The sequence below is a fragment of the Caballeronia sp. 11_S32 genome (assembly GCF_056930355.1).
The window spans coordinates 791821-849491 of record NZ_JBXOWH010000001.1; the positions used below are offsets into that span (position 1 = coordinate 791821).

Annotated in this window: 48 protein-coding genes and 2 pseudogenes (2 of these 50 only partly in view); 22 read left to right on the forward strand and 28 right to left on the reverse strand. The window is 62.2% G+C overall.

Going from position 1 to position 57671, the window contains the following annotated elements:
* The 4 genes from tssJ to tssM form a co-directional block, all read left to right on the forward strand.
* A protein-coding gene (gene tssJ, locus AC1Z32_RS03705) for a type VI secretion system lipoprotein TssJ (RefSeq protein ID WP_483477345.1) crosses the window boundary here: on the forward strand, positions 1 to 284 show its 3' portion. 226 nt of this gene lie to the left of the window's left edge; the window shows 284 of its 510 coding nt (coding positions 227-510); its start codon lies off the left edge, out of view; its stop codon occupies positions 282 to 284.
* Between the two features lie 12 nt (positions 285 to 296).
* Positions 297 to 1643 (forward strand): type VI secretion system baseplate subunit TssK, encoded by a 1347-nt coding sequence (gene tssK, locus AC1Z32_RS03710; RefSeq protein ID WP_483477346.1) that lies wholly within the window; start codon positions 297 to 299, stop codon positions 1641 to 1643.
* Between the two features lie 83 nt (positions 1644 to 1726).
* On the forward strand, positions 1727 to 3013 hold the full coding sequence (gene tssL, locus AC1Z32_RS03715) for a type VI secretion system protein TssL, long form (protein WP_483477347.1): 1287 nt from the start codon (positions 1727 to 1729) through the stop codon (positions 3011 to 3013).
* A 40-nt stretch (positions 3014 to 3053) separates the two neighbouring features.
* A complete protein-coding gene (gene tssM / locus AC1Z32_RS03720) occupies positions 3054 to 7049 on the forward strand; it encodes a type VI secretion system membrane subunit TssM (protein ID WP_483477348.1) in 3996 nt (1331 codons plus the stop codon).
* A 33-nt stretch (positions 7050 to 7082) separates the two neighbouring features.
* Here the strand turns inward: tssM and AC1Z32_RS03725 are convergent, their stop codons facing one another.
* The 3 genes from AC1Z32_RS03725 to AC1Z32_RS03735 all read right to left on the reverse strand — a co-directional run bounded on the left by AC1Z32_RS03725 (position 7083) and on the right by AC1Z32_RS03735 (position 10719).
* On the reverse strand, positions 7083 to 7664 hold the full coding sequence (locus AC1Z32_RS03725) for a flavin reductase family protein (protein ID WP_483477349.1): 582 nt from the start codon (positions 7662 to 7664) through the stop codon (positions 7083 to 7085).
* A 168-nt stretch (positions 7665 to 7832) separates the two neighbouring features.
* Positions 7833 to 9182 carry a glucarate dehydratase gene (gudD, locus tag AC1Z32_RS03730; RefSeq protein WP_483477350.1) on the reverse strand — a complete coding sequence of 450 codons (1350 nt, stop codon included), beginning with the start codon at positions 9180 to 9182 and terminating at the stop codon, positions 7833 to 7835.
* 109 nt (positions 9183 to 9291) lie between these two features.
* Entirely contained in the window at positions 9292 to 10719 is a 1428-nt protein-coding gene (locus tag AC1Z32_RS03735) for an MFS transporter (RefSeq protein ID WP_483477351.1), read from the reverse strand.
* 166 nt (positions 10720 to 10885) lie between these two features.
* Here AC1Z32_RS03735 and AC1Z32_RS03740 point away from each other — a divergent pair, with 166 nt between their 5' ends.
* From AC1Z32_RS03740 to AC1Z32_RS03765, 6 genes are all read left to right on the forward strand, one after another.
* Positions 10886 to 11923 (forward strand): LacI family DNA-binding transcriptional regulator, encoded by a 1038-nt coding sequence (locus AC1Z32_RS03740; RefSeq protein ID WP_483477352.1) that lies wholly within the window; start codon positions 10886 to 10888, stop codon positions 11921 to 11923.
* Positions 11924 to 12411: 488 nt separating this feature from the next.
* Positions 12412 to 13086, forward strand: coding sequence for a histidine phosphatase family protein (locus AC1Z32_RS03745; RefSeq protein WP_483477353.1), 675 nt, complete (start codon positions 12412 to 12414; stop codon positions 13084 to 13086).
* Positions 13087 to 13110: 24 nt separating this feature from the next.
* A complete protein-coding gene (locus AC1Z32_RS03750; protein WP_483477354.1) occupies positions 13111 to 14139 on the forward strand; it encodes a phosphotransferase family protein in 1029 nt (342 codons plus the stop codon).
* 36 nt (positions 14140 to 14175) lie between these two features.
* Positions 14176 to 14940, forward strand: coding sequence for an SDR family oxidoreductase (locus AC1Z32_RS03755; RefSeq protein WP_483477355.1), 765 nt, complete (start codon positions 14176 to 14178; stop codon positions 14938 to 14940).
* A gap of 24 nt (positions 14941 to 14964) precedes the next feature.
* Complete coding sequence (locus AC1Z32_RS03760) at positions 14965 to 16221, forward strand: acyl-CoA dehydrogenase family protein (protein WP_483477356.1); 1257 nt, start codon at positions 14965 to 14967, stop codon at positions 16219 to 16221.
* Positions 16222 to 16293: 72 nt separating this feature from the next.
* On the forward strand, positions 16294 to 17193 hold the full coding sequence (locus AC1Z32_RS03765) for a LysR family transcriptional regulator (protein ID WP_483477357.1): 900 nt from the start codon (positions 16294 to 16296) through the stop codon (positions 17191 to 17193).
* A 135-nt stretch (positions 17194 to 17328) separates the two neighbouring features.
* Here the strand turns inward: AC1Z32_RS03765 and AC1Z32_RS03770 are convergent, their stop codons facing one another.
* The 10 genes from AC1Z32_RS03770 to AC1Z32_RS03815 all read right to left on the reverse strand — a co-directional run bounded on the left by AC1Z32_RS03770 (position 17329) and on the right by AC1Z32_RS03815 (position 30814).
* Entirely contained in the window at positions 17329 to 18183 is an 855-nt protein-coding gene (locus tag AC1Z32_RS03770) for a 3-hydroxybutyryl-CoA dehydrogenase (RefSeq protein ID WP_483477358.1), read from the reverse strand.
* A 17-nt stretch (positions 18184 to 18200) separates the two neighbouring features.
* A complete protein-coding gene (gene bktB, locus AC1Z32_RS03775) occupies positions 18201 to 19397 on the reverse strand; it encodes a beta-ketothiolase BktB (RefSeq protein ID WP_483477359.1) in 1197 nt (398 codons plus the stop codon).
* Between the two features lie 41 nt (positions 19398 to 19438).
* Positions 19439 to 21136, reverse strand: coding sequence for an electron transfer flavoprotein-ubiquinone oxidoreductase (locus AC1Z32_RS03780; protein ID WP_483477360.1), 1698 nt, complete (start codon positions 21134 to 21136; stop codon positions 19439 to 19441).
* A gap of 33 nt (positions 21137 to 21169) precedes the next feature.
* Positions 21170 to 22972 (reverse strand): acyl-CoA dehydrogenase, encoded by a 1803-nt coding sequence (locus AC1Z32_RS03785; RefSeq protein WP_483477361.1) that lies wholly within the window; start codon positions 22970 to 22972, stop codon positions 21170 to 21172.
* Between the two features lie 160 nt (positions 22973 to 23132).
* Complete coding sequence (locus AC1Z32_RS03790; protein WP_483477362.1) at positions 23133 to 24137, reverse strand: AraC family transcriptional regulator; 1005 nt, start codon at positions 24135 to 24137, stop codon at positions 23133 to 23135.
* A 470-nt stretch (positions 24138 to 24607) separates the two neighbouring features.
* Complete coding sequence (locus AC1Z32_RS03795) at positions 24608 to 25807, reverse strand: M20 aminoacylase family protein (protein ID WP_483477363.1); 1200 nt, start codon at positions 25805 to 25807, stop codon at positions 24608 to 24610.
* Between the two features lie 11 nt (positions 25808 to 25818).
* A complete protein-coding gene (locus tag AC1Z32_RS03800; protein WP_483477364.1) occupies positions 25819 to 27051 on the reverse strand; it encodes a diaminopropionate ammonia-lyase in 1233 nt (410 codons plus the stop codon).
* Positions 27052 to 27182: 131 nt separating this feature from the next.
* Positions 27183 to 28346 (reverse strand): M24 family metallopeptidase, encoded by a 1164-nt coding sequence (locus AC1Z32_RS03805; protein WP_483477365.1) that lies wholly within the window; start codon positions 28344 to 28346, stop codon positions 27183 to 27185.
* Between the two features lie 33 nt (positions 28347 to 28379).
* Positions 28380 to 29921 (reverse strand): amino acid ABC transporter permease/ATP-binding protein, encoded by a 1542-nt coding sequence (locus AC1Z32_RS03810; protein ID WP_483477366.1) that lies wholly within the window; start codon positions 29919 to 29921, stop codon positions 28380 to 28382.
* Between the two features lie 56 nt (positions 29922 to 29977).
* The gene (locus AC1Z32_RS03815) at positions 29978 to 30814 is read right to left on the reverse strand and encodes a transporter substrate-binding domain-containing protein (RefSeq protein WP_483477367.1); all 837 of its coding nucleotides are present in this window, start codon (positions 30812 to 30814) and stop codon (positions 29978 to 29980) included.
* 220 nt (positions 30815 to 31034) lie between these two features.
* Between AC1Z32_RS03815 and AC1Z32_RS03820 the strand changes: the two genes are divergently transcribed.
* Complete coding sequence (locus AC1Z32_RS03820; RefSeq protein ID WP_483477368.1) at positions 31035 to 31517, forward strand: Lrp/AsnC family transcriptional regulator; 483 nt, start codon at positions 31035 to 31037, stop codon at positions 31515 to 31517.
* A gap of 283 nt (positions 31518 to 31800) precedes the next feature.
* Positions 31801 to 31932, forward strand: a pseudogene (locus AC1Z32_RS03825) (C4-dicarboxylate ABC transporter substrate-binding protein); the annotation flags it as partial.
* 84 nt (positions 31933 to 32016) lie between these two features.
* Here the strand turns inward: AC1Z32_RS03825 and AC1Z32_RS03830 are convergent.
* From AC1Z32_RS03830 to AC1Z32_RS03865, 8 genes are read right to left on the reverse strand one after another with little or no spacing between them, the layout of a single operon-like run.
* A complete protein-coding gene (locus tag AC1Z32_RS03830) occupies positions 32017 to 32967 on the reverse strand; it encodes an amidohydrolase family protein (RefSeq protein WP_483477369.1) in 951 nt (316 codons plus the stop codon).
* A gap of 18 nt (positions 32968 to 32985) precedes the next feature.
* Positions 32986 to 33912 carry an amidohydrolase family protein gene (locus AC1Z32_RS03835; RefSeq protein WP_483477370.1) on the reverse strand — a complete coding sequence of 309 codons (927 nt, stop codon included), beginning with the start codon at positions 33910 to 33912 and terminating at the stop codon, positions 32986 to 32988.
* The gene (locus AC1Z32_RS03840) at positions 33909 to 34325 is read right to left on the reverse strand and encodes a thioesterase family protein (protein ID WP_483477371.1); all 417 of its coding nucleotides are present in this window, start codon (positions 34323 to 34325) and stop codon (positions 33909 to 33911) included. Before AC1Z32_RS03840 ends, AC1Z32_RS03835 begins: the two co-directional genes overlap by 4 nt.
* A gap of 3 nt (positions 34326 to 34328) precedes the next feature.
* Positions 34329 to 36227, reverse strand: a complete 1899-nt coding sequence (locus AC1Z32_RS03845) for a TRAP transporter large permease (RefSeq protein ID WP_483477372.1) — start codon at positions 36225 to 36227, stop codon at positions 34329 to 34331.
* 14 nt (positions 36228 to 36241) lie between these two features.
* Positions 36242 to 37273: a TRAP transporter substrate-binding protein gene (locus AC1Z32_RS03850; protein ID WP_483477373.1), complete on the reverse strand. Its 1032-nt coding sequence runs from the start codon at positions 37271 to 37273 to the stop codon at positions 36242 to 36244.
* A gap of 42 nt (positions 37274 to 37315) precedes the next feature.
* A complete protein-coding gene (locus AC1Z32_RS03855) occupies positions 37316 to 38497 on the reverse strand; it encodes a CaiB/BaiF CoA transferase family protein (RefSeq protein WP_483477374.1) in 1182 nt (393 codons plus the stop codon).
* A 19-nt stretch (positions 38498 to 38516) separates the two neighbouring features.
* On the reverse strand, positions 38517 to 39296 hold the full coding sequence (locus tag AC1Z32_RS03860) for an enoyl-CoA hydratase-related protein (RefSeq protein WP_483477375.1): 780 nt from the start codon (positions 39294 to 39296) through the stop codon (positions 38517 to 38519).
* A 35-nt stretch (positions 39297 to 39331) separates the two neighbouring features.
* Positions 39332 to 40471, reverse strand: coding sequence for an iron-containing alcohol dehydrogenase (locus tag AC1Z32_RS03865; protein ID WP_483477376.1), 1140 nt, complete (start codon positions 40469 to 40471; stop codon positions 39332 to 39334).
* Between the two features lie 178 nt (positions 40472 to 40649).
* On the opposite strand from AC1Z32_RS03865, the gene AC1Z32_RS03870 reads away from it, so the two are divergent.
* Positions 40650 to 41594, forward strand: coding sequence for a LysR substrate-binding domain-containing protein (locus tag AC1Z32_RS03870; protein WP_483477377.1), 945 nt, complete (start codon positions 40650 to 40652; stop codon positions 41592 to 41594).
* A 116-nt stretch (positions 41595 to 41710) separates the two neighbouring features.
* Complete coding sequence (locus AC1Z32_RS03875) at positions 41711 to 42292, forward strand: PPC domain-containing DNA-binding protein (RefSeq protein ID WP_483477378.1); 582 nt, start codon at positions 41711 to 41713, stop codon at positions 42290 to 42292.
* A gap of 3 nt (positions 42293 to 42295) precedes the next feature.
* Here the strand turns inward: AC1Z32_RS03875 and AC1Z32_RS03880 are convergent, their stop codons facing one another.
* Positions 42296 to 43210: a LysR substrate-binding domain-containing protein gene (locus AC1Z32_RS03880; protein ID WP_483477379.1), complete on the reverse strand. Its 915-nt coding sequence runs from the start codon at positions 43208 to 43210 to the stop codon at positions 42296 to 42298.
* A 105-nt stretch (positions 43211 to 43315) separates the two neighbouring features.
* On the opposite strand from AC1Z32_RS03880, the gene AC1Z32_RS03885 reads away from it, so the two are divergent.
* The 3 genes and pseudogenes from AC1Z32_RS03885 to AC1Z32_RS03895 all read left to right on the forward strand — a co-directional run.
* The gene (locus AC1Z32_RS03885) at positions 43316 to 44518 is read left to right on the forward strand and encodes an MFS transporter (protein ID WP_483477380.1); all 1203 of its coding nucleotides are present in this window, start codon (positions 43316 to 43318) and stop codon (positions 44516 to 44518) included.
* Positions 44519 to 44667: 149 nt separating this feature from the next.
* Entirely contained in the window at positions 44668 to 45474 is an 807-nt protein-coding gene (gene dkgB, locus AC1Z32_RS03890) for a 2,5-didehydrogluconate reductase DkgB (protein ID WP_483477381.1), read from the forward strand.
* Between the two features lie 22 nt (positions 45475 to 45496).
* Positions 45497 to 46027, forward strand: a pseudogene (locus AC1Z32_RS03895) (oxidoreductase); the annotation flags it as partial.
* A 198-nt stretch (positions 46028 to 46225) separates the two neighbouring features.
* Here AC1Z32_RS03895 and AC1Z32_RS03900 read toward each other — a convergent pair.
* On the reverse strand, positions 46226 to 46975 hold the full coding sequence (locus tag AC1Z32_RS03900; RefSeq protein WP_483477382.1) for a GntR family transcriptional regulator: 750 nt from the start codon (positions 46973 to 46975) through the stop codon (positions 46226 to 46228).
* A gap of 140 nt (positions 46976 to 47115) precedes the next feature.
* Here AC1Z32_RS03900 and AC1Z32_RS03905 point away from each other — a divergent pair, with 140 nt between their 5' ends.
* The 3 genes from AC1Z32_RS03905 (at position 47116) to AC1Z32_RS03915 (ending at position 50058) form a co-directional block, all read left to right on the forward strand.
* Positions 47116 to 48294: a mandelate racemase/muconate lactonizing enzyme family protein gene (locus AC1Z32_RS03905; protein WP_483477383.1), complete on the forward strand. Its 1179-nt coding sequence runs from the start codon at positions 47116 to 47118 to the stop codon at positions 48292 to 48294.
* A gap of 17 nt (positions 48295 to 48311) precedes the next feature.
* Positions 48312 to 48674 carry a 5-carboxymethyl-2-hydroxymuconate Delta-isomerase gene (locus AC1Z32_RS03910; protein ID WP_483477384.1) on the forward strand — a complete coding sequence of 121 codons (363 nt, stop codon included), beginning with the start codon at positions 48312 to 48314 and terminating at the stop codon, positions 48672 to 48674.
* 61 nt (positions 48675 to 48735) lie between these two features.
* The gene (locus tag AC1Z32_RS03915; RefSeq protein ID WP_483477385.1) at positions 48736 to 50058 is read left to right on the forward strand and encodes an MFS transporter; all 1323 of its coding nucleotides are present in this window, start codon (positions 48736 to 48738) and stop codon (positions 50056 to 50058) included.
* A 220-nt stretch (positions 50059 to 50278) separates the two neighbouring features.
* Here the strand turns inward: AC1Z32_RS03915 and AC1Z32_RS03920 are convergent, their stop codons facing one another.
* From AC1Z32_RS03920 to AC1Z32_RS03940, 5 genes are all read right to left on the reverse strand, one after another.
* A complete protein-coding gene (locus AC1Z32_RS03920) occupies positions 50279 to 51364 on the reverse strand; it encodes a porin (RefSeq protein ID WP_483477386.1) in 1086 nt (361 codons plus the stop codon).
* 107 nt (positions 51365 to 51471) lie between these two features.
* Positions 51472 to 52722, reverse strand: a complete 1251-nt coding sequence (locus AC1Z32_RS03925) for an MFS transporter (RefSeq protein ID WP_483477387.1) — start codon at positions 52720 to 52722, stop codon at positions 51472 to 51474.
* A gap of 96 nt (positions 52723 to 52818) precedes the next feature.
* The gene (locus AC1Z32_RS03930; protein ID WP_483477388.1) at positions 52819 to 53784 is read right to left on the reverse strand and encodes a PDR/VanB family oxidoreductase; all 966 of its coding nucleotides are present in this window, start codon (positions 53782 to 53784) and stop codon (positions 52819 to 52821) included.
* A gap of 11 nt (positions 53785 to 53795) precedes the next feature.
* On the reverse strand, positions 53796 to 54575 hold the full coding sequence (locus tag AC1Z32_RS03935; protein WP_483477389.1) for an SDR family NAD(P)-dependent oxidoreductase: 780 nt from the start codon (positions 54573 to 54575) through the stop codon (positions 53796 to 53798).
* 60 nt (positions 54576 to 54635) lie between these two features.
* Entirely contained in the window at positions 54636 to 55907 is a 1272-nt protein-coding gene (locus tag AC1Z32_RS03940; protein WP_483477390.1) for a Rieske 2Fe-2S domain-containing protein, read from the reverse strand.
* Positions 55908 to 56062: 155 nt separating this feature from the next.
* Here AC1Z32_RS03940 and AC1Z32_RS03945 point away from each other — a divergent pair, with 155 nt between their 5' ends.
* Positions 56063 to 56821: an IclR family transcriptional regulator gene (locus AC1Z32_RS03945; protein WP_483477391.1), complete on the forward strand. Its 759-nt coding sequence runs from the start codon at positions 56063 to 56065 to the stop codon at positions 56819 to 56821.
* 568 nt (positions 56822 to 57389) lie between these two features.
* Positions 57390 to 57671, forward strand: partial view of a leucine-rich repeat domain-containing protein gene (locus AC1Z32_RS03950; RefSeq protein WP_483477392.1) — the 5' portion only. 984 nt of this gene lie beyond the right edge of the window; the window shows 282 of its 1266 coding nt (coding positions 1-282); it begins with the start codon at positions 57390 to 57392; its stop codon lies beyond the right edge, outside the window.

A 57671-nucleotide genomic window follows, 5' to 3' on the forward strand; every position in this document is an offset into this window, starting at 1 on the left:
AGGACAAGGACAAGACCGTTCTGAACGAAGATCTGGTTCAGCGCGATCAGTTCCAGCTCCGCCCGGGCGAACAGAAGTCCATCCGGCGCAGCACGAACCCGGCCGCCACCGTGCTCGGTGTGCTTGCGGCCTATCGCGACCTGCCGAATTCCGTCTGGCGAGCCACCTGGCCACTGCCTTCCACGACAGCCGCGTGGTATCGCCGTGCCCCCAAGCTCACGCTCGTCGTCGACCTCGATGCGAGCGCGATCAAGATCACCGATCCCGCCTTCAAGAACAAGTGACGAGCAATCCGCATGACCTGGCATAACAAAGTCACCTGGAGTGAAGGTCTCTTCCTTCGCCCGCAACTCTTCCAGCAACAGGAACGCTACCTGGAGCAGTTCGCGCACAAGCGCGCGGCGCCGCTGTCGCCGTTCTTCTTCGGGTTCTCCCGGTATGAGATCGATCTCGAAGCGCTCGCGCTGGGCAAGGTCATTGCCAAGTCCGCGAACGGCGTGTTTCCGGACGGCACGCCTTTCGATGCGCCAGGACAAACCGCGTTGCCCGCGCCGCTGACAATCCGCGCCGAGCATCTGGATCAGCTCATTCACCTGGCCGTGCCGGTGCGAGTGCCCAATGGCGAAGAGACTACGTTCCAGGACACGCCTGACTCGCTTGCCCGCTACAGCGTGTTCGAAACCGACTTGCGCGACGCCAATTCGATCGGTCAAGGTCAGAAGACCGTGCAGCTTTCGAATCTGCGGCTGCGTCTCTTGCCTGAGAAAGAGCTCACCGACGCATGGATCGGCCTTCCGCTCACACGCGTAAAAGCATTGCGGGCCGATGGCAGCATCGAACTCGACGAAACGCTGGTCCCGCCCGTCTCCGGTTACGGCGCCAGCGACTTGCTGACCAAATGGCTAGGCAACGTGCATGAACTGGCTCGCCTGCGCGCGCAGTCCCTCGCCAGGCGCCTGACGGGCGGCGACGGTCAGGCGGGCTCGGTCGCGGAAGTCTCGGATTATCTGCTGCTGCAAACGCTGAATCGCTATGAACCGGTGCTTCAGCATTTGCGGCGCGTCCCGAGCACCTCACCCGCCGACTTGTACACCCTGCTCGTAGGAATGGCCGGAGAACTGTCCACTTACGTTCGCCCTGAAACGCGCAGGCCGCTGGATTCGCATCCGGCATACCGGCACAACGAGCCGCACGTCTGCCTGAAGCCGCTCATCGACGATATTCAATGGCTGCTGAACGCAGTGCTGATTCGTGCAGCACAGCGTATCGAGTTCAAGGAAGTGGGCTACGGCATGCGCAACGCGTCCGTCGATCCTCAGGATGTCCAGGGGTTCACGTCGCTCGTGCTCGCGGTATCGGCGCAAATGCCCACGGATGCGCTCGCCGAGCGCTTCGCCGCGCAATCGAAGATGGGGCCTTCCGAACGCCTGCCGGATCTCGTGCGCGCGCATCTTCCCGGTATCGCGTTGCGGGTGCTGCCCGTGCCGCCGCGCCAGATTCCGTTCAATGCCGGATACATCTACTACGAGCTCGCGCGCACAGGTCCACTTTGGGACATGGTCGCGAATCATGGCGGTATCGCGCTGCATGTGGCGGGCGAGTTTCCATCGCTCAAGCTCGAGCTATGGGGCGTGCGCGGCTGAAATGACGCATCGATCAATACCGCGAGCGAAACGCTTTTCGCCAAGGCGCGTTTACGCGTGAGTACCCAGGGAATGGATCAAGCATGAACACGGTGGATAATTCAACCAACTCGTCCTCGACGGGCGCGGCCGACGGCCACCCCGACCGACAGACGAGCGACTCCACGAACAAATCGAGTCGGGCAGCATTCCTGCCCGCCGGCGAGCCGCAAGCCGAACGTCTTCGTGCAATCCAGCAGGCGGCAAATCCGTTGCTCGAGGCGGCCCGCCCGCTGCTGCGCGCACTCGCCGACATGCCCGAGGCGCTGGACCAGAACGCCGCGAGGAACCTGCTCGACTTGCTCGAGCAGGAGGTACGCGTGTTCGATAGCCTCTGCGAGCAAGCAAACATCAGGCGTGACCATATGCTGGGCGCCCGCTATAGCCTCTGCACCGCGCTCGATGAAGCAGGGATGGGAGCGCCGTGGGGCAGCAAGGAAGCGGGCGTTGAATGGAGCACGAGGCAGCTCGCCGTCACTTTTCATAACGATCGCGAAGGTGGCGAAAAGGTTTTCTTGCTGATCGGCCGTCTCATGAGCGAGCCGCGCGAGCATCTCGACCTGCTCGAAGTCATCTATCGGATTCTGAGCTTCGGCTTCATGGGCCGCTATCACAATCGCGTCGATGGCACGCGCAGTCGCGACGCCATCCGTGAACGGCTCTTTCACGAAATCCGCACGAGCCAGACCGGCTCGCACGGCCTGCTGTCCCCGCATGCGCTGTCCGACGCACGAGGCCGGCGGCTCACGTTCCACGACTTCCCGGTCTGGATCACGGTCGCCGTGCTCGGCGTAGCGGTCCTGTCGCTGTTCGCGTGGTTCAAGTATCAATTGCTGAGCGCGGAGACAAGCGTCGAGAAACAGATCGTCGATATCGGCCGGATGACGCCGCCCCCGGCACCGCGCCGCCCGCATCTGAAAGAGCTCCTGAAGAATGAGATCGCCGCCGGCACGGTCAGCGTCGAGGAAGATGCAAAGCGCAGCGCCGTGATTTTCCGCGGAGATGCGATGTTCGCGCCGGGGGGCGTCGCGGTCAACACAACGATGAGTCCGCTCATCGCGAAGATCGCTCAGGAGATCGCGAAGGTGCCCGGCAAGGTGACGGTCGCCGGCTACACCGACAACGTGCCGGTCAAGAGCCGTCAGTTCGCATCGAATGGCAGCCTGTCGGAGGAGCGCGCCACGCAAGTGATGCAGATGTTGCAGGCGGCGGGTGTTCCCGCTGGTCGCCTCGAAGCCATTGGCAAGGGCGAGTCCAACCCTATTGGCGACAACGCCACAGTCCAGGGGCGCGCGCAGAACCGGCGCGTCGAAATCTCGATCGCACCCTGAGCGCAGCCCGCTCTCGACTTTCGTCGAATGGAATCAAAGCATGAAGAAGTTGTCGTTTCTCGTTTCGCGCTGGTTTCTGGCGCTGCTTGCGCTGGCATTGCTCTCTCTCGCGATATGGTTCATTGGTCCTTATCTGGCGTTCAATGAACTGAAGCCTCTGGAGGGCGTCGGCATACGGGTGCTGGTCATCGCGTTATTGTTGTGCGCCGTCTTGCTGTGGCTGAACGGCTGGTCGACGGCCATCGTGTTCGGCGTGCTGTCATGTCTCGCCATCTGGCATGGCGCGCCGCTTCTGAGTATCGGGCAGGCGCGGCCATTGGCCTCCCCGGCGGCGCGCCTCGGCATGATCGCCGCGGTGATCGTCCTGTTTGCCCTCTTTGGCCTTCATTGGGTCTGGAAGCGCATGCGCAGCGACGAACAGTTCCTGAAAAAGGCGCTGCGCTTCGACACCAAGACGGTGTCCCGGGCGGCGGTACGCATCGGACAGATCGAGGCGCGCATGAACGTCGCACTGGCGCGACTGAAATCGATGCGCACAGACGCGCGGGGGTTCACTCGCCTGTTCCAGGGCACGCGTTATCTCTATGAATTGCCGTGGTACATCACGCTCGGCGCACCGTCTTCCGGCAAGTCTCGCGCCTTGCTCAATTCGGGACTGTCATTCCCCGAGGGCAGTCCCGCATTGCGGGCGGGCAGCGCGCCCGGCGCCACACAGCAGGTCGAGTGGTGGCTCGCGAACGAAGCCGTCCTGATCGACACCGCGGGCTACTACGTGCTTCCGGGCGCGTCGTTGCACTCGCTGCCCGACGCAACGGACAACGCACGTGATGAAAGCACCCGGACCCGGGAACCTCTGACCCTCGGTCCCAATTCGAGCAAGAGCAGCGTTCCCGTCTCGGACGCGGATCATCATCGCCTTCTCGACAATGACGAGTGGTTCGGCCTGCTCGCGCTGCTGCGACGCCGGCGTCCGCGCGCACCGGTCAACGGTGCGTTGCTGACCATCTCGCTCGATACCCTGACCCTCCCGGACGCTTCCGCGCGCATCGCCGAAGCGCACGCGCTTCGAGAACGTCTCGCCGATTTGCGCAGCACGCTCGGTGTTAGCTTTCCCGTGTATCTGATGATCACGCAGATGGACCGTCTGCCGGGCTTTCTGGACTATTTCGCGTCGCTGACCGAAGAAACCCGCGCCCAGATATGGGGCGTCACCGTGCCGACTGGCGCGACGCTCGAGCATCTCGCGCTTCGGACGTTCTGCGAGGAGCAACTGCGAGAGCTCGCTGCGCGAGTGGCCTCCGGCGTCAACACGCGCCTCGACGACGAATACGACACGATCTGCCGACGCAGTCTCGCGAGACTGCCCGAAGCGTTCGCCGCGATCATCGCGCCGCTGTGCGATGTGCTCGGCGAGCTATTCGTCGACTCGCGCTACGACGACACCCAGCAACGCGCGATGTTGCGCGGCGTCTATTTCACGAGCGCGATGCAAGGCGGCACGGACGTCGCTGTGGAACCACTGACCGTGATGCGACGGATCACAGCGGAGAAGCTTGTGGACCGCACGCACGAGGCGGGCAATCAGAGCTACTTTCTGCACACGCTCTTCGCCCGGGTGATCCTGCGCGAAGCGCACCTCGTGCGGCCGAATCTGCGGTGGGAATATCGGTTCCGTGCGCTGCGGCTCGTCGGCCACGCTCTCGCCCTCCTGCTGTTCGGATGGCTCGCGGTGGGTCTGTTCACGAGCTTCGGCAATAACAGCGCTTATCTCGAAGCCATCGCGCACAAGACCCATGCGTTGTCCGCGAAGATCACGCAGCTTTATCGCGAGCCGAAACCGGAAAGCGTGCCGGACGCGCTCACCGAAGCGCGTTATCTGCCCACCTGGACGGGGCTCGACCTCTCCGCGCCGGATCCGGGCTTCCGCTTCGGTCTCTATTCGGCGCCCGCGGTCGTCGAAGCAAGCAACGCGACTTATCGCGCGCTGGAGAACAACCTGCTGTTACCGCATATCGTGCATCGCCTCGAGGATGCGCTCTCTCAAGCGATCACCGATAAAGACGCCGCAGCCTCCTATAACGCCCTGCGCGTTTATCTGATGCTGTACGACCGCGAGAAATTCGACGCCGGCGAGGTCAAGGCATGGGTGCTCGACGATTGGGCCAGAACCGACAGCGCGTCGGTGTTCGGCGGCCGCGCGTCGATGATCGATCACGTGCAGCAATTATTCTCCGGCGACCGGATCGTGCAATCGCCGCTGATCCGCAACGACGCGCTGATTCAGCGCGCCCGCGCCCTGCTCGATACCAGCAACGGGACGCAGCGGCTCTACGAGCGCGCCAAGGCCGCGATGACGGCGGAATCGCCGGACGAGTTCACGCTGCTGCGCGCGGTGGGTCCACAAGCCGGCACCGTGTTCACGCGGGCGAGCGGCGCACCGCTTTCGCGCGGCGTGGCGGGGCTTTTCAGCTATGACGGTTATCGCAACCTGTTCGACAAGCGCCTGCACGAATTCGTCCAGCGCGCCCGCAACGACGACGCCTGGGTCATGGGACGGTCGTATCTCGAGGACTGGTCGAACGCGGGTCAAAAAAAAACAGCTGACTTCGTGAAATCCGCCGCGGGCGCCGACGATTCCCTCAGCGAAGCCATTCGCCGGCTGTATCTGACGGAATATGCCCAGCGATGGGAGGCCTTTCTCGCCGATATCCGTCCGGTGACCGGCACGAGCCTTTCGTTCAATCTGCAGATCCTGCGGCAATTCGCTGCGCCGGATTCGCCGCTCGCGCGTCTCGCACGGGCGGCCGTCCGCGAAACCACATTGACGCGCAATCCCGGCGCCAATGACTCGCTGCTGCAAAAGACCAGTGACCAGCTCGCTCAGAAGGCGGACCAGGCGCTTGGCATCCGGGCGGAGGAACGTATCGAGCGGGAGTTGGTCGACAATCGCTTTGCCGCGTTGCGAGAAATGGTCACGGGCGACGCGTCCGCGCAGGACCGCGCGGCCACACCGGGCACGCCGGGAAACAAGACGGGGCTGGACGGCGTGAGCGCGTTGCTCAACGAGAACTACACGGCGATGACAGTCGCGGACAATGCGCTCGCCAACAATAGCCTGCCTCCCGCGAGCGACGCGTCGGCGAAGTTGAAGATGGCGGCGAACACGATGCCCGCGCCCTTTCGCGAAGTGCTCCTCGGCTTGTCCTCACAAGGCTCGCGCGAGGTGGCTCAGGGCATCGGCCAACTGCTTTCGCGTCAGATGCAGTCGGTCGTCGGAGATGTCTGCCGCCTTGCGATCGAGGGAAACTTCCCTTTTTCGCCTGACAGTAAGCGCGATGTCAGCATCGACGACTTCACGCGCATGTTCGCCCAAGGCGGCGTCATCGATGATTTCTTCACCAAGAATCTTGGGCCGCTCGTCGACGTATCCGGCAGGCCGTGGCGCTACAAGACGCTGCCTGGCGCCACAGAGCCGGTTCATGGCCCGGATCTGGAGCCTTTCGAGCATGCGCGAGATATCCGCAATGTTTTCTTCGGGGAACAGGGTAAGCAGTTGTCGTGGAAGATGGAACTGCGCGTGCCCGACCTCGACCCGACCATCTTGAGCCTTGCAATCGATATCGACGGTCAAAGCATGCTGTATGAGCACGGCCCGGTGCGGCCGTTGTTGGCCCTATGGCCCGGACCGCGTGGCGGCGTGCATGCGGAGATCACGGCGAGCCCGAGAATCCGACAGGAAACGTCGACGATGGCCGTCGATGGTCCGTGGGCCTTGATGCGGTTGTTGCGCAAGGGACAAGTAGTTCCGACTGCCACGCCCGGACGCACGCGCGTCGCACTGGAGTTCGACGGTCGCAAGGCGGTGTTGGACATCGCGAGCCCGGGCAGCGTGGCCAACCCGCTCACGAGCGATCTCCTCACGACTTTCCGCTGCCCCAGCGCGATGCCGATATTCGCACTCGCAGACAGCGGGCCGCCGCCCGGCCTTCCGTCAGCGGCGACTGTTCCCCCGACGGCAGCGCAGCCCGCACGCTGAGCCGGCGACGAGCGCGGCGCAGCCCCGACAACCTCAGCGCGCGAGCGGCTTCGCCTGCTCCATCGACGACGCGCGCACGAACTTGCCCGCGCCCAGATGATGAATCGTGTGCAGCGACTGGTTCGACTCGTCGACGATCCAGTGGCCGTCGGCGAACACGCGCGCATCGGCGGCGGCCGCGACGACTTCGGCGAAACAGGTGTCGTAGGCGTCTTCGGTGTGTTTCTCGTCGATCAACCTGCATTCGAGCCACGCGGCGCAGTTCGTCTCGATGAGCGGCAGGCCGAGCACCGGACCCTGCACCGTCTCGATGCCGAAGGCTTCGAACTTGTCGATGTCGCGCCCGCTCGACGAGCCGACCGCATAAGTGAGATCGATCATCGCGGCGCCCGGCACGATGATGCCGAACGTGCCGCTCGCGGCGGCGAGTTCGCGCGTGTACGTGCTCTTGTCGATCACGACGGCGATGCGCGGCGGCGTGAACTCCACTGGCATCGACCACGCGGCGGCCATGACGTTGCGGCGGCCGCCGTGTGTGCTCGTGACGAGAACGGTCGGGCCGTGGTTGATGAGGCGGCTGGCGTGCTCCAGCTTGACGGGAAGAAAGTGGCTCATGGTTTTATGGATGCGGAAAGGCAATTCGCGTGATTGTATGCGGCACTCGACGCTTCTGCCCGCAACCCGTTCCGTTCGCGCCCTGCGCGAGCCGGAAGGCCTTGACCGCCCTCCCACTCGCATCGAGCGCGTTGCCGCAACAATGGCTCGCCCGTGACTTCTAGCGAATCAACGCACGAGGCACGGCTTCTTGTTGTCGAACTTCCAGTTCGGGATCAGATACTGCATCGCGACGCCGTCATCGCGCGCGCCGAGGCCGTGCTGCTGATACAGCGCATGCGCCTTCTCGACTTCATCCATATCCAGCTCGACGCCGAGACCCGGCACTTCCGGCACCTTCACCTTGCCGCCGACGATCTGCAGCGGATCGCGCGTCAGACGCTGGCCGTCCTGCCAGATCCAGTGCGTATCGATCGCGGTGATCTTGCCCGGCGCGGCAGCGGCCACGTGCGTGAACATCGCGAGGGAAATATCGAAGTGATTGTTCGAATGCGAGCCCCACGTGAGGCCCCAGTCGTTGCACATCTGCGCGACGCGCACCGAGCCTTGCATGGTCCAGAAGTGCGGATCGGCGAGCGGGATATCGACGGATTGCAACTGGATCGCGTGACCCATCTGGCGCCAGTCCGTCGCGATCATGTTGGTCGCGGTCGGCAGGCCCGTCGCGCGGCGGAATTCGGCCATCACTTCGCGGCCCGAGTAGCCGTTCTCCGCGCCGCACGGATCTTCCGCATAGGCGAGCACGTCGTGCTGGTCGCGGCACAGGCGGATCGCTTCGGCCAATGACCACGCGCCGTTCGGGTCGAGCGTCACGCGCGCTTCGGGGAAGCGCTCCGCGAGCGCGGTGACCGCTTCGATTTCCGCATCGCCCGCGAGCACGCCGCCCTTCAGCTTGAAATCGTTGAAGCCATAGCGCGCCTGCGCGGCTTCGGCAAGACGCACGACCGCTTCGGGCGTCAACGCGACTTCGGTGCGCAGGCGCTCCCAGTCGTCCTTGCCGTCCGCGCCGGATGCGTATTGCAGGTCGGTCTTGTTGCGATCGCCGACATAGAACAGATAGCCGAGCATCTCCACTTCGTCGCGCTGCTGGCCTTCGCCGAGCAACGCCGCGACGGGCACGCCCAGATGCTTGCCGAGCAGATCCAGCAGCGCCGCTTCGAGCGCGGTGACCGCGTGAATGGTCGTGCGCAGATCGAAAGTCTGCAGGCCGCGTCCGCCCGCGTCGCGATCGGCGAACTTCGTGCGGACCTGGTTCAGCACCGAATGCAGATTGCCGATAGATTGCCCGACGACGAGCGCACGCGCATCGTCGATGGTCTTGCGGATGTTCTCGCCGCCCGGCACTTCGCCGACGCCCGTGTTACCCGCGCTGTCCGTCAGGATCACGATGTTGCGCGTGAAGAACGGCCCGTGCGCGCCGGAGAGATTCATGAGCATGCTGTCGCGCCCGGCGACGGGAATGACGCGCAGTTCGGTGACGGTGGGCGTCGCGTTGACGCGAGTTGAAGTCGTAGACATGAGCGAAGTACCAGTTGTTGATTGAGACATGGCGCGCGTCATATGAATCAGACGGCGCCTTGAGCTTCCACGTAAAGCGCGTGCGGCGAGAGTCGAAGTCGTGCGTGCGTCATTCGGCCAGTTCGAAGCGCTGAATCTTGCCGACGACGAACAGATAGCAGACGATCGCGATCAGCGCATTCGCGCTCACGAACACGAGCGCCGACGCGAACGAGCCCGTGCCCTGCACGAGATAGCCGATGACGATCGGCGTCGTGATGCCCGCCGTATTGCCGAAGGTGTTGAAGAGCGCCGCGCACAGTCCGCTCGCCTGCTTCGGCGCCGTATCGGAGACGACGGCCCAGCCGAGCGCGCCGATACCCTTGCCGAAGAACGCCGCGGCCATGATGCCCACCACGAGCCACTGATTATCGACGTAGTTGCACACGATCATGCAGGTCGACAGCAGCAGGCCGACGACGATCGGCACCTTGCGCGCGGTGGACGTCGAGAAGCCGCGCTTCATCAGCCGGTCGGAGATGACGCCGCCGAGCACGCCGCCGAGAAAACCCGCGATCGCCGGAATCGACGCGACGAAGCCCGCCTTCAGGATCGACATATGGCGTTCCTGCACGAGATAGATCGGGAACCAGGTCAGGAAGAAGTACGTGAGCGTCGTAATGCAGTATTGCGCGATGAACACGCCGAGCATCATGCGGCTCTTGAGCAGTTGCGCGAAGACCTTGCGGCCATGCGCGCCGTCCTTCGAACTCGCCTTCGCGGCGCGGCGCTCCTTCGCGATCTGCTTGTCTTCGAGGTCGACCATTGCGCCGTTATCGGCGATGAAGCGGACTTCGGCGTCGTTCGCGAGCGGATGTTCGCGCGGCGCATAGATGCTCTTCAGCCAGACGCCGGTGAGCACGATGCCCAGCGCACCCATCGCGAAGAACACATACGGCCAGCCGTAGGTGTGCGTGATCCAGCCCATGATCGGGGTGAACAGCACCGCCGCGAAATATTGCGACGAATTGAAGATGGCCGATGCCGTGCCGCGTTCGGCTGTAGGGAACCACGTGGCCGTCAGGCGCGAATTGCCCGGAAAGGCCGGCGCTTCCGCCGCGCCGACGAGAAAGCGCAGCGCGAAGAGCGTGACGATCGCCACCGCGACCGGCAAGCCCGCGACGAAGCCTTGAAGCGCCGTCAGGACCGACCAGAAGAAGATGCTGCATGCGTACACGCGCTTCGAGCCGAAGCGGTCGAGCAGCCAGCCGCCCGGAATTTGCGCGATCACATACGCCCACGCGAACGACGAGAAGATATACCCCATCGCGACCGGCGAAATGCCGAGTGCCTGCTGGATCGAAGAGCCTGTGATGGAAAGCGTCGCGCGGTCGGCGTAGTTGACTGTCGTGACGAGGAACAGCATGAATACGATCAGAAAGCGCGCCTTGCTGCGTCCCGCGTAACTGCCCGCGACGGCCCTATCGGCCCCGGCGACGCCGCCACCCGCGCTTTCTTGCGCAAGCGAATCGCGCACCCGCTTTACGCCATTCTCCATTTTCGTCTCCGGTGTTGTGTGATGTCCCATGGCTTTGGAGAATATGTTAGCGCAAACATTCAGAAAATTCGGGTTTTCCCGGGTCTTACTTATAGGATGTCCTATATCAATGAGGGCGCAATCCGCTCGACCGTACCGATAAAATGGACATCAAACCGGAGTGGAAATGGACGAGAGCTACAGGCCCGCGGCTGGCCGATCGAATCAGGCGAACGAGAGCGTGACGCTCGAGGATGTCGCGCGCCTCGCGGGCGTGACGGCGATGACCGTGTCGCGTGCGTTGAAGCGGCCCGAACTGGTGCGGGAGGAGACGAGACAACGCGTGCTGGATGCGGTGCAGGCCACCGGTTATGTCCCTAACATGCTCGCGGGCGCATTGGCGACGAACAAAAGTCACCTCGTCGCTCTGCTGCTGCCGACCATCGCGACATCGATCTTCACGGACATGGTGCAGGCGATGATGTCGACGCTCGCCGCCTCCGGCTACCAGACGCTGCTCGGCCTGACCGACTATCTTCGCGATCGCGAGGAGCAGATCGTGCAGACATTGCTCGGAAGGCGCCCGGATGCCATCGTCCTGACGGGTACCGACCACTCCGCGATCACGCGCGACCGTCTGCTCAAAACCAAGGTGCCGATCATCGAGATCTGGGATCTGACCGACGATCCCATCGACATGTTGATCGGCTTTTCGCACGAGGCCGTCGGGAGCGCTGTCGCGCGGCATCTGCTGGAGAAGGGTTATCGGCGGTTCGCGGTCTTGTCCGCCGACGATCCGCGCGGCTTGCGGCGAAGCGCAAGCATCGTCGAGGAACTGAAGCGGCACGGCGTGGAGAACGTGCCGATGGAAGTCCTGACCGCGCCCGCCACCCTGCAAACCGGGCGCGAAGGCTTTGTCCGCCTGCTGGAAAAAGGCTTGCCCGACGTGATCGCGTGCAGCACCGACACACTCGCGCAGGGCGTGCTCGCGGAAGCGGCGAAGCGCGGGATCAGCATTCCGCGAGAAGTTGCCGTGATGGGTTTCGGCGATCTCAGCACTGCCGCGCACGTCCATCCGGCGCTGTCGACCGTTCGGATCGACGGCGCGGCGATCGGCAAGCTTGCCGCTGAAGCGCTCTTGCGCAGGCTCGATGGAAAGGAGCAAGCACCCGCCGCATTGCGTATCGATACGGGCTTCACGATCGTGGACCGAGAGAGCGCCTGATCGATTCTTCGCCGTTGCGCACGGCGGCGCCGGCTCAGTCAAGCCCGCTTCCTTTTCAGGCCGAAGCCGGCCGCAGAGTCTGTAGCGGATCGTGAAGTTGCCGGAACTGTTCGCGCCGATGAAACCGGCCACCTTGCCGAATCCGGACATCGGCCGGAACGTGAACCCGGCGATGGTTGGCGACTGATACCTGACGATGCACGAGCATGGCTCCCGCGTGGTTTTGCCCCGCTCGCTGCCCACTTTCCACTTCCAAACGTGCCGAGGCCGCCTCGTTGAACGGCAATTCCTGCGGCAACTTCCTTCGCGATGGTCGCCAGGACCGCATTGATCGCTGCTCCGGCAGCGCTCTTCGCCGCACCAGACTCCTTCCATTGCCCGCGATGATCCATCACCACTGTGAATGACCATCCATTCAAAAAATAAAGTTCATCAATACCCCTGCCATCCCTAAGCTACGCGGAACGACTCGAATCGCGGAAGAAGCAATGGCAGAACTCTTTCTGGTACGGCACGGACAGGCTTCACTGGGCAGCCAAAACTACGATCTTCTCTCGGACACCGGCAGGCAACAGAGCATCTGGCTCGGTGAGCACTTCGCGCGCAACGGCATCCGGTTCGATCGGGTGATGACCGGCTCGCTGCTGCGTCACGCCCAGACGCTCGATGCGATCCGGCTCGCCACACCGGGTGCGAATGTCGAACGTGAGATACACCCCGGACTCGACGAATACGATTTTCACGCCCTCTTTCGCGCCCTGCGCGATGAAGATCCAAGCCTCGTCGAAACCGCGAAACGCAGTCCGCGTGATTTCTTCAAGGCATTGCGGGCGGTCCTGCATCTCTGGTGCGAATGCGCCCTCGATGATCGCGTGTCCGAAACGTGGCGCGGGTTTCAGCAGCGCGTGGCCGCTGCGCGGGCGGCCATTCAGCAAAGCAGCGCACGACGCGTTCTGGTGGTCACTTCCGGCGGCGTGATCGGCGCGTTCATACAGCAGATCTTGCAAGCCCCTGCTGCGATGGCCATCGAACTCAACATGCAGGTCCGCAACAGCAGCGTCACGCATTGCTTCTTCAACCGCGAAGCGATTCAGCTATCGGCCTTCAACAACGTCGCGCATCTCGACGATCCACAACGCCACGCGTTTCAAACCTACGGTTGATCCACCCGTCAAGCACCGAACGATATGACCAGCGAACGATCCAGCCAGTCTCTCGACATTGATCGGCTCACGCCTTATCTGGAACGCCATCTCCCGGGCTTTCGCGGGCCGCTGCAAGCGACGAAGTTCGCGGGCGGCCAGTCCAACCCGACGTGGCTGCTCGACGCACAGGGTAGCCGCTACGTCCTGCGCCGCCAGCCGCCCGGGACTTTGCTCAAGTCCGCTCACGCAGTCGACCGCGAATTTCGCGTGCTGAGCGCGCTCGGGCGAACGCCGGTTCCCGTGGCACGCGTCTGGCATCTGTGTGAAGACCGCGAGATCATCGGCAGCCTGTTCTATGTGATGAGCTACGAGCCAGGACGGATCTTCTGGAACCCCGCCCTGCCCGAAGTCGATCGCGACACGCGGCGCGAGTATTACTCGTCGATCATTTCGACACTTGCGGCTCTCCATGATGTCGTTCCGGAAAGCGTCGGACTCGACGACTATGGCCGGCCCGGCAACTACTTTCAGCGACAGGTCGAGCTTTGGACGAAGCAGTACCGTGCTTCCGAAACGGAGCGGATCCCGCCGATGGAGGCGCTCATCGACTGGCTGCCGAGCCATTGCCAGACCGATTCGCCGCGCCCGGCGCTCGTGCACGGCGATTTCCGCATCGACAACCTCATCTTTGCCGACGACGCACCGCGCGTGCGTGCCGTGCTCGACTGGGAACTCTCGACGCTCGGCAATCCGCTCGCGGACCTCGCGTACTTCTGCATGTGCCTGCGTCTGCCGTCGAAAGGGCACATCACCGGGCTTCGCGGTCAGGACCGCGCTGCGCTAGGCCTCCCCGAGGAGGAGGACATTCTCGCGCAGTACTGCGCGCTGCGCGGTCTTAGCGAAATCGGCAACTGGAACTTCTGTCTCGCATTCAGCTTCTTCCGCCTGGCCTCGATCGCTCAGGGCGTGAAGGCGCGCGCGTTGCAGGGCAATGCATCGAGCGCGGATGCGCACGAGGTCGGCCGCATGGTCGAACCGCTCGCCCGGCTCGCCGAGGAGCTGCTCGCGTAACGTGCCAACTTTCTCAACCCGTCAAAAGGAACGACATTGACTACGAAACTCTTCGACCTCTCGGGACGAATCGCCCTCGTGACGGGCGCGAGCCGCGGCATCGGCGAGGCCATTGCGGCACTGCTGGCCGAACAGGGCGCACATGTCATCGTGTCGAGCCGCAAAGTGGACGATTGCGAATCGGTCGCCGCGCGTATCCGCGCATCGGGCGCCAGCGCGGAAGCGTTCGCGTGCCATGTCGGCCGCATGGAAGATATCGCGCTCATGTTCAACCATATTCGCGAGAAGCACGGCCGTCTCGACATCCTCGTCAACAACGCCGCGGCCAATCCGTACTTCGGCCATATCCTCGATACGGACCTCGCCGCGTACAACAAAACCGTCGACGTGAACCTGCGCGGATACTTTTTCATGTCGGTCGAAGCCGGCAAGATGATGAAGGCGCAAGGCCGCGGCGCCATCGTCAACACGGCTTCCGTCAATGCGCTCCAGCCGGGCGATATGCAAGGTATCTACTCGATCACCAAAGCGGCCGTCGTCAACATGACGAAGGCGTTCGCGAAAGAGTGCGGTCCGTTCGGCATCCGCGTGAATGCGCTTCTCCCGGGCCTCACCAAAACGAAGTTCGCCGGTGCGCTGTTCGACGACGAGGCGATCTACGAGCGCTGGATCAACGCGATCCCGCTGCGCCGCCACGGCGAACCCGACGAAATGGCCGGCACCGTGCTCTACCTCGTATCCGATGCGGCAAGCTATACGAACGGCGAATGCATCGTCGTCGATGGCGGCCTGACGATCTAGCGAACCCCGGGAAAGGAACCCATCATGTTTTTCGCACATAGCCCGAAAGTTGAAGACCTTATGCGCCGTGTGCGCAGTTTCATGGACGAGCATATCGTGCCGCGGCAGCGTCAGTGGCACGACGAAGTGCACGCGGGGCGCTTCCCCGTCTCGTTCATGGAAGATCTCAAAGCCATGGCCAAGGCAGAGGGCCTGTGGAATCTCTTCCTGCCGCACCTGAAGGACGGCGAGCCCGGCACGCGTCTCACCAACCTCGAATATGCGCCGCTCGCGGAGATCATGGGCCGCGTCTCGTGGGCGTCCGAGGTCTTCAACTGCAATGCGCCCGATACCGGCAACATGGAGCTGCTGCACATGTTCGCCACGCCCGTCCAGCGCGAAACGTGGCTCGTGCCGCTGCTCGATGGCCGAATCCGGTCCGCGTTCGCGATGACGGAGCCAGACGTGCCCTCCTCCGACGCGACCAACATCACGACCTCCATCCGCCGCGATGGCGACGACTACGTGATCAATGGCCGCAAATGGTTCATCACGAACGCCGCGCATCCGAACTGCAAGCTGTTCATCGTGATGGGCAAGACCGATCCGGATGCCGAAAGCCATCGTCAGCAGAGCATGATTCTCGTGCCGGCGGGCACGCCCGGCGTGACGGTCGTTCGCAATATCCCGGTCATGAACCACATCTCGCCGGAAGGACATTGCGAGATCACGTTCACGAACGTGCGCGTGCCCGCGTCGAATCTGCTCGGCGAAGAAGGCAGCGGATTCGCGCTTGCGCAGGCGCGGCTCGGACCGGGACGCATTCACCACTGCATGCGCTCGATCGGCGCGGCCGAGCTCGCGCTCGAACTGATGATCGAGCGCGCGCAGGAGCGCAAGACGTTCGGCAAGTATCTGCATCAGCACGGCACGATCGGCGAATGGATCGCGAGATCGCGCATCGAGATCGACCAGGCGCGCCTGCTCGTGCTCAAGACGGCGTGGCTGCTCGACGAGGTCGGCGCGAAAGCGGCGCGCAAGGAAATCTCGATGATCAAGGCGCTGATTCCGCAGGTGCATACGGCGGTGTGCGATCGCGCGATGCAGGTATTCGGCGCGATGGGCGTAAGCCCCGACACGCCGCTCGCCGATCACTGGACTTGGGGACGCGCATTGCGTTACGCCGATGGTCCGGACGAGGTTCATCTCCAGGCGATCGCGAAAATGGAACTGGCGCAAGGCAAGGAGCGGCCCGGCGCAATGGCGGCCTATCTGAACGTGCCGCCGCGTGACTGTGCCTGACTGAAGCGAAGCAGACGTACGCATCCTCACAGCGCCTCCCGTTTATGATGACGGGCAAACGGAGACTGTGAGATGCGTTCACCGAAGCTGGATCTGAACCTGTTCGTCGTGCTGGAGTCGATCTACGAGAAGCGCAATCTGACCCGCGCGGCCGAGGCGCTCTTCATCACTCAGCCCGCGGTCAGCAATGCGCTCGCACGCATGCGCAAGGCGTTCGATGATCCCCTGTTCGTCAGCACATCGTCCGGAATGGTGCCTACGCCGTTCACGGAGAACATCATCGGGCGGGTACGTGAAGGACTGCAATTGCTGGAGGCAAGCGCGACCGAAGGCGACGTGTTCGTCCCGGCCACGTCGGAGCGCACCTTTCGTCTCAGCATGCCGGATCTGACTGAGACCATTCTCCTGCCGGCGCTCGGGGAGCTATTGCAACAGCAGGCGCCGGGTATGCGCGTCGAGTCGTATTTCACGCCGCGCAGCGAGGTCAGCACCGCGCTCGCCACTGGCAAGATCGACTTTGCTATCGACGTGCCGCTCATCGACGATCCGCAGTTGCATCAGACGCGCCTCGGCCGCGACCGGTACGCCTGCATGCTGCGCCACGATCATCCGTTCACCGGCGAGACACTCACGATGGACGACTACCTCGCGCTTGGCCATATTCAGGTGTCGAGCCGGCGTCAGGGCAGCGGGATCGTCGACGCCGAACTTAAGCGGCTAGGCAAGCAGAGGCGCATACAAATGCGCGTGCAGCACTACATGGTCGCGCCGCTCGTCGCCTTGCGCACCGATCTCGCGCTGACCGCGCCCACACAGCTACTGAAGCGCCACGACGCGCGCATGGTCGATCTGCCGTTTCCGCTCTCCGAACTCGAATGGCACTTGTACTGGCATCGCAGCAGCGAGCAGGACCAGGCGAGCTTGTGGCTTCGGGGAAAGATGATCGAACTGATGAGCGACAAGATCATTTGATGCGTTGCGCAGCGGCGTCCTCGCTCAAGGCCCGGCCTTCCAGGCGAGCGAGCCGGACAAGATAAAAGCAAGGAACCTGGCCAGCATCGCGTCGCACCGCTCGTCAGGCGCGTTGCACGAATCAGTGGCGCGCCATTACCTGGAATACTCGAACACTCCGCGCCCCGTCTTGCGACCGAGCCGTCCGGCCGCGACGAGTTCGCGCAACAACTGACACGCGCGGTATTTCGGGTCGCCGAAATCCTTCAGGAATACATCCATCACGGACAGGCAGACGTCCAACCCGATCAGATCGGCGAGCGCGAGCGGTCCGATCGGATGGTTCGCGCCGAGCTTCATGCCTTCGTCGATTTCCGCCGCGCTCGCCACGCCTTCATGCAGCACGAAAAACGCTTCGTTGATCATCGGCACCAGAATGCGATTGACGACGAAACCCGGCGAATTGCGCACGCCAATGGGCGATTTGTCGAAGCGCTCGGTCAGCGCGCGCACGGCTGCCGCCGTTTCATCGCTGGTTTGCAGGCCGCGAATGATCTCGACGAGCGGCATCATCGGCACCGGATTGAAGAAGTGCATGCCGAGAAAGCGCGACGGTTCGGCGAGCTGCGCCGCGAGCGCGGTGATCGAGATCGACGACGTGTTCGTCGCGATGATCGCATCCGGCCGCGCGGCCGCCTCGATCTGCTTCAGAATGCGTCCTTTCAGCTCGACGTTCTCGGTCGCCGCTTCAATGACGATATCGGCCGAAGCCAGCCGCGCATAATCGGTCGATGTCTCGATGCGCCCGAGCGCCGCCTCTTGCGTCGCCGCGTCGAGCTTGCCCTTGGACACGAGCCGCTCCAGGCTCGACTTGAGCGCCGCGCGCCCCTTGCCGAGCGCGGTGTCGGTGACGTCGATCATCACGACGCGCAGCCCTGCGACGGCGGCGGTCTGCGCGATGCCGCTGCCCATCGTGCCCGCGCCGATTACACCAATCGATTCGATGTTCATGCCTGTTCCTCCGTGGATCACTGAAGGTTCTCGAAAATCGCCGCGATTCCCTGACCGCCGCCGATGCACATCGTGACGAGCGCATACCGGCCGCCGATACGCTTCAGTTCGTAAAGCGCCTTGACGGTGATCAGCGCGCCGGTCGCGCCGACCGGATGGCCGAGCGAGATGCCCGAACCGTTCGGATTGACCTTGGCCGGATCCAGCCCCAGCTCGTTCGTCACCGCGCACGCCTGCGCGGCGAATGCTTCGTTGGCCTCGACCACATCGAGCTGAGCGCCGTCGAGACCGGCGCGCTCCAGCGCCTTGCGCGTCGCCGGGACCGGGCCGATGCCCATGTAGGCCGGATCGACGCCCGCATGCGCATAGGACACGAGCCGTGCGAGCGGCTTCGCGCCGCGTCGCTCGGCCGCACCGCGCTCCATCAGCAGCACCGCCGCCGCCGCGTCGTTGATGCCCGATGCATTGCCGGCCGTCACCGTGCCGTTCTCCTTGACGAACACCGGCTTCAGGGTGTCGAAGTCGCTGGCGCTCGCGTCGTGACGCACGTGCTCGTCGGTGTCGAACACGGCTTCACCTTTCTTCGCGCGCACGGTGATCGGCAGGATCTGGTCACGAAAGCGCCCTTCCGCAATCGCGCGCGCCGCACGCCGATGCGATTCGAGCGCGAGCGCGTCCTGCGCCTCGCGGGAGATGCCGTACTTGCGCGCGACGTTCTCCGCAGTCACGCCCATATGAATCGCCTGGAACGGGTCATGCAACGCGCCGAGCATCATGTCGACGAGCCTTCCGTCGCCCATGCGCTGCCCGAATCGCGCGCCCGGCAACGCGTACAGCGCGCGGCTCATGGACTCGGCGCCGCCGCCGATCGCGATGTCCGCGTCACCCAGCATGATCGTCTGCGCGGCGGAGATGACAGCCTGCAGGCCCGATCCGCACAGACGGTTCACGGTCAGCGCCGGCACGTGCTGCGCGACTCCACCGTTGATCGCCGCGACGCGCGCGAGATACATGTCCTTCGGCTCCGTATGTACGACATTGCCGAACACCACGTGACCGACTTCATCGCCCGAGACGTTCGCACGCTCCAGCGTTTCGCGCACGATCCTCGCGCCCAGTTCGGTCGGAGAGAAATCCTTGAGGCTGCCGCCGAAGTCGCCGATTGCAGTCCGCACCCCGCTCACCACCACTACTTCACGCATTGCTTCGCTCATCGAGTCGCTCCTGTTCGTTCGCGCCTGTGCGCATTCGCCGATTACATGTTCGGATAGTTGGGTCCGCCGCCACCTTCCGGCGTCACCCAGACGATGTTCTGCGTCGGATCCTTGATGTCGCATGTCTTGCAGTGCACGCAGTTCTGCGCGTTGATCTGCAGGCGGTCTTCCTGTGCATCGTCCTTGACGAACTCGTACACGCCCGCCGGACAGAAACGCGCTTCCGGCCCCGCATAGGTGCGCAGATTGACGGCGACCGGTACGTCCGCATCCCTGAGCGTCAGATGCGCGGGCTGGTCCTCCGCGTGATTGGTGTTCGAAATGAACACGGACGACAGCCGGTCGAAGCTCAGCTTGCCGTCGGGCTTCGGATAGTCGATCGGCCGGCACTGCGCGGCGGGCTTGAGCGTCTCGTGATCCGCCTGCCGATGATGCAGCGTCCACGGCACCTTTCCGCCCAGCACCTTCTGCTCGATGCCGACCATCAGCGTGCCGAGGTAGAGGCCCTTGCCCATCCATTGCTTGAAGTTGCGCGCCCTGTGCAGTTCTTCGTGCAGCCAGGAGCGTCTGAACGATTCCGGATAAGCCGCGAGTTCATCGGACCGACGCCCGGCCCGCACTGCGTCGAATGCGGCGTCGGCAGCGAGCATGCCGGTCTTGAGCGCCGCATGCGAGCCCTTGATGCGCGACGCGTTGAGAAAGCCCGCATCGTCGCCCACGAGCGCGCCGCCCGGAAACACGAGCTTCGGCAAGGACATCAGACCGCCTGCCGCAATCGCACGCGCGCCGTATGACACGCGCTTGCCGCCTTCGAGGTACGTGCGGATCGCCGGATGCGTCTTGTAGCGCTGAAATTCCTCGAACGGCGAGAGATACGGGTTCGAATATCCGAGGCCCACGACGAAACCGACCATCACCTGGTTGTTGTCGAGGTGATAGAGGAACGAGCCGCCGTAAGTGTCTCTGTCGAGCGGCCAGCCCGCCGTGTGAATCACGAGACCGGGCTGGTGCTTTGCGGGATCGATCTCCCAGAGCTCCTTGATGCCGAGGCCGTACACCTGCGGATCGACGCCGTCGCTCAGGCCGAAGCGGTCCGACAGTTGCCGCCCGAGGTGCCCGCGCGCGCCTTCGCAGAAGAGCGTGTACTTCGCGTGAAGCTCCATGCCGAGCTGGAAGGCATCGGTGGGCTGGCGGTCGCGGCCCACACCCATGTTGCCCGTCGCCACACCCTTGACCGAGCCGTCATCGTGGTAGAGCACTTCGGCCGCGGCAAAGCCCGCGAAGATCTCGACGCCAAGCGCTTCCGCCTGCTGGCCCAGCCAGCGCGTCAGGTTCGCGAGGCTGATGACGTAGTTGCCGTGGTTCTTGAAGTTGTCCGGCAGCGCCCAGTTCGGCACGGTCCGCGCGCCCGATTCCGACAGGAACAGAAAGCGGTCCTCGGTCACGGCGACATCGAGCGGCGCGCCTGTTTCTTTCCAGCCGGGAACGAGTTCATCGAGCGCACGCGGGTCCATGACGGCGCCCGACAGGATATGCGCGCCGATCTCCGAGCCTTTCTCCAGCACGCAGACGCCAAGCTCGACGCCCTGCTCCGCCGCGCGCTGCTTCAGGCGAATCGCGGCAGCCAGTCCGGCGGGGCCGCCGCCGACGATCACCACGTCATATTCCATCGATTCACGCGGACCGTATTGCCCGATCCAGCTTTCAGGCGCGAGTGTGCTTGCCGTTTCCGACGTCATGCTGCCTCCATTGATCACGAATGCGCGTGCGCGTCAGAATTGCGCGTCGCTCAAGGCGAACAGCGGATCGTCGCCGCGCGCGGAAACAATGGCTGTTTCGAGCCCGCGCGCCTGCGTCAGCACGTATTCGGAGAAGCAGTGCGCGGTCGCGATCTTCGCCCCGTAGAACTGCGGATCATCGGCCCGCTTGCTCTGCGCGGCCAGCAGCGCGCGCGCCATCTGCCAGCCCGACAGGACGATGCCCGCGAGCTTCAGATACAGCACGCTGCCGCCAAACACCGCGCGCGGGTCGCGCTTGCCAGATTCGAGCACATACGCGATGACGTTCGCGAGCGCGTCGCGGCCTTCGGCCAGACGTCCGTGCATCGCTTCGAATACGCGCGCGGCATCGCCTGCGTCGGCCGACTGCAACGCGGCGAGCGTCTCGTCGATCTGCGCAAGGAGCGCACGCGCTGCCGCGCCGCCGTCGCGAAGCGTCTTGCGGCCGATGAGATCGTTGGCCTGGATCGCCGTCGTGCCTTCATAGATTGACAGGATGCGTGCATCGCGATAGAACTGCGCCGCCCCCGTCTCCTCGATGAACCCCATCCCGCCGTGCACCTGCACGCCGAGACTCGTGACGTCGATCGCCATCTCGGTGCTCCAGCCCTTCACGATGGGCACGAGGAATTCGTTGATCGCCAGGTGCCGGGCGCGAGTTTCGCCATCGCCGTGATGATGGGCGATATCGGCGTGCGCGGCGGCGACATAGGCCAGCGCACGCGCGCCTTCGGTCATGGCCCGCATCGTGCCGAGCATGCGCCGCACGTCCGGATGCCGGATGATCGCGACGGCTTGCGCGCCCGAACCATCGACGGGACGGCTCTGGATGCGTTCCTGCGCATACGCGGCGGCCTTCTGATAAGCCGCATCGGACAACGCGATGCCCTGCAGACCGACGCCGAAGCGCGCCGCATTCATCATGATGAACATGTACTCGAGGCCGCGGTTCTCATCGCCCACGAGGTAACCGGTCGCGCCGCCGTTGTCGCCATACTGGAGCACGGCGGTCGGGCTCGCCTTGATGCCGAGCTTGTGTTCGATCGAAACGCAGTGCACGTCGTTGCGCGCGCCGAGGCTGCCGTCTTCGTTCACCAGAAACTTGGGCACGACAAAGAGCGAAATGCCCTTCACGCCTTCCGGCGCATCCGGCGTGCGGGCCAGCACGAGATGGACGATGTTCTCGGCCATGTCGTGCTCGCCCCAGGTGATGAAGATCTTGGTGCCGAACACCTTGTACGATCCGTCACCTTGCCGTTCGGCGCGCGAGCGCACCAGCGACAGATCGGAGCCCGCCTGCGGCTCGGTCAGGTTCATCGTGCCGGTCCAGGCCCCTTCGATCAGCTTCGGCAGATAGCGCGCCTTCAACTCATCCGAGCCCGCGATCAGCAACGCCTCGATGGCCCCTTCGGTCAGCAGCGGGCAAAGCGCGAATGAAAGATTGGAGGCGTTCAGCATCTCGATGCACGGCGACGCGATCAGCTTCGCCAGCCCTTGTCCGCCGAACTCCGCCGGATGGCTGATGCCTTGCCAGCCGCCTGCCGTGAACTGACGGTATGCATCGGCGAAGCCGGGCGTCGCCGTGACAGCGCCGTCACGCCATTCGCTCGGACGCTGATCGCCCGGCGCATTCAGCGGCGCAATGACTTCGGCGGCCAGCTTCGCGCCTTCGTCGAGGATGGCATGCGCGGTGTCCGCATTCGAATCAGCAAGACCGGGAAGCTGGCTTATGCTTGCAATATCTGCCAGTTCTTCCATGACAAACGTCATTTCCTTGACGGGCGGCGTGTAGCTCATCGACGACTCCTGGTGCTCAGCGTTCCAAGCAGGTTCACGCTGCGGCGGCAAATGTTGATATGTTGCGGTGCATGGTATCAACGCCGCCAGATTCCTTCGATACCGGAATCTGCCCTTTCACTGACAAAACCTGCCAAAAGAATCGCGCTGTCGTTGCGGATCAGCCGTCCGTTCTATGTCTGTATGCCGCGGGCGTGCTGCCGGTCCAGTGGCGAAACGCGCGATGAAACGCGGTTGGGTTGTCGAACCCGACGTCGTAGGCGATCGCCGCGATGGCGTCGCCGGACCGGGTGAGGCGCTGGATCGCAATGTCCCGGCGCACTTCGTCCTTGATCGCCTGGAAGGTCGTTCCCTCGGCTTCGAGGCGCCTGCACAGGGTTCGCACCGAGTAATTCAACTGCTGCGCGACGGCATCGACGGTCGGTGTCGCCGGCAGGCCGCCGGCGATGCATTGCCGCACTCTGTGACACACCATCTCTTCGGTGAAGGACACGAAAATCCAATCCTCCGGCGCGCGCTGAAGGAAGGCGTTGAGATCCGACTTGCGCTGCCGGATGGGACGGTCGAGATAGGCCGCATCGAAGGCGATGAGCGTGCGATCACGCCCGAAACGCACCGGGCCCGGGAAGAGGTATAGGAGATCACCGGACTGCGCGGGACGCAAAAACTGGAACGCCGCTTCGACCAGTGGAATCTTCTCGCGTATGAGCCACGAAGCCACGCCGTGCACGAGCTTCAGCATCAGTTCCTGGGCGAGCGCGCTTGCCTGCGGCCCATGCGGGTTCGCGACGAACTCCGCGGTCGCGCAAGGTCCTTCGCGGCGCGACACGAGCTGGAATTCGTCCAGGACCAGATGAAAGAACTGTCCGAAGCGGTGTAACGCGACCTCGAGCCGTGGCGCGTCGAGAAGGCTCAGACAGAGGAACTTGAGCGTGCCGTTGCGCAGCGGACGCGCGAAGATGCCCGGCATTTCGTCATCGAGCTCCATCGCGAGTAGCCGGTAGAGCGTTGAAAACTGCTCCTGCGTGACGCGTGCGGCCGGCATGCCAAGCAATTCATGCGGAATGCCGGAATGCTCCGCCAACCGAATGACCGCGGCGCGGTCGGCGCCCGAAAGGAAACCATTTACGACGGAAATGGGTACGGTGGAGGAGAGAGGCCTCATATCAAGATCCCTGCGGGATGCAAAACTCGCGACCGATTTTGTCACATCGGCCCCTTGATTCACATCGTCGCGAGAAGACTAACTCACGCCTCGAACCAAGCACGGGTGCGAGATGTGATTCGCGGCCCCTGACTCGCCGGGCAAAGAAGGTCGGGGAATTCCGGTCTCCTCGCTGTCTGTCCTCTTTGGCATGGTTTTCATTTATTAGTATTCTGACCTACAAACAGAAGCTACCCCAGCGGATACGGATCCTGGGAATCATCCATGCACGTTGAGATCGCCGCTCCTAAGGGGCACCCAGGGATCATCGCGCCGTATGTGTCCGCCGCCTGAACTGTGAGTGATCAGTTGATCACCCGTGTTGGGTGACCTTCGCACCGGTGGAAGCGTCGGGCGCAGCGTCACGCAGCCTTGCAGTACCAGCCCTTGGCATGACAAGACTTAACGCAGCGGCCGTAAGCGGCGGCCCGTCACCGACTGAGGGCAAGGACAGCCCTTGCGACTTCTGCGAAATACTGTGCGCCCGTCTCAAGGATATCGTCATTGAAATCATAGCCGGCGTTATGCAACGGCACGCCACCTCGCTCGTTTGATTCCCCGTTACCGATGAAAATGAAATTGCCCGGTACCGCCTGAAGGAACGCCCCAAAATCCTCCGAAATCATCATCGCCTGCACGTTCGCATCGACGTTCGCGGCACCTGCCACTTTGGTCGCAGCGGCAACTGCGGTGGACACGTACTCCGGGCTGTTGACGGTGGGTGCGAACTCGTATGTGTAACTGAAGTCGCATTCAACGCCGTGCAGTCGGCATGTTCCTTCGCTTATTTCACGCATCCGCGTTTCGAGAAGCTGTTGAACCTCTGGAAGATAGCTTCGCGTGTCCCCCCGAATCGTCACGGTTGAGGGTATGACGTTGCGCAGTCCATCGGTTACGAACTCCGTGCATGAGACAACGGCCGAGAGACTTGGATCGAGGTTGCGCGAGACAACTGTCTGCAAGCCCAGGACGATTTGCGATGCAATGACGATCGGATCGACGCCCATGTGAGGCCGGGCCGCGTGCGTTCCTCGTCCTCGAATCGTGATGACGAAATTGTCCTCGCTCGCCATGATGCCGCCTGGACGCGTCGCGAACGTGCCCGCTTTCATCCCCGGCATGTTGTGCGCGCCGAAGATCGCATCTACAGGGAAGCGTTCGAAAAGGCCATCTGCCATCATCGCTTTCGCGCCCCGGCCGTGCTCCTCGCCGGGCTGAAAAATGAACCGAACGGTGCCGTTGAAGTCGCGCGACTCTGCGAGCAGACGAGCCGCGCCCAGGATCATCGCCATGTGGCCGTCGTGACCGCACGCGTGCATCTTTCCCAAAGTGCAGGACGCGTACGCCCGCTCTGGTGCATTCTCGGTGATTGCCAAGGCATCCATGTCAGCTCGCAGGCCGACCACGCCCGGACCATCGCCTACCTTCAGGTTAGCGACAAGCCCCGTTCCGCCAATATTGCGGTGAACGTCCAAGCCTAACGCACCGAGTATCTTCGCGACAAAATCGGAAGTCTGCACCTCTTCGAAGCCTGTTTCAGGGTTGCGGTGCAAATGATGCCGCCAGCCTGCGAGGCATTGCTGCAGCGGGCGGTCTTGTGTTACTTGCAAAACATCGAAGGACGGGGTCATGATCGCTCACCTCACACTGCAATGCCTTGTTTCCACTCTTGCTGACGCACCAACACGGAGGCCGCGGTTTCACCAACCAGTTCGCGGTACGTGTCGGGCGCCGTTGCACCCTCGGTGCTGATGACCAACACCCGCGAGTCCGAGTTCAGGCCAACAGCACGGAAGTGCTCTTGGTTTTGGGCGAGCACAGCAAGCCCCGCGAATCCTGCTGCGCCGGACTCACCGACGACGAGGGGAGCATCGCGATCAGAGCCAGACGACAACGAACGCATGGCGCCTATCGCGTCTTCATCTGTGATCGTCATGAAGTAGTCAATGCATGGCTGCAGGAACTTCCAGGCAAGCGGCGAGGTTTCACCACACGCCAGCCCCGCCATCACCGAATCGACCGAACCCGTGGCAGTCGATGCACGGCCCTGCAAGGCGCTCTGATAGAGGCAGTCAGCCTGCTCCGGCTCGACTACAACGAAGGTCGGGCGCTGATCGCCGTAATGTTCCCAGAGGTATGTAGCGATGCCTGCTGCCAGCCCGCCCACGCCACCTTGAAGAAATACGTGCGTGAACGGAGCTTTCGATTGCGTGTTTTCGAGCTGCTCGATCACTTCGGCGGATATCACGCCATAGCCTTGCATCACATCGCGAGGGATAGCTTCATATCCCTCATACGACGTATCCGAAACAACGTGCCATTGATTGGTGCTGGCGAGTTGCGCGGCATGCGCCACGGATTCGTCGTAGTTTCCAGTAATGCGGATGATCTCCGCACCGTACGATGCGATCGATTTCTCTCGCTCCACACTGACGTTGGCGTGGAGAACGATCACACAGCGGCAGCCGATAGCCTCCGCCGCGGCCGCCAGTGACTTGCCGTGGTTTCCGTCCGTCGCGCTGATGACCGTCAGATCCGCGAGCAGATCCGCATACTTGCCCTGAATCATCTGCTTCGGGTCCAACGCGATTTCGGACGCGTAAAGACGAGTGATGAGGCGCATGAGAGCAACAGGAGCGCCAAGCGCCTTAAAGCTGCCAAGCGGCGATCGTGTGGATTCGTCTTTCAGGCGCAGTTTCGCTATGCCAAGAGAGGCTGCAGCGTCAGGTAGCTCCCAAAGCGGCGTGGCGGCGCGACTGATCAGATCCCAATGCGAAAGCCAGACACCGCTCTCCTGCGCAGACTTGACGTTCATCGTTTTGCGCAAGTCCTCGGGATACTTGCTGCGAGAGGATTGAGAGTTCCGGATCAGCATGGCGTTCTAGCTCCTAGTGTTTCCCCCGCGTATACGCGGCGGCATTTCCGTTTGGCGCGTTCCGCAAAATAATCTTGCAGATGCGCCCATATTAGTTTCTCTATTAACTGGCTGATTTCGAGCTTCACATATCAGTCGATCCGCCACATTTCGCGGGGTGCTCGAATGGTGAGCAGGTCAGCGGATCCGTCTTCGGTTATTGCGATGTTCTCTTCATGAACAATCAACTTGCCGGGCGCGTATTCCATGCCGGGTTCGATCGTGATGACCATCCCCGGCTTCAGGACTGCCTCGTCCGCTTCGCAATGGGAAGGGGGTTCGGTTAGCTGAAGTCCGAGGCCATGACCTAGACGGCCGGCGTTGTTCCCCCGCATTCCTGCCTCTTGCAATACGCCCATCATGGTTTTCCACAGATCACTGACCTTGAGGCCAGGTCGCGCCGCCGCAATGCCGGCCTCGGTTGCTCGCCATACCGCATCGTGGGCGCTCAGTGCCGCGTCTGAAACCCGGCCGACTGCGTAGTTACGATCGAAGTCACAGAAGTAACCATCGACCGTCGCGCCCACGTCCATGATGAGAATGTCACCATCACGAATCTCTCTACTGGACCCTCGAGCAATAATCTGATCGTAACCGCCTTCACCCGATGCACACGCCACGTACGGGACGGTATGCGCGCCGCCTCGCAAGACATCGATCGTCAAGTTTCGGCAGACTCCCGCCTCGGTCATCCCTTTCTTTGCGTAGCCCGGCACGACTTCGAAGGCGCGACTGACTATCCCCGCAGCGGCGCGGATCTTCTCGATCTCCGCTTGCGACTTGATATTGCGAACGTCCCAAATGCAGGGTGAACCATCGACGACTTCGACACCGGAAAGCGAATCGCGTACGCGCAGGAAATCGAGCACTGGCATACGCAGGGCAGATTCCCGCCCCAGTTCGAAACCGATCCTCGCGAAGCGCCGCGGTACCGATCGGAGCACGGACGCCAGCAGCGTTACGCCTTCGTCCTCAGGTCGAGGCGACGGCCATGACTGGATGCTTCCGACAAAGCATCGGCGCACCGCAACTTCCGCGATAGCAGGAACGACTGCCAAGGAAGCTCCAGACGCCGGGATTACCAGAAACCACGGCCGAGCAGGACTCTCCCAGAACTGGCTATCGAGGCCGGTGAAATAACGGAAATTGGAGGGTGCGGTGAGCACCAGAGCATCGAGTTCGCTCGTCCGCATACTAGCCTGCACGCGCTGGATGCGATCTTCGAACTCGCTGATTGAGAAAGGTAGATTATTCATGGCGTCAACTCGTTCCGAATTGCAGGGAGTGGATCAGGCGGTCGCGCTTTGCGCAACGGGATCAACGCGGTAGCCCTTCAGGAATCGGCCGACTCGCGAATCTCGTGGCATCTCTTGATACCCGGAAGGCGGCAAATCGTGGGCAACGAGTCCACCTTCCATGAACAGCACGCGATCGGAGACCTTCAAGGCGAAGTCGATTTCGTGCGTCACGATAATCATCGTCATGCCCTCCCTCGCAAGATCCTCGATCACGCGCAGCACTTCGCCAACCAACTCGGGATCGAGGGCCGAAGTCGGTTCATCGAACAAGACAATCGACGGCTCCATTGCGAGTGCTCGGGCGATGGCGACACGTTGCTGCTGACCACCGGAAAGCTGATGCGGGTACTTATTCGCATGTGCCGCCATCCCGACCTTGTGAAGCAGCCGCATTCCGTGGCGGTCGAGTTCCTCTCCCTTCAGCTTCGAGTGGTACTGCGGCGCGAGCGTCACGTTCTCCAGCACGGTCCGGTGCGGGAAGAGATTGAAGCTCTGGAACACCATGCCGATGTGCACAATTCCGTCGTGGAAGTCTGAGCGTGCCTTGCGGCTTGCCGCGTGCTCCTTCGTGGTCAGGAAGGGCTTGCTGTTCAGCTTGACGTTGCCATCATCGATGATTTCAAGTCCATTCAAGGTGCGAATCAGCGATGTCTTGCCCGAGCCCGACGGCCCGATAATCGAGATCACTTCTCCGCTCATGACCTTGAGATCGATGCCCTTGAGGACATGATGACTGCCGTACCGCTTGTGCACATTCTGCGCTTCGATGGCAGGCGTTGGCTTACGTGTTTCGCTTGCCACCTGGATCGGAATGACCTTTTCGTTCACCGCCAGTTGGCCGGTGTGTACGTCACCGCTGCGACGCGTGAAGTCGATGTGCTTTTCGAGCCAGCCAAGCAGGTAGCCGAACACAGTGACAATCACAACATAGTAGACAGCGACCGCAAGCATCGTCTCGAGAACCTTGAAGTTCTGCGTGTAGAGGCGTTCGCCAACCAGCAGGATTTCCTCAAGCGAGATGACCGATACGAGCGAAGTCAACTTTACGATGCTGATGTATTCGTTCACCAGCGCCGGCAAAGCGACGCGAAAGGCCTGCGGAAGAACCACGAGGCGCTGAAGGCCAAAGTAGCCGATACCGAGTGCTCGCCCTGCCTCCAGTTGTCCTCGAGCCACCCCTGCCAGCCCGCCTCGGTGGATCTCGGCGATATATGCAGTCTCGCTCAAGGTCAGTGCGATAAGCCCCGCCCAGAAAGGGTTTGACGAGAACGATCCTGTCCAGGGGAACATCTGCGGAAGGTTGTAGACGAAAATTAGCAACACCAGCAGCGGAAGGCTGCGAAAAAACCAGACATAGCCACGGCAGAACAGTTGGACTGGCCGCCATATCGATTGCTTCCCGAGTGCCAGCAAGAACCCGGCAACGATGCTGATGAGCCACGAAGCCAGGCTAAGCTTGATGACGAGCAACGCGGCGTTCCAAAAATCCGCGTACGTGAGAAGCGAGAGGGCATAGCGCCAGTCGAAAACCATTTCCGTCTCCTACCTATAGAAACTGATGTTTGCTCCGCAGTACAACCAGACGCTGATTACTGAGCAGCACCTGTCGCCTTTGCGACGGCCTCATCGGTCGGTTCTGTGAGGTGGTACTTTTTCAAGAGCGCTTGGTATTGGCCCTTCGCTTTCATTTGAGTGATTGCAGTTTGTATGTCCGACTTCAGTTCGGTGTTGCCCTTCTTCAACGCGATGCCGCACACCACCGGATCGAGCAGGCCGGATGTGATTTGCAGTCGTCCGCTGGAGCGTTCAACGATCATTCCCGCGATTGCAATATCCTCGTATTGCGCGTCGATAGCGCCCGAAAGAACGGCTTGAGCGGTCTCGACGGACGTGTCGTACTCACGCACCTGCACGGCTGGTTTCCCGGCAGCGACGCATTCCTTGTTCGAGGCATCATTGATGGTCTTGATCCATGACGCCCCCTTGATCGAGCCGACTTTCTTTCCGCAAAGGCCCCCTATCGTCTTGGGCTTGAGACTGCCGGAAGAACTCGCCATGAGGGAGCCGCCCGTCATGAAGTAAGGCACGAAATCGACGACCTTCGTGCGCTCGGGCGTCACGTACAGCGCCGATGCAACGACGTCGTAGCGGTTACCTGTCACGCCAAGGATGAGGTTCGCGAATCGCGTATCGACGAATTTCGTCGTCGCCTTCATGTTCGTCGCGACCGCGCCAAGGAACTCCGGATCGAATCCCACCGCCTTCCCGCTTTCCAGATACGTGTAAGGAGGCAATGTTTGATCGCTACCGACCGCGAGAACGCCGGGCGTCAGCGTGACCGCAGCGTTCGCGGCGGTACAGGTGAAAGCACAAACAGCGGACGCCGCAGCCAGCGAGAGCCTGCCTTTCAACGAGGGGTTCTTCATTTGGTACTCCAAAGGTGTGTCCCCGAGGGGACGGCGTTACACGAACGCCAGTTCTGCGAGCATCGCCGATAGGCGGCGGGCCATGGAGTCGCGTCGAATCGTGGCGCCGCTATCCGGACCTTGCCGGGAGGCGACTGTGATATAACGCTTGAAGGAAATTTTATTTCGTCCCTCGGTTTAATATTTATTTTTTTTGACCTATCAAACGAGAAAATTTCTCATGGCTACCCCGAAGCGAGCTGCGGAGCTTGATGACTTCGATCTTCGAATCCTCGCGATCGTGCAGCAGAACAATCAGACGCCCCATCGCGAGATTGGCGAGCAAATTGGCCTTTCGGTGCCATCCATCGCCCGCCGGCTCCAAAGACTTAGAAGTATTGGTGTCATCGCCGATGATCGAAGCATTCTGAATCCCGATGCTCTCGGAACCCGAGTCACCGTGATTGCTCACGTGTTAGCGGAGAACGAAGCCGTGGAACTGCTTGACGAAATGAAGGCGAGGTTTGAAGCATGTGAGCAAGTCCAGCAGTGTTACTACGTGACCGGCGATTACGATTTCATTTTGATTTTTTGCACGCGCGACATGGCCGAGTACACGGCACTGACGAGGACACTATTTTTCACCGAGGGCAACGTGCGCAGCTTCCGGACTTTCGTTGCAATGGAACGCGTCAAGGTAACCCTCAACGTACCAATTGGATGACGATTGGCGAATCCGCGTTGCCCGGTTCATCTGAATCGTGCACCCAAGGCAGGCCACTCGGATCTCGCCATCCGGTCGCATTCCTGGACCCCTCGACGGCTGGTGCACGTGGTGGGTAGCGGCCGCTCGAACGAGGACGTGACTTCGACCGCGACCGACCGTATTTGGTCGATCCCCGAAAAGCGGGTCGCTGCGATGATTGCACCCGCGTACGAGCTGAATGCAACATTAACGACCGTTCGGGGTTATCGTCAGCCAACGAAACGCAGGGGCGGCGTCATAGCGCGCGGGCTGCTCGGTCGTGACGCGGGGCTATTCCTTCGGCGTGCGCAATGTGTTCGCCAGGAAGCCCACGCAATCGCTCGCCGGTATCAAGGGTGTGAAGCTGCGCGTGCTGCCCACGCCCGCCTTCCTCGGGCGATACGGCTCGTGCAAAGCGACGGGATTCGCCGCAAGATACTCGTCGATCATCCGCCCGAGTCGTATCAGTTTCACGATCTCACATCCCGTAGACCCTGACCGCATTGTCGTAAAAGAGCGCGAGCCGGTCCGCGGTCGAATACGGCGCGGCTATCGCCTTGAAGCCATCGAAGATGTCGGTCATCCGGTCGACCACACCGTCCACCGGATAGTTGCTGGCAAACGAGCAACGCTTTGCGCCGAACACGTCGATTGCGGTGCGCACGACGCGCGCGTTTGCGTCCACGCTCCAGCGCTGTCCGGGAATGCAGATGCCCGAGATTTTCAGATGCACGTTCGGCTGGCGTGCAACACGCTCGAGCGCGCTGCGCCAGCCTGCCAGGCCTTCCTCGGAGCGATCCGCCGGCAGACCGGTGTGGTTGATCACGATGCATGTCCCGGGAAAGTCGCGAGCCAGCTCCGCCGCCTCGTTGAAATGCCACCAGAACACCTGGAGCTCGAACAACAGACCGTGATCGAGCAGTTTCGCGTACCCGTCGCGCCACTTCGTATCGCGCATGGATCCCGGCGCAACGAACTCGTCCATGTATTCGGCGCGCGGAACGGCGGTAGGTTTGTGTCGAATACCTTTGACCAGCGGATGACGGCCATAGACATCCAGCACTTCGTCCACGTCTTCACGATCGAGCCAGGCCTGAGCGCTCATAGCGTGAGGAAAGCCCTGCTCGCACCGCAATGATTCGACCCAGCGCAACTCGCCCAGTGGATCGGCCGGATCCCATTCCCCTTCGATGAGCACGGTCTTCACGATCCTGTGATGGCCTGCCGCACGAGAGTAGTCGCCGGGCAGGAAGTTGCGCCGGATCGCATCGTAATTGCCGTAGCGGAAATTCTTCACCGGCTTGTCTGCGAGCCACGGATAGTAGTTGCGCTCGATATCGAAGAAGTGCTGATGCGCATCCGCGATGGGCAGATCATCATCCGAGCCGCTCTCGAGGAACCGGCGGCGCAGTTCGTTCGCGTCCAACATGAACAGTCCTCCCCTCTGTCAAATCACTACGCGATAGAAAAGCTGCGCGTTGCGCGAGAAAATCTTCTCCAGCGCATCGCGCCCGAGCGGTTCGAGCATTCTTCTCATGCTGCGGACGAGCACGTCGTAACTCACCCTCAGACCGGCGACCGGAAAATTGCTCGCGAACATGCAGCGATCCACGCCGAAAATGGAGACCGCGTCGAGGACGATGCGCCGGTTATCGTCGTAGTTCCAGGGCGCATCCTTCAGGCCGAATTCCGACAGCTTCACCGAGACGTTGGGCTGCTTCGCGAGCTGTTCCATCCCGCGCCGCCATCGGGACAGTCCTTCCACGCTCCGGTCCCATGGAAAGCCTGTATGGTTCAACGCGATCTTCGTGTTCGGGAACATGCTCGCCACCTCGGCCGCATCGACGAGATGCCAGGGCGGCACACGCAAGTCCCACGAAAAGCCAAACCTTTCGAGCAGGGAAAACCCCCGCAGCCAGGCCGGGTCGCGCATCGTTCCGCGAAGATCATCCATCCGCTCTCCGGGGCTCCGCGACGTGACCGGCTTCGAACGAATCCCGCGCACGAGCGGATAGGCAGCATGCTGTGCCAGGATTTCCTCCGTGTCGGGACGGTCGAACCACGCATGCGCCACCACGGCGCCCGGAAACCCGTATCGCTCATGCACGTCATGCAACCAGCGCGTTTCGGCGACCTGCTCGTCGCGCGCACGTTCGGCCTCGACATGGACCGTGCCGATGACGGGTTGGCCGCCCGCTGCCGCGAGATAGTCTCGAGGAAGAAAGTCGCGGCAGATGCTGCGGTAATCGCCAAGGAAGAATTCCTCGTGATACTCGTCCTGCAGCCAAGGATAATGTCCCGCCGAGAGATCCCACAGATGATGATGCGCATCGATGATCGGAATGTCATCCGGCGCGATGTCTTTCATGCTCATACGGATACGATGCCAGCCCGGCGCGCTTTCTCACCGACGCGCGCCTTGAGTTTTTCGACATTGACGACGAAGCGCGAATGGCTGCCCGTGCAGACCTGCTCGATGTCGTCGAACACGGCGACGTCGAACTTCACGGCGCGGCCATCGATGCCCGCCACCTTCACGTCGATGCGCACGCTCATGCCGAGCAGCGTCGCGCCGGTGTGCGCGATATCGACCTTCGTTCCCACCGAGTTCTCGCCTGCATCGACGAAATCGAGCAGATAGTCGAGACAGGTTTGTTCGATATCGCCGATCAGTTCCGGCGTCGCGTAGATGCGAAGGTCTTCGCCGAGGAAAGAGATGGTGCGCTCACGATCGACTTCGATGGTGCGCGAGTGAAGCGCGCCTGCACGCAATGAATCCTTGATCATGGTTCAGTTCCCGGAAAGAAAGCCCGTGGACACCCACGGTACGGCAACGAGGACGAAGAGCGCCACGGCGAGCGCACCGAGATACGGCCACACGCGCTTCATCGCGCCATCCGGATCGACCTTTGCAATCGCGCACGCCGCGTAGAAGCCCACGCCGAAAGGCGGCGCGAAGAGCCCGAGGCCCATTGCGAAGATCGCGACCATCGCGTAATGGACGTCGTTGATGCCGAGTTGACGTGCAACCGGGAATAGCAGCGGGCCGAACAGCACGATCGCAGGAATGCCTTCGAGGAAGCTGCCGAGCAACACGAACGCGGCCGCCGATATCAACAGGAAGCCCATGGAACCGCCGGGCGCCGTCGACATGAGTTGCGCGAGTTGATGCGAGAAGCCCGATTGCGTCAAGGCCCATGCCATCGCGGTGGCACAGCCGATGATGATCAGAATCGCGCCCGACAGCGAAGCCGTGCCGACGATGATCGGATAGAGGCGATTCCATTTGAACGAGCGATAGAAAACCAGGCCGACGACGAAGGTATAAGCCACGCCAACGGAAGCAACTTCGGTCGCCGTCGCGATGCCTTCGACGACAGCCGCGCGAATCACGAACGGCAACGCGAGCGCAGGCAGGGCGAACAGGAACGCCCTGCCGACTTCGCGCGGCTTCGCGCGTTCCACCTCGTTCAGTTCGCGCTTGCGGTTCTTCATCCAGATCACCACGATCATCGCAAGCGCGCCTACCACTGCCGGCATGAAGCCGCCCGTGAACAACGCGGAGATCGATACGCCCGTCACCGAGCCGATGGTGATCAGCACGAGGCTCGGCGGAATGGTCTCGGACATCGCGCCGGATGCGCTCAGCATCGCCACGAGTTCGTTTTCGTCTTCGCCGCGCTTCTTCATTTCGGGAAAGAGCGCCGGCGCGACGGCGGCCATGTCCGCTGCCTTGGATCCCGAGATGCCGCTGACCAGATAGATCGCGCCGATCAGCACATAGGACAGCCCACCCTTGAAATGCCCGATCAGCGATGCGAGAAAACGGATCATCGCCTGCGCCATGCCCATCGCTTCGATGAGCGCGCCGAGGAACACGAACAAGGGAATGGCGAGCAGGATCAGGCTCGACATGCCTTCGTCGATGCGGCCCATCACGACGAGCATCGGGGTCATCGTCACCGTGCTCAGATATGCGACGGTCGACAACCCGAAGGCCACCATGATCGGCACCCCGATCGACACCATGAACACGACGGCGACGACGAAGAAGATCACGAGATTCAGGTTGCCGAGCGCGGTCATCGCGACCTTGAACGTCATCAGCGCGAGCGCGATGCCGCCGACCACGGCGGCCGAAATCACGAAGTGCAACGGACGCGCCCGCTCCATGAGGCGCGCGACGGAAATCGCGAGCATCAGCGTCAGACCGACAGCCAGCGCCGCGACGCGATAACCGTTGGAAATCTCCAGCGCCGCGCTCGTGATGGCCCACTCTTCCGACACGTACTCCCACGCCGGGGACATCAGCACCAGGATGAACGCGATGACAATCACGGCCCCGAACGTATCGACGAACGCACGCCTTGCGGGTTTCAGATGCGCGATGAAGGTCGTGAGCCGCATGTGCTCGTTGCGGCGCAACGCGATGACCGCGCCCAGCATGGCTAGCCAGATGAAGAGCAGCGTCGCCAGCTCGTCGCCCCAGATCAGCGGATCGTGGAGCACGTACCGGTAGAACACGTTCGCGAACAGCAGCACCACTTCGGCCACCACCAGCGCCGCGGCAGCGAGTTCGGTCGACCAGCGGATGCAGGCATCGAGAATATGACCCGCTCTTGCAACCGGTCCGGGCGGCTTGCTCGCCACCGTCACAGGCATGGTCCCTAGGGAAACGTCAGTGCTCATGGTCCGCTCCTTCCTCACGAAAGCTGCCCGGAATACTTCTCGAGAAGTCCCCATGCCGCATCGCCGTACTTCTTCTTCCATTCGGCGTAGAAGCCCTTTTGCTGCAGATCGGCGCGGAACGCCTGCTGATCGACCTTGTTGAACGTGACGCCCTTGGCCGTGAGTGTCGGTTCGAGGCTCTGGTTGAGGCGGATGACTTCCTCACGCTGCTTCATCGCCGCTTCGTTGATGTTGCGGGCGACGATCTCCTGTACGTCCTTCGGCAGCTTCGGCCAGGTCTTGCCGCTCGCGAGCATCCAGAAGCCGTTCCAGATATGACCCGTGAGCGAGCAGTACTTCTGCACCTCGTAGAAGCGCGCCGACTGCACCACGACGAGCGGATTCTCCTGTCCTTCGACGACTTTCGTCTGCAGCGCGGAGTATGTCTCGTTGATGCTGATGCCCGTGGGCGCCGCGCCGAAAGTCTTGAACATCGAGGTCCAGAGCGGGCTGACCAGCACGCGGATCTTGAAGCCTTTGAGATCGGCGGGCGTCTTGATGGGACGTGTGGAACTCGTGATCTGCCGGAAGCCGTTGTTCCAGACCTTGTCCATTGCGATGAGCCCGGTTTTCGCGGCTTCGGCGCGCACGTGCTTGCCGAGATCGCCATCCATCGCGGCCCATACGGCGTCGTAGTTCTTGAACGCGAAGGGCACGCTTTCGATCGACGCAACCGGCACGAGCGTCGAGAGGATCGCGCCCGGCAATGGAATGAAATCGACGCCGCCCGCGCGTACCTGCGAAAGCATGTCGGTATCGCCGCCCATTTGCGCGTTCGCGAAAACCTGAAGATCGACACGGCCGTTCGTCTCTTTCCTGATCGCCGCCGAAGCCTCGCGCATGTGCGCGTTGAGCGGATGACTGTCGGGCAGGCTGCTCGCGTATTTGAGGACGATGGGGGCGGCTTGCGCGAATGTGCGGGCAGGCAACGCAATGCCGGTTGCCGTGGCGGCCACGGCAAGTCCCGCGGTCGTCAGGAATTCCCGACGCGTGATGATTCCACTCATGTTTGTCTCCTGAACTCTGTGATGCGCGATCGATCGCGTCTGTTACTGCGCCAGCGCCACGACGGCCTTCTCTTCGATCAGACGATCGACTTCGGCAGCCGAATACCCCGACTCCCTCAACACTTCTCTCGTGTGCTGACCGAGCAGCGGCGCGGGACGGTTACCTGAGCGCTTCGCATCGGAGAAGTGAATCGGCAGGCCGAGACCTCTGACCTTGCCGGCCAGCGGGTGATCCGTTTCGACGACCATTTCGCGCGCGATCGTCTGCGGATGCGCGAGCGCCGCCGCGATATCCAGCACCGGACCCGCGGGCAGGCCGATGCGGTCGAACTGCGCCATCCATTCATCCGTGCTGCGGCGCACGAGCAATTCATTGAGGATCGCGACGAGCGCCTCGCGATGCTGAAGCCGCAGCGCATTCGTTGCGAAGCGCGGATCGCTTGCAAGATCGGGCGCGTCGAGCACGTCGAGAAGACGTTCGTAATTGCTCTGGTTGGCCGCGCCGATGTTGATCCAGCCATCGCTCGTCTTGAAGACCTGATACGGCGCGCTCGTCGAATTGGCGGAACCCATCTTCGGGAGAATGGTGCCGTCCGCGAGATAGCTCGCCGCCGGCCAGAACATCTGCTGAAGTCCCGCTTCGAACAGCGACGTGTCGACCATCTGGCCGCGTCCCGTGCGAAGCTTCTGCGCATACGCCGCCGCGATGCCGAGCGCCGCGAGGATGCCCGAGTTGATGTCCGCGACGGGCGAGCCTGCCTTGACGGGCTCTCGACCTTCTTCGCCCGTCATGCTCATCATGCCGCTCATGCCCTGCGCGATGAGATCGAAACCGCCCTTCTCGCCGAACGGACCGGTGCGGCCAAAGCCCGAGATCGCACAATAGATCAGTCCCGGATTGATTTCCTTGAGCGTGTCGTAACCGAGGCCGAACTTCTCCATGGTTCCGGCGCGATAGTTCTCGGTGACGACATCCGCATCTGACAGCAGTCGCTTCAACACATCGCGGCCGCCCTCGCTCTTGAGATTGAGCCCGATGCCGCGCTTGTTGCGGTTGACGATCATGAACGACGCGGATTCGCCGCTCGGCAGGATCGGGGAGAAGCGGCGCGAATCATCGCCGTCGGGGACTTTCTCGACCTTGACGACATCCGCGCCCATATCGGCGAGCATCATGCCGCACACGGGACCCGACATGATGTGCGCCAGTTCGACTACTTTCATTCCACTCAGCGGACCCATTTCACTTTCCCTTGAAGACTGGTTTCTGTTTTGCGTTGAATGCTTCGGCGCCGATGCGAAAGTCCTCGGTGTCGAAGCAATCGAAAGCGGATTCGATATCGGCATCCGTGAGCGCGGGCGTTCGCGTCAGCCTGTTCGCCGCCGCCTTGTGCCATCGCGCGACGAGCGGCGCACCGCGTGCGATGCGCCGCGCCGTCGCGATAGCTTCCTCCTCCACTGCATCGTCGGCGACGACGCGCGACGTCAGCCCCTTCGCAAGCGCTTCGTGCGCATCGAAGATGCGTCCTTCAAGCACGATCTCCATCGCGACCGCACGGCCCGCGAGGCGAATCAGCGCACCGAGTTCCGCGTAGGACATCGTGAGCCCGAGTTGTCCGACGGGCGCGCCGAAGCGGCTCGATTCGCCGCAGATGCGGATATCGCACAGCGACGCGATCTCGACGCCACCGCCCACGCACACGCCGTGAATCATCGCGACGACGGGATGACGGCACTGCTCGATGGCCTCCATCGCGGCTGTCGTGATCTCGGCGTAGGCGCGCGCCTGCTCGCGATTCGCTCGTTGCGTCGCGAACTCGCCGATGTCCGCACCGGCTGCGAACGCCTTCGTCCCGGCGCCGCGCAGAACGACGCATCGAACGCTGTCATCGTCCGATAGCTGGTGCATCGCCGCGCCGAGATCGCGCCACATCGAGAGCGTGAGCGCGTTCATTTTCTCGGGGTTGTCGAGCGTGACAATGGCGATCTCGCCATCGCGCCCGATGTTCAGCTTGTCTCCCATTTTTTCCTCTGATAGTGGCCTGCTGCAGCAGCAAGTCAGAACGATGCGTCGAGCATCGCGTGATAGTCACTTTCGGAAGCGTCGCGCGGATTGGTCTTGTGGCTGTGATCCCTCAGCGCGCCCTTGACGATGTCGGGGAACATGTCGCGCGTGACGCCGATGGCGGAAAGCTTCGTCGGAAGACCGAGTCGATCCGTCATCTCCCGGATCGACGGGCCGACGCTGGCGGGATTCTCGAGTCCCATCGCTTGCGCGAGCCGCGCGAGCTTGCCTTCTTCCCGAACCGTCGGCGCGTCCTGATTGAATGCGATGACGGCAGGCAGAAAGATCGCGTTGAGTGTGCCGTGATGCAAGCGCGGGTCGATGCCGCCGAGCGAATGACTGAGGCTATGCACGCATCCGAGGCCCTTCTGGAAAGCGAGCGCGCCCTGCATCGATGCGCTCATCATGTTCATGCGCGCGACCCTGTCGTCGGAGTGGGTCGTGGCGCGCTCGATGTGACGCCATGCGCGCCACAGGCCATCGAGCGCGATGCCGTCGGCGGCGGGATTGAACACGGGCGCCATGAAGGTTTCGATGCAATGCGCGATCGCGTCCATGCCGGTCGCGGCTGTCATCGTCGCGGGCAGCTTCAGCGTGAGTTCGGGATCGCAGATTGCGGACTTCGGCACCACGAAGGGCGATATCACGCCGACCTTTCTGCCGTCGTCGAGAATCAGGATCGCGCCCCGTCCGACCTCGCTGCCCGTGCCCGCCGTCGTCGGAATCGCGATGACGGGCGCGGTCGCCGACGTGATGCGCGTCGCGCCGCCTTCGATCACCGCAAAGCTCTGCAGTGGGCCTTCGTGCGCCGCGCAGACCGCGACGCCCTTCGCGAGATCGATCGACGATCCGCCGCCCACCGCGATGATTCCATCGCAATGCGCATCGACGAACACGGCGACCGCTTCGCGCACCGCCGCTTCGTTCGGATTGGGCGGCGTGCCGTCATACACCGGCACGTCGCGCTCCCCTCCCAGGGCCGAAAGGACCTTGTCCACGATGCCCGCTGCCTTGATGCCGCGATCCGTCACGATGAGCGGCCGGTTGATTCCGATCCTTTCGCATTCGCTCTTCAGCAAGCGCAAGGCGCCGAAGTCGAACTGAATCTGCGTGATGTAATTGATGAGGGCCATGTTGATCGACAGTTATAGGTACTCGAAAACCCGACTAGCAGGAACCCTTATCGATGCGGGTTAACGTTAGGCTTCCAGCTCTGCATAATGCGGGTTTGATGCGGCAGTATAGGCAGCGGCCGAAATCGCCGGAATTGACAATAATGAATACGGATATAACTATTCCTCAACTCGCTCCATGACTCCTTCCCTCAACTCGATCATTTCCCGGCTGCATCTGAAGCAATTGCGGCTGCTCATCGCGCTTGCCGATCATGGTTCGCTGCTGAGCGCCGCCAAGCAGGTTTCGCTCACGCAGCCGGGCGCAAGCAAGGCGCTGCACGAGATCGAAACGACCTTCGGTACGGCGCTTTTCAACAGAACCAGCCGCGGGCTGGAACCGAACGACATCGGGCATTGCGTGATCCGCTACGCGCGGCTCATTCACACGGACGTCGCGCATTTACGGGAGGAGATCGTCGGCATCATGCGTGGACATGGCGGACGCGTGTCGGTGGGCGTCATCATGGGCGCCGTGCCGCGCGTGATCGAAGCGATCTCATCGCTCGTCACGAAGCATCCGGAGATGTCGGTGGAGATCGTCGAGGATACGAGCGCCGCGTTGCTGAGCCTGATCGATGCCGGACGGCTCGACCTGGCCGTCTGCAGAACCACGATCAGCCAGACGCCTTTTCTCTACGACAGCGTGAATCTGCAAGAGGAAGCGCTTGCGGTCATCGCTAACCTGAGCCACCCGTTTCAGAAAGCCCGCAAGCTGCATCTGAAAGATCTCGCCGATGTGAGATGGGTCGTCTACCGCGCCAACATGCCGATGCGGATGCTGCTCGAACGCGAGTTCCGCGAAGCCGAGATCCGCTTTCCACGACATCTGGTCGAAACGACATCCGCGTTCGCCACGCTTTCGCTATTGCAGAGCAATCCGACGTTCGTTGCGCTCGTATCCATCGATGTAGCGGAATTCTTCACGCGGCATGGCATGACGGGCATGCTTCGGCTCAAGCTCTCCTCGAAGAGCGAGCCTTATGAACTGGTCACACGACGAGGCGCGCCCGTGTCCGCGGGCGCGCGGCTTTTGATGGAAGAGCTGCTCGCGCAGCGCGACCAGGCCGAAGGCATCGCGTAAGTCATGAGCGCGGGTTATAACCCTAGTCGCAACTCTCAGTATTCCGTCGCGAATGTCTTGTCTACACTCCGCCGCAGCCGAATCGACTCGGCAAGAACATCAACGGAGACAGCTTCATGGACGAGACTTATCTGCGCAGACACTTCTTCAAGAACATCGCGGCGCTGTCGGCCGGGGCACTGGCGACATCGATCATCCCGAGCGGGGTGTCGGCACAGACGCAATCGCCGGCGGAATGCGAAGCGGGCGTGATCTCGGCAGGCGGCCCCGATGTGCAACGCAGATACATCAGAACGCCCACGGGCTATTTCATGGTGCTGCGCATGGGCGACAACGTCTTCGAGCATCTGACGACGTTCGCGCTGGCGGAGAACATCCCCGCGGCCAGCCTGACGGGCATCGGCTTCGGCCATCCCACGTTCGGATTCTGGAACGCAACGAAGAAGGACTTCGACGCCAAAACTTTCCGCAATGTCGAGATGGGCAGCCTTACCGGATCGGTCGCGTGGAAAGAAGGCAAGCCGTCGATTCATATGCACGGCATGGCCGGCGACAGCAACTTCAACGCTTACGGCGGCCATCTCCTGAACCTCGAAGTGGGCACCGGGTCGATGGAAATCACGCTGATCGCTCATCAGAAGCGGCTCGAGCGCGCGGTCGATCCGTGCATCGGCGCCAATGTGCTGGGCATCGGCTGAATTTCAGCGGTGGCCCGTCAGCGCGAATTCGGTGGTCTTCACGGCTTGCGCAAGATAGTCGACGAACGAAGCGATGCGCGCCGAGATCGCCGTGTTGCGATAGTAGACGGCGTTGATCGGCTGCCGCACTTCCTGCGTGTGACGCGCGAGGATCTGCACGAGCGCGCCCTCGCGCCGGTCGCGCAGCGTCATGAAATCCGATAGACACACGATACCCGCGCCTTCCAGCGCGAGATGCCGCAGCGTCTCGCCGCTCGATGAAGCAATGGCCGGCGTGATCCGGTAAGGTTCGTTGTCTCGCCCCGACAGCGGCCAGACATTGAGCGATTCCGGCTGCGTGAAGCCGAGCAGCGAGTGATTCGCGAGTTCGTCGACGCGCTTCGGCAAACCGTGCTTTTCGAGGTACTGCGGCGTCGCGACCACGCGAATCCTGCTACTGCCGATCGGGCGGCTGTGCAGCGTCGAATCCTTCAGCCTGCCGATGCGGATCGCGACATCGGTGCGGCGCTCCAGCAGATCGATCACGCCTTCGTTGCTGTTCAGTTCGAGTTCGACGTGCGGATAGCGCTCCCGGTATCCCGCGACGAGCGGCACGATCACGTGCAGCATGAACGGCGTCGCGGCATCGACGCGCAACAAGCCCGAAGGACGCTCGCGGCGCGCGGCGATCTGTTCCTCGGCGCTTTCCACCGCGTCGATGATCTCGCGCGCATTCTGCAGAAAACTCTTGCCCTCCTCTGTCAGCTCCAGACGCCGGGTGGTCCGGCGCAACAAGGTTGTCTGCAGCTTCTGCTCGAGCCTGCCGAGCGTGCGGCTCGCGCCCGAGACCGTCTGGTCCAGTTGTTCCGCCGCCGCTGTGATGGACCCTGTGTCGACCACGGTCGCGAAGGTCTGGAGCTCGTCGAGAGTGACTTTCATCGTTGACTTTAATTCAAGAGTATTTCATTTATAGACCGGTTTTTGCGCAAAAGTAAAGTCGGCATACTGCGTTCGTCCCAATTTCGGCTTCGCAGGAACAGAACCATGCCACTTGCTCTTTTCGCACTGACGCTGAGCGCATTCGCGATCGGCACGACCGAGTTCGTCATTGTCGGACTCATCCCGACGATCGCCGCGGATCTCGGCGTCGATCTTCCTTCGGCGGGCCTGCTGGTCAGCCTCTATGCATTGAGCGTCGCGGTAGGCGCGCCGCTGCTCACCGCGCTCACCGGCCGCTTGCCGCGCAAGAGCCTGCTCGTCGGGCTCATGGCGCTCTTCGCGATCGGCAATCTCGTCGCATGGCGCGCGCCGTCGTACGATTCACTCGTGATCGCACGCATCCTGACCGGCCTCGCTCATGGCGTGTTCTTCTCGGTCGGCTCGATCATCGCGACCAATCTCGTGGCCAAGGAAAAAGCCGCGAGCGCGATCGCCACGATGTTCAGCGGCATGACTGTCGCGTTCGTCGCGGGCATTCCGCTCGGCACGTTCATCGGGCAGCACTTCGGCTGGCGCGTGACGTTCTTCGTCGTCGCGGCGTTCGGCCTCGTCGCGATGCTGGGCGCGCTGTTCTTCATGCCCAACAACCTGCCGCACAAGCGTCCGGCGCCGCTGCTTCAACAGGCGCGCGTCATCGCTCATCCGCGGCTGTTGCTCGTCTATGCGATGACGGCCGTCGGCTATGGCGGCTCGCTGATCGCGTTCACCTTCATGGCGCCGATCCTCGAAGAGATCACGGGCTTCACGCCTTCGCAGGTGAGCCTCGTGCTCGTGGCGTACGGCGTGTCCGTCGCGATCGGCAACGTGTGGGGCGGCAAGCTCGCCGACCGGTTCGGTCCCGTCAAGGCGCTGAAGCGCATCTTTTCGCTGCTTGCCGCCGTGTTGCTGGTCTTCACGTTCACTTCGCACAACGCGTGGCTCGCCGTACTGACGATGCTGGCGTGGGGCGGCGTCGCCTTCGGCAACGTGCCCGGTCTTCAGGTCTATGTCGTCAGGCAGGCGCAGCGCTACGCACCGCAGGCAACCGATGTTGCCTCGGGCTTCAACATCGCGGCGTTCAATCTCGGCGTGGCGGGCGGCTCCTCCGCAGGCGGACTGATCGTGGCGCATCTGGGGCTCGGGCATACGCCGTGGATCGCCGCCATGGTCACGCTCGCGGCGTTCGCGCTCACTGCCCTGAGCGGCCGGCTCGATCGGCGTGCCGGCGCGCCCGAAGGCAGCGTCGAAGCCGTCGCCATGACGCACTGACCTCTTTCAATGCCCGGTTCGCACTTGAGTTGGTACTTGATTAAAAATCAAGATTCTTTCCTTTTTCAAGCGGTTTTTCGGATGAATCGAACCGGGCAGAATCATCCGCATCGACATTGAACCAAGCATCAAACTGGAGAACACATTCCATGAACAGGATTCCCGCTTTCGGTCTCGGCACCTTTCGCCTGAAAGACCAGGTCGTGATGGATTCGGTGCGCAACGGGCTCGAACTCGGCTATGGCGCCATCGACACCGCGCAGATCTACGGTAATGAAGCCGAGGTCGGCGAAGCCATCGCGGCCTCCGGCGTACCCCGTTCGGACATTTTTCTGACGACCAAGATCTGGACCGACAACTACTCGCGCGGCACGCTCGTCCGCAGCCTGAAGGAAAGCCTGACGAAACTGCGCGTGGATGAAGTGGACCTCACGCTGATCCACTGGCCCGCGCCGGGCAACGGCGTTTCGATCGAGGAATTCATGAGCGCGCTCGCGGATGCCAAGACGCAAGGTCTCACGAAGCAGATCGGCATTTCGAATTTCAACATCGAACTGACGAAGCAGGCGATCGCGGTGGTCGGCAAGGAAAACATCGCGACCAATCAGATCGAACTGAGCCCGTATCTGCAGAATCGCAAGCTCGTACAGTTTCTTCGCGAGCAGGGCATTCACGTCACGTCGTACATGACGCTCGCGTACGGCAAGGTGCTGAATGATCCGGTCATCGGCGAGATCGCGAAGCGGCATCACGCCACGCCTGCGCAAGTCGCGCTCGCATGGGCGCTGCAACTCGGCTATTCGGTGATCCCGTCATCGACAAAGCGCGAGAACCTCGCGAGCAACCTGCTCTCGCAGCAGCTCAGGCTGACGGCCGAAGACATGGCGCAGATCGCGGAACTCGAGCGCAATGGCCGCGAAGTCAGCCCGGAAGGTCTGGCGCCGGTGTGGGACTGAGGGAAACTACATCGTGCAGTGAGACCCGCTTTTCGAATCGGTCACGTTCGGCGGAATTACCGTGCCGAACCGGATCGTGATGCCGCCGAAGACGCGCTCGCGCACAAGCCAGCCCGGCGACGAGGTCAACGAACTGATGGCCGCGTATTACGCGCAACGCGCGGACGCTGGACTCATCGTCAGCGAAGACACCTATATCGCGCCGCTTTGCAAGGGCTATGCATGGACGCCGGGCAGTCACACGCCGGGGCGAATCACCGGATGGAGCAAAGTCACCGATGCCGCGCACGCGGCCGGAGGACGCATCTTCGCGCAACTGTGACACGTCGGACGCCTGAGCCATGCGAGTCTGCTCGGCGGCGAGCAACGGGTGTCAGCGGCGGCGATTCAGGCGAAGGGCGTCAACGTGTTCATCGCGGGCGAGGACGGCAACTCGCCGGGCTTCGTCGAGGCGTCGGAACCGCGTGCGCTGTCCGTCGATGAAATCCCCGCGACCGTCGAGCAATATCGGCAAGCGGCGCGCAATGCGGTCGACGCGGGCATCGACGGCGTCGCGCGCGGCCTCATCGACTATCCGTCGCTCGATCAGGCCGCCTGAATCCTGCACGGGCCGATTGCTCGCGGAGGAACGTTATGCCACCAGCATGAACCCCACAGACTACCGCCTGCTCGATAGCGATTACCCAGCGTCCAGACTTTCAGTCACGCGAAGTATTCGTCTTCTTGTGAATCAGCAGCGGACTGAAGTGGCTCAAGGACCGTCATCGCCCGCGACCCAGCGCAATTCGCTCAGATAGTCTTGCGAATCAGTGACCATCCATGAGCGACGATATTCGACGGGCGCGCCGCGCAAGTCGAACGCGGTCCGAATCGACAGCAGGACCGGATGTCCAACGGGCAGACCGAAGTCCTGTGCGACGTCGTCGGGCAGCAGGCAGGCCTGCAGCCGATCCTCGACCCGGCCCACGGACACGCCGCACTGCTGCTCGAGGAACGAATAAACAAGATGCGCGCTCGCGCAATCATCGCCCCACTCGCGCTCACCGACGCGCGCATAAGGAAACGCAATCGTCTCGACGACGAGCGGGGTCTCGTCAAGCGCGCGTCGCCGACGCAACCGGTAAACCAGCGACCCAGGAGCGAGCTTGAGCGCCGCGCACTCGTCGGCGTCGGCCGGGCTTCTTTCGCGAAGCAGAATCGTGTCGACCGGCAGACGCTTTGCGCCGTTGCTTCGGTCGACGAGACGATAGAAGCTCGTGAACGCGCGCTCGTTGGTCGCGCGAGCGACGAAAGTGCCGCGCCCGCGATGCCGCGTCACCAAGCCCTGCCCGCTCAACACGTCGAATGCCTTGCGGACGGTGCCCACGCTGACCTTGAGGTCTTTGGCAAGCGCCTCTTCCCCGGGAAGCAACTGCCCGGGCAGCCATTCGCCCCCGACGATACGTTCACGGATATGCCTTGCGAGGCGTACGAAAGCCGGGCTGAGATCGAGCGGGTCCATGCTCGAATTCTATACAGAATGTAGAAGAAACACTATAGAATTTGATTCCCAAGCTGGAGACTTCTTCATAAAGTTCATCTCGACGCTCGCAGGGCACATGTCCGTCCCGCGACACGACTTTCACGCCGTCGAGACCCTTCATGAATCGAAACGTCCATCGCATCACCTCCGTCGAAGCACTGCACATCGGCCAGTTTCTCTATGCACGTATCCGCACCGAAGCCGGTCTAACCGGCTACGGCGAGGCGGGCTCCTGGGGGCATATCGAAGCGGCCAAGGCGGCGCTCGAGAAGTTCGGCAAGTATCTCGTGGGTCAGGACGCGAATCAGATCGAGCTGCACTGGAACGTCATGCAGCGCTTCTCGCACTTTCGCGGCACCGCGGTGAACGCGGCGGTATCGGCCATCGATATCGCGCTATGGGACCTGCTCGGCAAGCGTCTGCAGGCGCCCGTGTGGCAATTGCTCGGCGGCGCTTACCGGAACAAGCTGCGCGTATACGGCCACGTGTATGCCGAGACGCTGGAAGAAGTCCTTGCCGACTGCCGGCGTCTGCGCAGCGAGGGCTTTACGGCTGTCGGCCACATCAACCCGTTCCTCGACGAGCCCGAAGGCGAAGCGTACTTCCGTTCGCACGCCGGCAAGGTGCGCGACGCCAAAGAGCGTGTGATGGCCTTCCGTGAAGCCGTCGGCCCCGACGTCGATCTGCTGATCGAGATGCATCGCCGCTTGTCCCCGGCCGAGGCCATCGCGATCGGCCAGGTGCTGGAGCCGCTCACGCCGATGTGGCTCGAAGACCCGCTGCGTCCCGAGTTTTATCCGCAAATGACGACGGTCGGCCACGCGATTCGCGTACCGATCGCGACGGGCGAGCGCTTCTCGACCCCCGCCGAGTTCCACATGCAACTTGCGGGCGGCGGTGTGCGCTATGCGCGCACGTCGGTGTGCGTGTGCGGCGGTATCACCGGTGCGAAGAAAATTGCGGCGCTCGCGGAGGCGCAGAACGTCGATATCGCGCCTCACAATCCGCTGTCGCCAATCAGTCTTGCCGCCTGCATGCAAGTCGCGGCAGCCGTGCCGAACTTCGCCATCCAGGAGTATCCGACCGGCTTCGAGAATCTCGTGCTGAAGTCGGGCCAAAAGCTGCTCGGCTCCGATCTCGTCAAGAGTCATCCGGTGCCGGAAGCCGGCTTCGTGACCGTGACGGATGCGCCGGGCATCGGCGTCGAGTTGCATGACGATGTCGAAACCCGCCGCGAGCCGCTGTTTCGACCGGTATCGATGCGCCGCACCGTCGATGGCGCGCCCATGGATCAATAACGGCCGAGACGCTCAACATGCCTCATTTGATCATCGATCATTCGCCGGGCGTTCTGGAAGACGGCGATCTCGTGCCCCTGCTCGCCGAACTCAACGAAGCGTTGGTCGCGAGCGGCGCGATCAAGGACGAAGCCGATCTGAAATCTCGCCTCTCCTGTTGCACGGCGATGCGCGTCGGTGTCGCGAACGTGCCGCGCGGATACGTGCATGCGCAGTTGCGCCTGCTGCCCGGGCGCAACGTGGAAACGCGTGCGAGGCTCGCATCGCTGATCGCGGACGTGCTGCGAGTACGTTGCCGGCGATCGCCGGACAAGGCCGTCAAGCTGAGCGTCGAGATCGTCGAAATGGATAGCGGCTCCTACGTCAAGGAAACGCTCTGACGCGTGCGGTCCGCGCTTCTCGCGGGCCGCATGTCCAAATACAACTCAACAGGAGACCGCCATGAACCACACAACTACCGAGGTCCAGGGCGTCGGCAGGAATCGTTGGCTGATCGTTTTGCCGATGACCTTTTTCGTCTACATGCTGTCGTATTTCGACCGCGTGAACATCGCGATGGCGTTGCCGCACATGTCGAAGGAGCTGAGCCTCACATCGGTGCAGGCTGGATGGATCGGCGGCGCTTTCGCCTGGGGTTATGCCTTCACGCAACTGCTTGCGGGTTGGCTTTCGCTCAAGTTCGGCGCGCGCCGCCTCGTCGCGATATGCCTCGTGCTGTTCGGCGGTGCGGCGATGCTGACGGGCTTCGCTCATTCGTTCTGGCAGATTCTGTCCGTGCGCATTCTGCTCGGCTGCGCGGAAGGCCCCGTCTATGCGGCGACCTCGATGCTGCTCGCTCAATGGTTCATGAAAGCCGAGCGCGGGCGCGCCTTCGGCATCTGGAACCTCGGCGCGCCGCTCGGCGGCTTTCTCGCTGGCCCGATTTCAGGCGCGCTGATCTCGCATTACGACTGGCGTGTGATGCTCATCGCAGAAGGCTTGCCCGCGTGGATTTTCTGCGTCGTCTGGTTCAAGGCGATCCCGCACAGTCTCGATCTTGCGCGCTGGCTCGGCGACGAAGACCGCGCGTTTATCCAGCGCGATCTGGCGGAAGAGCAAGCTGCCTACGCCAGGCCCGAAAGCGATCCGTGGTGGACCATCTTCAACGAGCCGGCCGTGTGGCTGTTGACCCTCGGCTTCGGTCTCAACACGATCCTTTTATACGGCACGACGCTATGGCTGCCGTCGGTGATGAAGTCATACGGAACGCTGAGCGAGACAACGATCGGATTTCTGGCTGGCGCTCCCTTCGTGATGTCGATGCTCGGCATCTACTACATCAGCCGCCGCTCCGACCGTCATGGCCAGGAACGCCGCTGGCACGCCGCTGTCCCGACGATGCTGACCGGTCTCCTGATGATCGCCGCTGCCTACGTGCCGGCGCCGCTCTTCTGGTTGCAAATCGTGCTCTTTATCGCGCTCGGCTTCACGTTGAAGATGCTGATGCCGCTCGTGTTCGCTCGATTGACGGAAATCTTGCCGATGCGCAAGGCGATGCCCGCTGTTGCTTTCGTGAGCGGCGTCGGCAATCTGATCGGGCAATTCCTCGGACCGCTGGTCGTGGGATACGTGCGATCGATGTCGTCGGACTACAAGTTGTCGCTGCTTGCGCTTGGCATCTCGGCGGTCGCGGGCGGCGTGGCTATCGCGCTGTCGAAGACGAAGGCGGAGCGCGTACTTGGCTATGCCGAGGCCGGCATGGGGCAAAGAGGCGAGGCCAAGTAGGAAGACGCTGCGCATAGCCCGGTCCCCTTCCCTGCATCAGGCATGAGGCATGAGGCAGCTTCCTGCAGCGCAATGGGCGATGCCCGATGAGCGCAGCGAGCGCTTTCCGAAGGAGCGGCGTGGCGGCGTCGCTTCAGACGTTATGCGAGGTTTGCGATCGACCCTTTATGAAAGACAAGATACGCAGCGCCTTACCGACGTTCCGCTGACGCCGTGCGAATCAGAATGCATGCACGATCCCGACCACCACCGCGAGCTGATTGGCCCCGGTCGCAACTACGGTTGTCGACCCTGTTGCGCTTAAAGCAGACTTCGCGCTGTTGATGACATAGGTTACGTCTGTATAGAGCGTGGTGCGCTTGGACAATAGGTAATCTGCGTTGACACCTGAACTCACAGCGTGAGCCGAAACCGTGCGAAACGCGTGATAGTAAGAAGCCGCCGACACCTGGAACGCGGGGGTGATTTTGTAGCGAAGGCCGCCGAATGCCATTGTCTGCGGCTGTGACGCGGCGAGCGTCGCGGCGATGTCGTTCAGGAGGAGCTCGTAACCAGCGTACAACGTCGCGTTCCCGATGGCCCACGATCCGCCCACGAGATAGCGCCGCTCGCTATCGCCGGACGAGGCAGCGGTCGTGCCTTGTCGTTGCTCATAGACAAAGGTCAGGTTGAACGGCCCTTGACGATATCGGGCACCGATGTCGAATTGCTTGCCGACGCGGAATTCTCCCGGCACCTGCGCCCCATTCGCAATCGTCGAATCGTAGCCAAAACTGTATAGCGCGTTGAGCTCGAACGGACCTGCGTGTCCCAGGTACTCGAGCGCGTTATCTGCACGCCCCACGAACTGCGCGTCCTGAGCCGACAAGCCATAGCTGGAGTAATTGAGCGGGTCGAGCGCCAGGAAAAATCGATACATCGGCGTCATCTGCCGGCCAGCCATCACTGCGCCCAACTTGTCGCTTTCCAGGCCGACGAACGCCTGGCGCCCGAACAGCCGGCCACCCTGCTGCAGGGTGCCGTTATTCGTCGCAAAGCCGGATTCGAGCGTGAAGATCGAGCGCAGCCCCGCTCCGAGATCTTCCTTGCCCGTGAATCCCCAACGCGAATTGATGCGATTGCCGGTGTTGAGACGAAACAGCGTGCCGGAGCCTTGTTTCGCCGCATGCGTCACGTACTCGACGCCAGAGTCGAGAATGCCGTAGAGCGTCACCGACGACTGAGCGTGAGCCGCCATGCTCGCCGACGCGCATATCGTAGCGGTGAGTGTCGTCCTTGCCAGTCGCGTAGCGTGGTTCGATTTCAAGCAATGTCTCCTTACTTTTTTTAGATATCCTACTCATTTAATGACGCCGCGACGCAAGTCGATTGTTCGACTTGCGTCCGACCGTACAGGGAATCAGATACAGGGAATCAGATCTGGGCGATGCGCTTGCTCACGAACAACATCGCGATCAAGCCGATGACCGGCCCGACGGCAAGCGTAAGAACGGCAAGCACGATCGAATGTGTCCCGCCATAGACATGGCCGACTGCGAGAGGAGATACAGCGCTACCCATTTGCCAGATGGCGTTCGTCCAGCCGGCGCTCGCCCCCGCCAGCCGCTTGCCGGATGCATCGCTCACCTGCGCCATCAGGACCGGCAGATAGCCGTATGAAAACGCACCCAGAACCGGTGCCACGATATAAAACTGCGTGACCGTCGAGCACATGCCGAACACCACCAGCGTCAGGGCAAACGCAACCAGAACCAGAATGGACATGAGGCGACGCGAAATTCCCGGCAGGTCTGAGATCCATCCGAGTGTTGGTTTCGCGATGACCGCGCCGATGCCGAACGACGCGATGATCGATCCGGCCACGACGGGAGAAATGCCGTATTGCCGCGTCATCAGCGCATTGCCCCATGCGCCGAAACCCACGGTCGCCCAAAGCCCGCCACACCCGGCGATGGACAGAAAGATCAGATTGCGGTTGCGCAAAAGGCTGAGCATTTCTTTCGCACTGTTGCGAGCGGGAGCGCGTTCGCCGCCCGGGCGATTCTTGAGAAACAGAAGGGAGACGATGCCCCAGACAAACGTTGCGACGCCCAGCATGCGAAACGCGCTGGACCAGCCGTACTGCGCCGAGATAGTTGGCACGATGGCGTTGGCAAGTACCACGGCGAGCGACGTGGCCGTGGTGTAGATGCCCATCGCCCGTCCACGGTCACGCGTGAACCACGCCGGAATCACCTTCATTCCGGCCGAATAGTCGGCGCCAGCGGCGAAGCCCATCGCCAGTTGAATCAGAATGCCCACGCTCAACGACGTCGTCTCGCCGAAGAAGAACGTGAAGACACCCAGCGGAAGCAAGGCGAGCGTCATCATGGCCCGTCCGCCGAGAAAGTCGGTCAGCATGCCTCCGATGATGTTCGCCACCACGTATCCCGCATAGAACGCCGTAACGAAGGCGCCAAGCAGCGACACCTTGATGCCGAGCGAAGCACCGACCGGCGCTGCGACCGTGCTCCATGCGACGCGGTCGACGTAGCTGAGAAGAAATGCCGCCCAGACGATGAACAGGGCGACCCAGCGGTAAGGGCTCGCCTCCGTTTCACCCTCGCTCGGCGCGGCCCAGTCCGCGCCCGGCGCGTCACTCGATGACGCCAGGTTCTTTTCCACGACTCCTCCATGCAGGGCGTGCGTATGCCGCCCTATTCTTGTTCCGTTTCGACATCCGGCACACCAGGCACGCCGGGCGGGTATTGCGGGATTGCATCACAGGTCCAGCACGAGTCTCCTTGACTTCGAGCGCGAGCAACACGGCAAGAACTGATCGTTGCGTGTCTGCTCTTCGGGGGACAGAAACAGATCGCGATGCTCCGGTTCGCCTTCGAGCACGCGCGTGACGCAGGTTCCGCAGATGCCCTGCTCGCATGAAACCGGAACGTCGACGCCGGCGTCCGCAAGCGCCTGTGTCACCGATCGGTCGGCCGGGATCCTCACGGTCTTTCCGGCGCGTGCAAGACATACTTCAAAAGCCCCGTCGGACGACGTATCGACGGCGGGCGCCGAGAAGAACTCGTAATGCAGCCGAGCCTCGGGCCATCCGTTCGCGCGCGCCGCATCGAGCACTGCGTTCATGAAGCCTTGCGGCCCGCATACATACAGATGCGTATTCGCGTCGGCGTCTTTGAGCAGTGCATCGAGACGAAGGCGTTGATCCTCGTCCTCGTCGTCGAAGTGATACTGCACGCGCTCGGCCCAGGACGCGTTCGCGAGCCGCTCCAGGAAGGCCGCGAGCGAACGCGAGCGCGCACAGTAGTGCAATTCGAAATCGCCATCGCCGCGATCGAGGTGCTGTGCCATGCAAAGCAGCGGTGTCAGGCCGATGCCCCCGGCCAGCAGCAGATGCTTCGCAGGACCGGAGGCGAGCGCGAAGTGATTGCGCGGCGTGCTCACGCGCAGTTCGTCGCCTTCCCTGATCACGTCGTGCATGCCGGCCGACCCACCGCGCGACTGCGGTTCACGCAATACGGCGATCTGATAGCGCGAGCGCTCATGCGGCGCGCTGCACAGCGAATACTGCCGCACATGTCCGGCAGGCAAATATACGTCGATGTGCGAGCCTGCATCGAAGGGCGGCAACTCACGGCCATCCAGACTTGCGAGTTCGAAACTCACGATGCCTTCGGCCTCGATACTGCGCCGCGCGACGCGCACGGTCATTGTGGAATCGTTCATGGCCACCACCCTCACATGATCGAGAGGCCGCCGTCGACCATCAGCGTGACGCCGGTGATGAACGATGCCTCGTCGCTCGCGAGCCAGAGGATCGGCCATGCGACTTCTTCGGGAGACGCCCATCGCCCGATCAACGACGTGTCCTGCCTCTGCGTCTTGAGCGCCTCCACGCTCTTTCCGGCTGCCTGTGCGCGATTGACGTGGAAATCGGTCAGCGTCGAGCCCGGGCAGATCGCGTTGGCGCGCACGCCGTGTGCCGCTTCTTCGAAGGCGAGCGTGCGCGTCATGGCGAGCATGCCTGCCTTGGTCGCATCGTAGAGGCCCATGCCTTTGCGGCCGGTCACCGCGTAGCAGGACGATACGTTGACGATGCTCGCCGATTCCGCCTTGCGCAAGAACGGCAAAGCCGCCTTGCAGTAGTTCGATGTGCCCACCAGGTTCACCGACACCATGCTCTGCCATTCCTCCGGCGTCGCGTCGGCGAGCGTGCTGTAGTTGCGCATCGCGGCATTGTTGACGAGTACGTCGAGCTTTCCGAACGCATGCACCGCCAACTCGACCGCCGCCGTCGCCTGATCGGGATTCGCGACGTCGGCCACGTGGGTTTGCACTTTCGCCGCGGGGTCACGGCTCTTCAATGCGTCGGCGACGTTCGCGAGGGCTTGTGGATTGGCGTCGACGAGAATGACTGCCGCGCCTTCGTCGCAGAATACGCGCGCGGTTGCGGCGCCGATGCCGCCTCCGCCGCCCGTGATCAGCGCGACTTTGTCTCTTAGTCTTGAACCTTGCATCTCACGCCGGCGCGGTGCCGGCCTCCTTGTACAGAGATGAACGATGAGCGTCGAGCTCGCTCAGATGGAGTAAATCGGCTGGCCCTTGCCGTCCGACAGATGGATGACAGCCCACTCTTGCGGTTTCTGGTCGCGCGGAAGCAAGGCGCCGGCTGCGCGCACGCGCTGCTGGTTCGCATCGATCGCGGGCGGATCGGTGTCGATCTGCAAGGCGGTGGCTGCCTCATAAAGCATGCGTCGAGCCATCACGATGGCGCGGTCCGTCGGCAGCAGCTTCTCTTTGCTGTGATCCTGAATGGAGCCCATGCTTTCCTGCAGCGACGCGTCCTGCATCGCGAAGCCGAACACGCCTGAATATGCGCGCTTGTCCTTCTGGGCCTGACGGTCGATCAGATAGTCGTTGTCCTTGTTCGCCTTCGGACGGAACGTGCCGGGCTCGTATTCGCAGTGAATGCCCTTGCCGGCGTTCAGGTCGTTCATCTCTTCCTCGGACAACGGACGGTCGGGACGGAAGTTGATGCTCCATGCCCAGCACGTGTGATCGTCGATCGGCACCCAGACGTGGCCTGCCAGCGAGTGATCGCCGAACGGGGGAATGAGCGTGTACCACGGGAAAAGGTACTGCGTGATGCGCCAATAATAAGAATCCGGCTCGCCGTTGCGACGCCCGAAGAGCGTGAGCCCGAACGGCTGTTTCTCGATTTCAAAGATGACGTTGCCGTCCGCCTTGATGTATTCGAGCGCCTTGGTGCCCTGGTGCATCGGGTCTTCATCGACTTCGTAACGATGCACGTACGAGACGTGGCTGGTATCGATGCCGCCTTCCATCGCCTGCAGATAGTTTGACTCCTGCAGACGCTTGGACACGAACACGTGGTCGGCCGGCAGGTTGCACCATTCGAGGTCCGGCGGCGCCGGTTGCTTGTCCTTCGGTCCCATGTAAGCCCAGACGATTCCCGCGCGCTCGATGCACGGATACGCCGTGATGCTCATGTGCTTGCATGCCTGCGGCGCCGACGGCACTTCGACGCAGTTGCCGTTGCGGTCGAATTTGAGGCCGTGATACGAGCAGCGGATGCCGTTTTCTTCGTTCCGCCCGAAATAGAGCGATACGCCGCGATGCGAACAGAACTCGTCGATCAGCGCCCCATTCCCGTCCGAGTCCCGAAATGCCAACAGCTTTTCTCCGAGGATCTGCACGCGCACCGGCGGGCAGTCCGGTTCGGCGATTTCGCTCGCCAGCAGGATCGGCACCCAGTAGCGCCGCATGAGATTGCCCATTGCGGTGCCGGGACCGGTGCGCACCAGCGTTTCCGACATGTTCTTGTCCATGCTCAAACTCCAATTCGTGTGTGAGGTTGTCCGCCTGATGAAACTGTGATTTCATTCTACGGACACGCGGCGCGAAGTTCAAGCATTCGGGCATAGGGGATTTCTCTACAATGGCGCTGGCGGCACGGCCGAGGGATAAAAAGGGACAGGAAAAAATGGAAGAGAAGAAGGCGCACGAAAGCGTTCGTGCGGTTGAGCGGGCGCTGGAAATACTTCTGGCGTTCAGACCGGGAGATAAAGCCCTGACCGTCGCGGAGCTGGTCACGCGAGTGAATCTGAGCCGCCCGACGTTGTATCGGCTGTTGAATACCCTGGAGCAGTCGGGCTTTCTCGCGTCGTCGGGAGAACCGCAGCGCTTCCATCTCGGAAGCTCGGTCGCCCAGTTGGCTCATGTCTGGCTGAGCGACCATAGAATCGCCGAGCTCGCGCAGCCGGTGCTGCGGAGCCTCTGGGAAGCCACGTCCGAAACCGTCGCGCTCTTCGTCCCCGACGACACTTACCGGCTTTGCGTCGCGGAGCTGGAAAGCAATCAGCCGCTCAGCTTTCGACGCGGCATCGGCTATCGCGAGAAGCTCGTGCGCGGCGCGAGCGGCCGCACCATCCTTTCGCAGATGCGGCTCACGCCCGAGGAATTGCGGCGTTATCTCGTCGATCCCGAACAGGACGTGGAGGCGGTGATGAACGACATCGAACGAATTCGCGCCAAGGGATTTGGCACGAGTCATCACGAATTGATCGAGGGTGCCGTGGCCGTCGCAGCGCCATTCTTCAACGGCGCGAATCAGGTAGCGGGTTCGTTATGCATTTTTGGCCCGAGCGTCCGGGTTACGGAACAGCGAGTTGAACAGTTTGCGGAACTGCTCAAAGAGGCCTCCGCAAAACTATCTCGTCTGCTCGGCCAACAAGCTTCGTAGTCGCACGTTAGCCCATGTGTGAGTGCAGTGATCCTGGCGCGGCTATCGTGTCGCGATTACACGTACCCAACTCATCCAACTGGACGGCAACATTCGCTTGCCGTCCGACACACCCACATACCACCCTGAAGCAGCAGTTGCCCGAAGCGCGCGAGTCGTTCGCGATCGCACACATGAAGGACGCACCGACGAGCATGACAGCGGGAAGCTCGGCGTATCGGAGAGCGGAGCGCACAAGGCACTCACGGTACGCCCGCGTGGATTGACTGCCCTACTGTGCGGTTTCGCAAAAGCTAGCGGGCACTGGAAACAGGATCGCGTACAGTTGCGTCCCATGAACTCGGCGAGATGTTCATATTGAGGCGGTTTGCGGCCATCCACACATCCGAGTCAGCTAGCAAATCGTTGCCCATAACTGTTATTCGCGGTTTGGGGAAATCAATTCCTCCACCGTTGGTATTCAAAAGCCTTCGTGGCGGTCTTGTGTCACTGGCTGTGGGGATCGATGGGGATCAGGGCCTCGCTCTTCGTGTATAAATGACGCAACGCAAGACAAACGGAGGCCACCGTGGCCGAAACCCCATCGTCCAACACAAAGCCAACCGCCAAAGGCGAGCGCACTTCGGTCTCGCGTCGTGCCAGGCTTTGGGCGCGCTGTGTTGGCATCGGCCTTTTGCTCGCGAGCCTCTTCGTGGTCTTCAGCCCCTTTCGCGAAAAGCTGAATGAACGGGCGCTGAGCGACCTGGGATTTTTCATAGGCGCCTGCAATGACCGTGGCGATGCAGTTGCCGCACCCGAGCCGGGATGCCGGGCATTGCGGGCAAAGCCGACATTGACGACGTCCCAGCTC

Coding starts and splice junctions, on each gene's coding strand:
- tssK (WP_483477346.1), top strand. CDS start 297: ATGACCTGGCATAACAAAGTCACCTGGAGTGAAGGTCTCTTCCTTCGC.
- tssL (WP_483477347.1), top strand. CDS start 1,727: ATGAACACGGTGGATAATTCAACCAACTCGTCCTCGACGGGCGCGGCC.
- tssM (WP_483477348.1), top strand. CDS start 3,054: ATGAAGAAGTTGTCGTTTCTCGTTTCGCGCTGGTTTCTGGCGCTGCTT.
- AC1Z32_RS03725 (WP_483477349.1), bottom strand. CDS start 7,664: ATGAGCCACTTTCTTCCCGTCAAGCTGGAGCACGCCAGCCGCCTCATC.
- gudD (WP_483477350.1), bottom strand. CDS start 9,182: ATGTCTACGACTTCAACTCGCGTCAACGCGACGCCCACCGTCACCGAA.
- AC1Z32_RS03735 (WP_483477351.1), bottom strand. CDS start 10,719: ATGGAGAATGGCGTAAAGCGGGTGCGCGATTCGCTTGCGCAAGAAAGC.
- AC1Z32_RS03740 (WP_483477352.1), top strand. CDS start 10,886: ATGGACGAGAGCTACAGGCCCGCGGCTGGCCGATCGAATCAGGCGAAC.
- AC1Z32_RS03745 (WP_483477353.1), top strand. CDS start 12,412: ATGGCAGAACTCTTTCTGGTACGGCACGGACAGGCTTCACTGGGCAGC.
- AC1Z32_RS03750 (WP_483477354.1), top strand. CDS start 13,111: ATGACCAGCGAACGATCCAGCCAGTCTCTCGACATTGATCGGCTCACG.
- AC1Z32_RS03760 (WP_483477356.1), top strand. CDS start 14,965: ATGTTTTTCGCACATAGCCCGAAAGTTGAAGACCTTATGCGCCGTGTG.
- AC1Z32_RS03765 (WP_483477357.1), top strand. CDS start 16,294: ATGCGTTCACCGAAGCTGGATCTGAACCTGTTCGTCGTGCTGGAGTCG.
- AC1Z32_RS03770 (WP_483477358.1), bottom strand. CDS start 18,183: ATGAACATCGAATCGATTGGTGTAATCGGCGCGGGCACGATGGGCAGC.
- bktB (WP_483477359.1), bottom strand. CDS start 19,397: ATGAGCGAAGCAATGCGTGAAGTAGTGGTGGTGAGCGGGGTGCGGACT.
- AC1Z32_RS03780 (WP_483477360.1), bottom strand. CDS start 21,136: ATGACGTCGGAAACGGCAAGCACACTCGCGCCTGAAAGCTGGATCGGG.
- AC1Z32_RS03785 (WP_483477361.1), bottom strand. CDS start 22,972: ATGAGCTACACGCCGCCCGTCAAGGAAATGACGTTTGTCATGGAAGAA.
- AC1Z32_RS03790 (WP_483477362.1), bottom strand. CDS start 24,137: ATGAGGCCTCTCTCCTCCACCGTACCCATTTCCGTCGTAAATGGTTTC.
- AC1Z32_RS03795 (WP_483477363.1), bottom strand. CDS start 25,807: ATGACCCCGTCCTTCGATGTTTTGCAAGTAACACAAGACCGCCCGCTG.
- AC1Z32_RS03800 (WP_483477364.1), bottom strand. CDS start 27,051: ATGCTGATCCGGAACTCTCAATCCTCTCGCAGCAAGTATCCCGAGGAC.
- AC1Z32_RS03805 (WP_483477365.1), bottom strand. CDS start 28,346: ATGAATAATCTACCTTTCTCAATCAGCGAGTTCGAAGATCGCATCCAG.
- AC1Z32_RS03810 (WP_483477366.1), bottom strand. CDS start 29,921: ATGGTTTTCGACTGGCGCTATGCCCTCTCGCTTCTCACGTACGCGGAT.
- AC1Z32_RS03815 (WP_483477367.1), bottom strand. CDS start 30,814: ATGAAGAACCCCTCGTTGAAAGGCAGGCTCTCGCTGGCTGCGGCGTCC.
- AC1Z32_RS03820 (WP_483477368.1), top strand. CDS start 31,035: ATGGCTACCCCGAAGCGAGCTGCGGAGCTTGATGACTTCGATCTTCGA.
- AC1Z32_RS03830 (WP_483477369.1), bottom strand. CDS start 32,967: ATGTTGGACGCGAACGAACTGCGCCGCCGGTTCCTCGAGAGCGGCTCG.
- AC1Z32_RS03835 (WP_483477370.1), bottom strand. CDS start 33,912: ATGAGCATGAAAGACATCGCGCCGGATGACATTCCGATCATCGATGCG.
- AC1Z32_RS03840 (WP_483477371.1), bottom strand. CDS start 34,325: ATGATCAAGGATTCATTGCGTGCAGGCGCGCTTCACTCGCGCACCATC.
- AC1Z32_RS03845 (WP_483477372.1), bottom strand. CDS start 36,227: ATGAGCACTGACGTTTCCCTAGGGACCATGCCTGTGACGGTGGCGAGC.
- AC1Z32_RS03850 (WP_483477373.1), bottom strand. CDS start 37,273: ATGAGTGGAATCATCACGCGTCGGGAATTCCTGACGACCGCGGGACTT.
- AC1Z32_RS03855 (WP_483477374.1), bottom strand. CDS start 38,497: ATGAAAGTAGTCGAACTGGCGCACATCATGTCGGGTCCCGTGTGCGGC.
- AC1Z32_RS03860 (WP_483477375.1), bottom strand. CDS start 39,296: ATGGGAGACAAGCTGAACATCGGGCGCGATGGCGAGATCGCCATTGTC.
- AC1Z32_RS03865 (WP_483477376.1), bottom strand. CDS start 40,471: ATGGCCCTCATCAATTACATCACGCAGATTCAGTTCGACTTCGGCGCC.
- AC1Z32_RS03870 (WP_483477377.1), top strand. CDS start 40,650: ATGACTCCTTCCCTCAACTCGATCATTTCCCGGCTGCATCTGAAGCAA.
- AC1Z32_RS03875 (WP_483477378.1), top strand. CDS start 41,711: ATGGACGAGACTTATCTGCGCAGACACTTCTTCAAGAACATCGCGGCG.
- AC1Z32_RS03880 (WP_483477379.1), bottom strand. CDS start 43,210: ATGAAAGTCACTCTCGACGAGCTCCAGACCTTCGCGACCGTGGTCGAC.
- AC1Z32_RS03885 (WP_483477380.1), top strand. CDS start 43,316: ATGCCACTTGCTCTTTTCGCACTGACGCTGAGCGCATTCGCGATCGGC.
- dkgB (WP_483477381.1), top strand. CDS start 44,668: ATGAACAGGATTCCCGCTTTCGGTCTCGGCACCTTTCGCCTGAAAGAC.
- AC1Z32_RS03900 (WP_483477382.1), bottom strand. CDS start 46,975: ATGGACCCGCTCGATCTCAGCCCGGCTTTCGTACGCCTCGCAAGGCAT.
- AC1Z32_RS03905 (WP_483477383.1), top strand. CDS start 47,116: ATGAATCGAAACGTCCATCGCATCACCTCCGTCGAAGCACTGCACATC.
- AC1Z32_RS03910 (WP_483477384.1), top strand. CDS start 48,312: ATGCCTCATTTGATCATCGATCATTCGCCGGGCGTTCTGGAAGACGGC.
- AC1Z32_RS03915 (WP_483477385.1), top strand. CDS start 48,736: ATGAACCACACAACTACCGAGGTCCAGGGCGTCGGCAGGAATCGTTGG.
- AC1Z32_RS03930 (WP_483477388.1), bottom strand. CDS start 53,784: ATGAACGATTCCACAATGACCGTGCGCGTCGCGCGGCGCAGTATCGAG.
- AC1Z32_RS03935 (WP_483477389.1), bottom strand. CDS start 54,575: ATGCAAGGTTCAAGACTAAGAGACAAAGTCGCGCTGATCACGGGCGGC.
- AC1Z32_RS03940 (WP_483477390.1), bottom strand. CDS start 55,907: ATGGACAAGAACATGTCGGAAACGCTGGTGCGCACCGGTCCCGGCACC.
- AC1Z32_RS03945 (WP_483477391.1), top strand. CDS start 56,063: ATGGAAGAGAAGAAGGCGCACGAAAGCGTTCGTGCGGTTGAGCGGGCG.